Source organism: Stenotrophomonas sp. STEN046 (assembly GCF_056759755.1).
Genome location: NZ_JBRRDR010000002.1, coordinates 167,499 through 213,260 on the forward strand (window position 1 = coordinate 167,499; position 45,762 = coordinate 213,260).

At 66.1% G+C, this 45,762-nt stretch carries 46 protein-coding genes (1 of these 46 cut by a window edge); 24 read left to right on the top strand and 22 right to left on the bottom strand.

The annotated features are described in order from the left end of the window. The 6 genes from ACVOLJ_RS02080 to ACVOLJ_RS02105 all read right to left on the bottom strand — a co-directional run. On the bottom strand, window positions 1-1,125 hold the 5' portion of the coding sequence (locus tag ACVOLJ_RS02080; protein WP_481563330.1) for an acyltransferase family protein. It extends 933 nt beyond the left edge of the window; the window shows 1,125 of its 2,058 coding nt (coding positions 1-1,125); its start codon is at window positions 1,123-1,125; its stop codon lies beyond the left edge, outside the window. Window positions 1,126-1,192: 67 nt separating this feature from the next. Next, a complete protein-coding gene (locus tag ACVOLJ_RS02085; protein ID WP_475280623.1) occupies window positions 1,193-1,876 on the bottom strand; it encodes a DUF2058 domain-containing protein in 684 nt (227 codons plus the stop codon). Window positions 1,877-1,886: 10 nt separating this feature from the next. After that, on the bottom strand, window positions 1,887-2,126 hold the full coding sequence (locus tag ACVOLJ_RS02090; protein WP_025876828.1) for a SlyX family protein: 240 nt from the start codon (window positions 2,124-2,126) through the stop codon (window positions 1,887-1,889). Beyond that, window positions 2,119-3,468: a UDP-glucose dehydrogenase family protein gene (locus ACVOLJ_RS02095; RefSeq protein WP_475280624.1), complete on the bottom strand. Its 1,350-nt coding sequence runs from the start codon at window positions 3,466-3,468 to the stop codon at window positions 2,119-2,121. Before ACVOLJ_RS02095 ends, ACVOLJ_RS02090 begins: the two co-directional genes overlap by 8 nt. 23 nt (window positions 3,469-3,491) lie before the next feature. Continuing rightward, window positions 3,492-4,469, bottom strand: a complete 978-nt coding sequence (locus tag ACVOLJ_RS02100) for an FKBP-type peptidyl-prolyl cis-trans isomerase N-terminal domain-containing protein (RefSeq protein WP_475280625.1) — start codon at window positions 4,467-4,469, stop codon at window positions 3,492-3,494. Window positions 4,470-4,565: 96 nt separating this feature from the next. Continuing rightward, window positions 4,566-5,153 carry a glutathione peroxidase gene (locus tag ACVOLJ_RS02105; protein ID WP_481563331.1) on the bottom strand — a complete coding sequence of 196 codons (588 nt, stop codon included), beginning with the start codon at window positions 5,151-5,153 and terminating at the stop codon, window positions 4,566-4,568. Window positions 5,154-5,765: 612 nt separating this feature from the next. Here ACVOLJ_RS02105 and ACVOLJ_RS02110 point away from each other — a divergent pair. From ACVOLJ_RS02110 to ACVOLJ_RS02135, 6 genes are all read left to right on the top strand, one after another. After that, the gene (locus ACVOLJ_RS02110) at window positions 5,766-6,125 is read left to right on the top strand and encodes a GntR family transcriptional regulator (RefSeq protein WP_012511573.1); all 360 of its coding nucleotides are present in this window, start codon (window positions 5,766-5,768) and stop codon (window positions 6,123-6,125) included. Beyond that, a complete protein-coding gene (locus ACVOLJ_RS02115; RefSeq protein ID WP_475280627.1) occupies window positions 6,125-7,015 on the top strand; it encodes an ABC transporter ATP-binding protein in 891 nt (296 codons plus the stop codon). The genes ACVOLJ_RS02110 and ACVOLJ_RS02115 overlap by 1 nt, the downstream gene beginning before the upstream one ends. After that, a complete protein-coding gene (locus ACVOLJ_RS02120) occupies window positions 7,012-8,040 on the top strand; it encodes a hypothetical protein (RefSeq protein WP_481563332.1) in 1,029 nt (342 codons plus the stop codon). The genes ACVOLJ_RS02115 and ACVOLJ_RS02120 overlap by 4 nt, the downstream gene beginning before the upstream one ends. Before the next feature lie 23 nt (window positions 8,041-8,063). Next, window positions 8,064-8,948 carry a GIN domain-containing protein gene (locus ACVOLJ_RS02125; RefSeq protein ID WP_481563333.1) on the top strand — a complete coding sequence of 295 codons (885 nt, stop codon included), beginning with the start codon at window positions 8,064-8,066 and terminating at the stop codon, window positions 8,946-8,948. A 32-nt stretch (window positions 8,949-8,980) separates the two neighbouring features. Further along, window positions 8,981-9,586 carry a YggN family protein gene (locus tag ACVOLJ_RS02130; protein WP_481563334.1) on the top strand — a complete coding sequence of 202 codons (606 nt, stop codon included), beginning with the start codon at window positions 8,981-8,983 and terminating at the stop codon, window positions 9,584-9,586. 107 nt (window positions 9,587-9,693) lie between these two features. Then, window positions 9,694-10,119, top strand: coding sequence for a hypothetical protein (locus ACVOLJ_RS02135; RefSeq protein ID WP_475280631.1), 426 nt, complete (start codon window positions 9,694-9,696; stop codon window positions 10,117-10,119). Between the two features lie 57 nt (window positions 10,120-10,176). On the opposite strand, the gene ACVOLJ_RS02140 is transcribed toward ACVOLJ_RS02135, so the two are convergent. Then, window positions 10,177-11,604: a class II fumarate hydratase gene (locus ACVOLJ_RS02140; RefSeq protein ID WP_481563335.1), complete on the bottom strand. Its 1,428-nt coding sequence runs from the start codon at window positions 11,602-11,604 to the stop codon at window positions 10,177-10,179. Between the two features lie 289 nt (window positions 11,605-11,893). On the opposite strand from ACVOLJ_RS02140, the gene purB reads away from it, so the two are divergent. The 7 genes from purB (at window position 11,894) to ACVOLJ_RS02175 (ending at window position 22,603) form a co-directional block, all read left to right on the top strand. After that, the gene (purB, locus tag ACVOLJ_RS02145; RefSeq protein ID WP_481563336.1) at window positions 11,894-13,261 is read left to right on the top strand and encodes an adenylosuccinate lyase; all 1,368 of its coding nucleotides are present in this window, start codon (window positions 11,894-11,896) and stop codon (window positions 13,259-13,261) included. A gap of 697 nt (window positions 13,262-13,958) precedes the next feature. Further along, on the top strand, window positions 13,959-15,356 hold the full coding sequence (locus ACVOLJ_RS02150; protein WP_481563337.1) for a ribosomal protein uL16 3-hydroxylase: 1,398 nt from the start codon (window positions 13,959-13,961) through the stop codon (window positions 15,354-15,356). Between the two features lie 3 nt (window positions 15,357-15,359). Next, complete coding sequence (locus tag ACVOLJ_RS02155) at window positions 15,360-16,262, top strand: GNAT family N-acetyltransferase (RefSeq protein ID WP_475280635.1); 903 nt, start codon at window positions 15,360-15,362, stop codon at window positions 16,260-16,262. A 186-nt stretch (window positions 16,263-16,448) separates the two neighbouring features. Next, a complete protein-coding gene (locus ACVOLJ_RS02160; protein ID WP_475280636.1) occupies window positions 16,449-19,280 on the top strand; it encodes a 2-oxoglutarate dehydrogenase E1 component in 2,832 nt (943 codons plus the stop codon). 39 nt (window positions 19,281-19,319) lie between these two features. Beyond that, the gene (sucB, locus tag ACVOLJ_RS02165) at window positions 19,320-20,522 is read left to right on the top strand and encodes a dihydrolipoyllysine-residue succinyltransferase (RefSeq protein ID WP_481563338.1); all 1,203 of its coding nucleotides are present in this window, start codon (window positions 19,320-19,322) and stop codon (window positions 20,520-20,522) included. 63 nt (window positions 20,523-20,585) lie between these two features. After that, window positions 20,586-22,022: a dihydrolipoyl dehydrogenase gene (gene lpdA, locus ACVOLJ_RS02170; RefSeq protein ID WP_475280638.1), complete on the top strand. Its 1,437-nt coding sequence runs from the start codon at window positions 20,586-20,588 to the stop codon at window positions 22,020-22,022. Window positions 22,023-22,192: 170 nt separating this feature from the next. After that, window positions 22,193-22,603 carry a hypothetical protein gene (locus ACVOLJ_RS02175; RefSeq protein ID WP_475280639.1) on the top strand — a complete coding sequence of 137 codons (411 nt, stop codon included), beginning with the start codon at window positions 22,193-22,195 and terminating at the stop codon, window positions 22,601-22,603. Window positions 22,604-22,631: 28 nt separating this feature from the next. Here ACVOLJ_RS02175 and ACVOLJ_RS02180 read toward each other — a convergent pair whose 3' ends face one another. The 9 genes from ACVOLJ_RS02180 to ACVOLJ_RS02220 form a co-directional block, all read right to left on the bottom strand. Continuing rightward, window positions 22,632-22,910, bottom strand: coding sequence for a hypothetical protein (locus ACVOLJ_RS02180; RefSeq protein WP_481563339.1), 279 nt, complete (start codon window positions 22,908-22,910; stop codon window positions 22,632-22,634). Continuing rightward, the gene (locus ACVOLJ_RS02185; protein WP_481563340.1) at window positions 22,907-23,119 is read right to left on the bottom strand and encodes a hypothetical protein; all 213 of its coding nucleotides are present in this window, start codon (window positions 23,117-23,119) and stop codon (window positions 22,907-22,909) included. The genes ACVOLJ_RS02180 and ACVOLJ_RS02185 overlap by 4 nt, the downstream gene beginning before the upstream one ends. A 151-nt stretch (window positions 23,120-23,270) precedes the next feature. Continuing rightward, on the bottom strand, window positions 23,271-24,707 hold the full coding sequence (locus tag ACVOLJ_RS02190; RefSeq protein ID WP_475280642.1) for a replicative DNA helicase: 1,437 nt from the start codon (window positions 24,705-24,707) through the stop codon (window positions 23,271-23,273). A 213-nt stretch (window positions 24,708-24,920) separates the two neighbouring features. Then, window positions 24,921-25,481 (bottom strand): NADPH-dependent FMN reductase, encoded by a 561-nt coding sequence (locus tag ACVOLJ_RS02195; RefSeq protein WP_475280643.1) that lies wholly within the window; start codon window positions 25,479-25,481, stop codon window positions 24,921-24,923. A 65-nt stretch (window positions 25,482-25,546) separates the two neighbouring features. Further along, window positions 25,547-27,490, bottom strand: coding sequence for an asparagine synthase (glutamine-hydrolyzing) (gene asnB, locus ACVOLJ_RS02200; RefSeq protein WP_481563341.1), 1,944 nt, complete (start codon window positions 27,488-27,490; stop codon window positions 25,547-25,549). Between the two features lie 3 nt (window positions 27,491-27,493). Beyond that, a complete protein-coding gene (locus ACVOLJ_RS02205; protein WP_481563342.1) occupies window positions 27,494-29,773 on the bottom strand; it encodes a thiamine pyrophosphate-dependent enzyme in 2,280 nt (759 codons plus the stop codon). Between the two features lie 62 nt (window positions 29,774-29,835). Further along, complete coding sequence (locus ACVOLJ_RS02210; RefSeq protein WP_481563343.1) at window positions 29,836-30,492, bottom strand: glutathione S-transferase family protein; 657 nt, start codon at window positions 30,490-30,492, stop codon at window positions 29,836-29,838. A 115-nt stretch (window positions 30,493-30,607) separates the two neighbouring features. Then, complete coding sequence (locus tag ACVOLJ_RS02215) at window positions 30,608-31,150, bottom strand: GNAT family N-acetyltransferase (RefSeq protein WP_475280647.1); 543 nt, start codon at window positions 31,148-31,150, stop codon at window positions 30,608-30,610. 129 nt (window positions 31,151-31,279) lie between these two features. Beyond that, window positions 31,280-32,122: a glycine zipper 2TM domain-containing protein gene (locus ACVOLJ_RS02220; protein ID WP_481563344.1), complete on the bottom strand. Its 843-nt coding sequence runs from the start codon at window positions 32,120-32,122 to the stop codon at window positions 31,280-31,282. A gap of 176 nt (window positions 32,123-32,298) precedes the next feature. On the opposite strand from ACVOLJ_RS02220, the gene ACVOLJ_RS02225 reads away from it, so the two are divergent. Continuing rightward, window positions 32,299-32,514 (top strand): DUF6116 family protein, encoded by a 216-nt coding sequence (locus tag ACVOLJ_RS02225; protein ID WP_481563345.1) that lies wholly within the window; start codon window positions 32,299-32,301, stop codon window positions 32,512-32,514. Further along, window positions 32,511-33,281, top strand: a complete 771-nt coding sequence (locus tag ACVOLJ_RS02230; RefSeq protein ID WP_481563346.1) for a TatD family hydrolase — start codon at window positions 32,511-32,513, stop codon at window positions 33,279-33,281. The genes ACVOLJ_RS02225 and ACVOLJ_RS02230 overlap by 4 nt, the downstream gene beginning before the upstream one ends. 77 nt (window positions 33,282-33,358) lie before the next feature. Here ACVOLJ_RS02230 and ACVOLJ_RS02235 read toward each other — a convergent pair whose 3' ends face one another. Next, window positions 33,359-34,186, bottom strand: coding sequence for a tRNA threonylcarbamoyladenosine dehydratase (locus ACVOLJ_RS02235; RefSeq protein ID WP_475280651.1), 828 nt, complete (start codon window positions 34,184-34,186; stop codon window positions 33,359-33,361). Window positions 34,187-34,264: 78 nt separating this feature from the next. On the opposite strand from ACVOLJ_RS02235, the gene ACVOLJ_RS02240 reads away from it, so the two are divergent. Both ACVOLJ_RS02240 and ACVOLJ_RS02245 read left to right on the top strand, forming a co-directional pair. After that, window positions 34,265-34,699, top strand: coding sequence for a hypothetical protein (locus ACVOLJ_RS02240; protein WP_481563347.1), 435 nt, complete (start codon window positions 34,265-34,267; stop codon window positions 34,697-34,699). 130 nt (window positions 34,700-34,829) lie between these two features. After that, entirely contained in the window at window positions 34,830-35,327 is a 498-nt protein-coding gene (locus ACVOLJ_RS02245; RefSeq protein WP_475280653.1) for a glycine zipper 2TM domain-containing protein, read from the top strand. Window positions 35,328-35,400: 73 nt separating this feature from the next. Here ACVOLJ_RS02245 and ACVOLJ_RS02250 read toward each other — a convergent pair whose 3' ends face one another. Beyond that, window positions 35,401-35,610 (bottom strand): cold-shock protein, encoded by a 210-nt coding sequence (locus ACVOLJ_RS02250; RefSeq protein WP_475280654.1) that lies wholly within the window; start codon window positions 35,608-35,610, stop codon window positions 35,401-35,403. A gap of 235 nt (window positions 35,611-35,845) precedes the next feature. Here ACVOLJ_RS02250 and ACVOLJ_RS02255 point away from each other — a divergent pair, with 235 nt between their 5' ends. The 3 genes from ACVOLJ_RS02255 to arsC all read left to right on the top strand — a co-directional run bounded on the left by ACVOLJ_RS02255 (window position 35,846) and on the right by arsC (window position 37,943). Beyond that, a complete protein-coding gene (locus ACVOLJ_RS02255) occupies window positions 35,846-36,331 on the top strand; it encodes a DUF456 domain-containing protein (protein ID WP_481563348.1) in 486 nt (161 codons plus the stop codon). A gap of 116 nt (window positions 36,332-36,447) precedes the next feature. Further along, entirely contained in the window at window positions 36,448-37,602 is a 1,155-nt protein-coding gene (locus tag ACVOLJ_RS02260; protein ID WP_475280656.1) for a phospholipase A, read from the top strand. Further along, complete coding sequence (gene arsC, locus ACVOLJ_RS02265; protein ID WP_481563349.1) at window positions 37,602-37,943, top strand: arsenate reductase (glutaredoxin); 342 nt, start codon at window positions 37,602-37,604, stop codon at window positions 37,941-37,943. Before ACVOLJ_RS02260 ends, arsC begins: the two co-directional genes overlap by 1 nt. A 93-nt stretch (window positions 37,944-38,036) precedes the next feature. Here the strand turns inward: arsC and ACVOLJ_RS02270 are convergent, their stop codons facing one another. The 4 genes from ACVOLJ_RS02270 to ACVOLJ_RS02285 all read right to left on the bottom strand — a co-directional run bounded on the left by ACVOLJ_RS02270 (window position 38,037) and on the right by ACVOLJ_RS02285 (window position 41,175). Next, complete coding sequence (locus ACVOLJ_RS02270) at window positions 38,037-38,672, bottom strand: glutathione S-transferase family protein (RefSeq protein WP_481563350.1); 636 nt, start codon at window positions 38,670-38,672, stop codon at window positions 38,037-38,039. A gap of 57 nt (window positions 38,673-38,729) precedes the next feature. Continuing rightward, window positions 38,730-39,065 (bottom strand): hypothetical protein, encoded by a 336-nt coding sequence (locus ACVOLJ_RS02275; protein ID WP_481563351.1) that lies wholly within the window; start codon window positions 39,063-39,065, stop codon window positions 38,730-38,732. Window positions 39,066-39,142: 77 nt separating this feature from the next. Further along, window positions 39,143-39,538, bottom strand: coding sequence for a hypothetical protein (locus ACVOLJ_RS02280; protein WP_475281204.1), 396 nt, complete (start codon window positions 39,536-39,538; stop codon window positions 39,143-39,145). A gap of 119 nt (window positions 39,539-39,657) precedes the next feature. Beyond that, complete coding sequence (locus tag ACVOLJ_RS02285) at window positions 39,658-41,175, bottom strand: fumarate hydratase (protein WP_481563352.1); 1,518 nt, start codon at window positions 41,173-41,175, stop codon at window positions 39,658-39,660. A 118-nt stretch (window positions 41,176-41,293) separates the two neighbouring features. On the opposite strand from ACVOLJ_RS02285, the gene ACVOLJ_RS02290 reads away from it, so the two are divergent. The 4 genes from ACVOLJ_RS02290 to ACVOLJ_RS02305 all read left to right on the top strand — a co-directional run bounded on the left by ACVOLJ_RS02290 (window position 41,294) and on the right by ACVOLJ_RS02305 (window position 45,641). Further along, window positions 41,294-42,190 carry an RNA polymerase sigma-70 factor gene (locus tag ACVOLJ_RS02290; protein ID WP_475281205.1) on the top strand — a complete coding sequence of 299 codons (897 nt, stop codon included), beginning with the start codon at window positions 41,294-41,296 and terminating at the stop codon, window positions 42,188-42,190. A gap of 36 nt (window positions 42,191-42,226) precedes the next feature. Next, entirely contained in the window at window positions 42,227-42,676 is a 450-nt protein-coding gene (locus ACVOLJ_RS02295; protein WP_475281206.1) for a carboxymuconolactone decarboxylase family protein, read from the top strand. Window positions 42,677-42,910: 234 nt separating this feature from the next. Continuing rightward, window positions 42,911-44,782 carry an ABC transporter ATP-binding protein gene (locus ACVOLJ_RS02300; RefSeq protein ID WP_481563353.1) on the top strand — a complete coding sequence of 624 codons (1,872 nt, stop codon included), beginning with the start codon at window positions 42,911-42,913 and terminating at the stop codon, window positions 44,780-44,782. Window positions 44,783-44,861: 79 nt separating this feature from the next. Continuing rightward, window positions 44,862-45,641, top strand: a complete 780-nt coding sequence (locus ACVOLJ_RS02305) for a ferredoxin--NADP reductase (protein ID WP_475281208.1) — start codon at window positions 44,862-44,864, stop codon at window positions 45,639-45,641. Window positions 45,642-45,762 lie beyond the last annotated feature (121 nt).

Here is a 45,762-nt window from a genome sequence, read left to right on the forward strand (position 1 = left end):
CAGCACACCCAGCCCCGCTGCAACCCAGCGTGCGTTGCCCATGCGCCAGCGCGCGCCGTGCCGGAGCGGTTGCTCCACCCAGCGCCACGACAACCACGACAGCAGCACCACACACAACAGCGCGGCGACGCCGGTGCCCACGGTTTCCAGGCCCACCGTCCAGCGGAACAGCACGAACACTGGCCAGTGCCAGAGGTACAGCGAATAGGACAGGCGCCCGACGGTCACCATCGGCTTGCTCGCCAACGCGCGCCCTACCCAGCCCCCCGGCGAACGCTGCAGCAGACCGAGCAGGCCCAGCGTGCCCAGCACCGGCCACAAGCCGTCGACCCAGGGTGAATGCCCCGGTCGCGCGGACCACAGCCCATGGCCCAGCACCACCACGCTCAGCAGCAGCAACGGCGAGCGCCAGCTGAAGCCGCGCGGCGCAAGGGGTGCCGGCGCGAACCTGCCGCTCAGCGACAGCACCTGGAACAGCAGCACGCCGGCGCCAAGCTGCCAGAAGCGCGTGGTGGTCAGGTAGAAGGCATCGATTTCATGACCGCCCTGGCGTGCGCGGAACACCGCATACAGCAGCGATGCCACGGTCGCTGCAGCAAACAGCCCCAGCGACAGCCAGCGTCCGCGCGGACCCTTGGCCCAGGCCAGGAACAGCAGCGGGAACAGCAGGTAGAACTGCTCTTCGACACCGAGCGACCAGGTGTGCGTGTATGGATTGAACTCGGTGCGCGGCGAGAAGTAATCGTTGCCGGTGCTGGCCAGCACCCAGTTGCTCAACCCGACGAAGGCCATGCGACCGGTCTTGTCGCTGGTCTCGCTGAGCCAGGATTCGGGAATCAGCAGCGCGCTGAGCATCGCCGTCACCAGCAGGCAGACCACCAGTGCCGGGGCGATGCGGCGCATGCGCCGTGCATAGAAGCGCGCCAGCCCGGCCCAGCCGCCAACCGCCGGCAGGCGATCCACCGAGGCACTGACCACGAAGCCGGAAATGACGAAGAACACGTCCACGCCGGTGAAGCCACCCGGCAGCCAGCTGGCCTTGAGGTGGTAGAGGATGACGGCCAGTACCGCGATCGCGCGCAGGCCGTCGATATGCGGGAAGTACCCGGAACTGCGTTCCTGCATGACCCTGCTCCTGACATGCAACGGGCGCCTGACGGCGCCCTTTGCGTTCAACATGAAAGGCGTTTGCTTACCAGACCAGGTCGTCGGGCACCTGGTACTGCGGATCGGCGTACGGATCTTCCTCGGCCGGTGCGTTGGGGTCGACCTTCAGCGCCACCGAAGCGGCAAACACCGCTTCGGACTGCGCCAGCACGTCGGCGGTCACCAGCAGGTAACGGCCATTGAGCTGGACCACGCCCAGTTCGCCGGCATTGAGCGCCTTGAGCTGCTCTGCGGTGACATAGATGCGCTTGATCTTGCCGCCATAGGGGAAGTGGCGCGCGATATCGGCCGCCTCGGCATTCAGGCTCTTGTCCTTCAGCAGTTCTTCCAGCTTCACCTTGGCCTCGCGGCGCTGGCGTGCTTCTTCCTGCTTCAGGCGCTCGGTCTCGATGCGCTCTTCCTTCTCCCGCTGCGCACGGATCGCGTAGGCCTTGGCCAGATCCATTTCCTCGGCGGTACGCGGCTTGCGCGGACCCTGCCCGTGGCCCTGGCCACGCGCCTGCCCGGGCTTGCCCGGGCCACCATGGCCATGCGAACGGCGCTCGCCGGGCTTGTGTTCGCCCTTGCCGGCCTGCTGCGGCTTTCCATTGCCAGCACCACCCTTGCCCTGCGGGCGGCCATCACGGCGGGGGGCATCGTTCTTGCGCTCGGGCTTGGGCGCAGGCTTGAAGCCCAGGCCCATCAGCTGGTCGCGGAGGGTATCGCTCATAGGATATGGATCAGTAGTGCGGCGGCGGCGGTTCGCTCGCCGGGTCAGAAGAATTCAATGCATTGCGGACCTTGCCCAGGTCCTCCAGCAGCACACGCAGGATGCCGGCATTGCGGCTGCCTTCCATGCGTGCGTCTGCCAGTGCATCGCTCAGTTCGGCCAGTGCGTGTTCCTGGAAGGACACCCGCATCTCCAGCTCGACCAGGCGCGCTTCCAGCGCCTGTTCGCGTTCGGTTGGTACCTCAGACATGCAGCGAACGCCCCCGGCCAATGCCGTAATACGCAAGGCCAGCGGCCTCGACCTCGGCCGGCTCATACAGATTGCGGCCATCAAACACCACAGCGTCCTTCAGCCGCTCGCGCAGCATCTGGAAATCGGGGCTGCGGAACTGTTTCCACTCGGTCACCACCACCAGCGCATCGGCACCCTGCAGGGCATCGTCGGCGCTGTCACAGAACACCAGGTCATCGCGCTCGCCAAAAATGCGCTGCGATTCATGCATCGCTTCCGGATCATAGGCACGCACCGTCGCCCCACCCTCCCACAACTGGGCCAGCAGGCGGCGGCTGGAGGCTTCGCGCATGTCGTCGGTATTGGGCTTGAAGGCCAGTCCCCACACGGCAAACGTCCTGCCGCGCACGCCTTCGTCCTCGCCCTTGTCATAGTGGCGCTGGATCAGCGCGAACAGATGGCCCTTCTGCGATTCATTGACCGCCTCCACCGCGTTCAGCAGCTTCGGCTCCAGGCCGGCCTGCTGCGCGGTACGGGCCAGCGCCTGCACGTCCTTGGGGAAGCACGAACCGCCATAGCCGGCACCGGGGTAGATGAAGTGCCAGCCGATGCGCGGGTCCGAACCGATGCCCTGGCGGACCTGCTCGACGTCGGCACCCACGCGCTCGGCGATGTTGGCGATCTCGTTCATGAACGAAATCTTGGTTGCCAGCATCGCATTGGCGGCGTACTTGGTCAGCTCAGCCGAACGCACATCCATCTCGACCACGCGATCGTGGTTGCGATTGAACGGCGCGTACAGCCGGCGCATGACCGCAACAGACTCGGCACTGGTCGCGCCGATGATGATGCGGTCAGGCCGCATGCAATCGGCAACCGCGTCGCCTTCCTTCAGGAATTCGGGATTGGACACGACGTCGAACGTGATGTCCGCACCGCGCGCTGCCAGCTCTTCGGCAATGGCCGCACGCACCTTGTCGGCGGTACCGACCGGCACCGTCGACTTGTTGACCACCACGGTCGGCACTGAAATATGCCGACCGATGGTGCGGGCCACGGCCAGCACGTACTGCAGATCGGCGCTGCCATCTTCGTCCGGCGGCGTACCCACGGCGATGAACACCACCTGGCCGTGGCCGATGGCGGTTGCCGCGTCGGTGGTGAACGCCAGCCGCGACGCAGCATGGTTGGCCTTCACCATCGGCTCCAGGCCGGGCTCGTAGATCGGAATGATGCCCCGGTTGAGCCCATCCACCTTGGCCTGGTCGATATCGACGCAGACCACCTGGTGGCCGACATCCGCCAGGCAGGTGCCGGTCACCAGTCCTACATAGCCGGTACCAAAAATCGCAACGCGCATATCCGTGCTGACTCCGTGGTGGCTTACGGCAGGACGCCCAGCAACTCGACGTCGAAGGTCAGTGCTGCGTTCGGGCCGATCGGACCACCCGGGGTACCGTTCTCGCCGTAGGCCAGCTCGCCCGGAATCCAGAAGCGGTACTTGGAACCGACCGGCATCAGGGCCACGCCCTCGGTCCAGCCCTTGATGACCTGGTCCAGGCCGAATTCGGCCGGGCCACGACCCGCGGAGCTGTCGAACACAGTGCCGTTGAGCAGCTTGCCTTCGTAGTTCACGCGCACCTTGCTGGACGGCAGCGGACGCTCGCCGCTACCCGGGCGGATCACCTGGTACTGCAGGCCCGACGGGGTGGTCACCACGCCCGGCTGGGTCTTGTTCTTGGCCAGGAACGCATTGCCTTCCTGACGGTTGGTCTGCGCGGCCTGGGCGGCCTTGGCCTGCATCTCGGCCTGCTTGGTGCCCATGAAGGCCTGGATGGTGGCGGTCGCGTCAGCTTCGGTCATCTTCGGCTGACCCTTGGCCAGCGCGGTGCCGATCGCGTCAAACAGCGCGGCGGTGTCGATATCGTCCTTCAGCTGCGCCAGCGACGGGCCTACCGAGTAGGAACCGATCATCTGCGCGACCTTGACGCGGTCGACCTTGGCCGGCTGCGAACCCGGCGCAACGCCCGGCACCTGCTGGCCACTGCGGGCCATCACGACCTGGCGCAGGGCGGCATCGGTAGCCTTGGCCTGTTCCTGGGTGATCTGCGGCTGCAGGCCTTCAAACGAGCGCTCCACGGCGGTGCGCAGGGCGGCCACATCGATTTCATCAGCGATCGGTGCGAACGACTTGGCAACATCCAGACCGATGGCGTAGCCGAGCTTCTGCTTGGGAGAATTCAAGGTTGCGGTTTCCTTGGCCGCCGAAGGTGCGGCCGGTTGTTGCGACAGTGCGACACCCGAGGTGCCCATCGCCAGAATCAGAACCGACGCCGCGGCGCCGCGCATTCCCATCTTCATTCGCTGCATTCCTGGAAGTGACTGGGCGCCGACGTCGGCGCGAAAAGAAGCATTGTCGCACGCATGCCGTCGATGTCGAGGCATCCGTGCCGGTGTTTACCGCGCAGCCGGCGCCGCGAGTGCCTTGTCGATGGCCGCCTTCAACTGCGGATCATCGGGCGTGACCTTGCTGGCGAACTCGGCAATGACCGTGCCATCGCGGCCAACCAGATACTTGTGGAAATTCCACGCCGGCGCCACGCCGGTCGCGGCGGTCAAGCGCTGGTACAGCGGCGTGGCCTGGGCACCGGTGACATGCACCTTTTCAAACATCGGGAACTTCACGCCGTAGGTCAGCGTGCAGAAATCCTGGATCTGCTTCTCATCACCCGGTTCCTGGCCCTTGAAATCATTGGACGGGAAGCCGAGCACCGCAAATCCCTTGCCGGCGTACTGCTTCTGCAATGCCTCCAGCCCTTCGTACTGCGGGGTATAGCCGCACTTGCTGGCGGTATTGACCACCAGCAGCACCTGCCCGTGATAGCGCTGCTGCAGGTTGACCTGCTGCTTGCCCGCCAACGGCCGATAGGACAGATCCAGCAGATCGGCCGCCAGCGCACCGGCCGAGCAGGCCAGTCCGGCAGCCAGCACGGTCAACAGGGACAGGCCGCGAAGGCGGCGCGAGGGGGCAGTCGACAAGGGCATGGGAGACGTTCCGCGGTAACCGGTTCAGGGGTCCGGCCGTGACCGGCCGGGAATCGGCCGAACTATAGCACCGGGGTCGGCCGGCCCCTGGCACCGCAGGCACTTGCCGGCTTTGCGGGCCTTGGCGGGAGACGACACGGGCACCTTTCTGCCCGCGCCTGATGACATAGCATGGACATTACTGAATGGAAGACGGCCTGCGGCACACCGCCACGCCTTGCACATTTCAATAAATATCAATGACTTGAACCGATATTTCCGGCAGATGACCACCCCTGCCATCAGTTGGGTGGTGCCAGGACTTGCACGTAGGCGTGCCGGTGTTATAGTTGCATACAACACCAGTCACCTGAGACAGGGGGAAACCATGAACACCCGGATGCGTCGCAGCCATACCGCTCCCGCGGTCACCGCCGTATCAACCCTGTTTGTCCTGGTCTGGCTGGCGATGCCGGCACCCCCGGCCGCTTCCTCCCCCTCGCAAGACCGCCTGCAGGACGCAGCAGTACCCTCGGCAGGAACCGCCGAACCCTCCCCCCCGCGTCGGCTGCACAGCTCATTGTCCATGCCGTATTTCTCGTTCGCACAGCCGCTGACCCCACGGAGCTGAACATGAGCGACATCCAGTGGAGCGACGGCGCTCCCATCTACCGCCAGCTGAAGGAACGCGTGATCGCCATGATGCTTGACGGAATCCTCAAGCCGGGCGATGCCCTGCCTTCGGTGCGCCAGGTGGCCGCCGATTACCAGCTCAACCCCATCACCGTTTCGCGCGCCTATCAGGAGCTGGCCGATGAAGGCCTGGTCGAGAAGCGCCGCGGGCTGGGTATGTTCATGACCGAGCAGGCGGCCACGCAGCTGCGCAGCAGCGAGCGTGAGCGCTTTCTCAATGAAGAATGGCCGGCCGTCCTGGAGCGCATCCAGCGACTGGGCCTGAGTCTCGACGAATTGCTGCCCCAGGGGAAATTCTGATGAACGCCAGTCCCACTACCGCTGTTCCCAGCGACGCTGTCATTACCGCCCGTAGCCTTCGCAAGGCCTACAAGAACACCGTCGCGCTCGACAACGCCAGTTTCTCCATCCCCGCTGGCCGCATCATCGGCCTGATCGGCCCCAACGGTGCCGGCAAGACCACTGCACTGAAGGCCGTGCTGGGCCTGACCTCGGTAGAGGGCGAGTTGAACGTGCTGGGCCGTGATCCGCGTGCACACCGCGACGACCTGATGAACGACATCTGTTTCATCGCCGATGTCGCCGTGCTGCCGCGCTGGCTGAAGGTCCGCGAGGCGATCGACTTCGTGGCCGGCGTGCATCCGCGCTTCGACCGCGCCCGCTGCGAGCGTTTCCTGGCCAACACCAAGCTGCAGCCCAGGCAGCGCGTGCGTGAAATGTCCAAGGGCATGATCGTGCAGTTGCACCTGGCACTGGTGATGGCCATCGACGCCCGCGTGCTGGTGCTGGACGAACCCACGCTCGGCCTGGACATCCTGTACCGCAAGGAGTTCTACCAGCGCCTGCTGGAAGACTACTTCGACGAACAGAAGACGATCATCGTCACCACCCACCAGGTCGAGGAGATCGAGCACATCCTCACCGACGTGATGTTCATCCGCGATGGTCGCATCGTGCTCAACGCAGAGATGGACGAGGTGGGCGAACGCTACACCGAACTGCTGGTAGGCACCGACCAGCTTGAAACCGCCCGCGCACTGAAGCCCATCGACGAGCGCAGCCAGGCCTTCGGCAAGACCGTCCTGCTGTTCGACGGCGTACCCCGCAGCCAGCTGGCCAGCCTGGGTGAAACCCGCAACGCCGGCCTTGCCGATCTGTTCGTCGCTGTCATGAAGGGGACCTACGCATGAATGCCGTCAACCATCCCGTCAGCCCGGCAGGCACCCTGCGCTGGCTGCTCAAGCGCGAGTACTGGGAAAACCGTGGTGGCTTCCTGTATGCCCCGTTGATTGCCGGCCTTGTATCGCTCGTGATGAGCGGCATCGGCATCGGCCTGGGCCTGTTCGCACTGCACCGCGCCGCCCGCGATGGCGGCCTGCATGTCGATGGCGAAGACATCAACATCAATGGCCTGGACCTGGCAGTGCTGACCCGCGACATCAGCGCCAAGGATATTGCCGACCTGGGCAACGGCCTGGACCTGGCACTGGTGCTGACCTCGTCCTGGCCGCTGATCGTGCTGGCCTTCGTGGTGTTCTTCTACTGCCTGGGCGCCCTGTACGACGACCGCCGCGACCGCAGCATCCTGTTCTGGAAATCGCTGCCGCTGTCGGACACCCAGACCGTGCTGTCCAAGGTGATCAGCGCGCTGATCATCGCACCGTTCATCGCCATCATCGCCTCCAGCCTGACCCTGGTCGCCTTCCTGCTGGTGCTCTGCCTGGTGGTGGTATCCCACGGTGGCGACGCGATGCAGCTGGTCGTTGGCCCGGCCAATCCGGGCAGCCTGATCCTGGGCATGCTGGTGTCCATCCCGGTGTACGCGCTGTGGGCGCTGCCGACCGCCGGCTGGCTGCTGCTGTGCTCGGCCTGGGCCCGCAGCAAGCCGTTCCTGTGGGCGGTGATGCTGCCGCTGTTTGCCGGCATCATCGTCAGCACCACCAAGCTGATGCACCTGTTCGACCTCACCACCGGCTGGTTCTGGCAACACATCGTCGGCCGCCTGCTGCTGGGCGCGATGCCCGGCATGGACCTGCTGTACCGCGTCGGCGGCAGTACCGAATCGCGACAGGATCTGGATTCGATCGTCGCCCTGATGGCACCCAGCGCGCAGCTGAAGTCGCTGGCGATGCCGGGACTGTGGATCGGTGCGGCCGTCGGCGTGATCTTCATCTTCCTCGCCATCCGCCTGCGCAGGCGCGCTGGCGAAATCTGATCTTCAACCTGGAGGCACCACCCATGCGTTCCCTGATTGCCTGTAGTGCGTTGTTGCTGCTGCCACTGTCGGCGCTGGCCGCCGATGCCCCGAACTGCAAGTTCTCTGCGCCGCGTACGCTGAAGATCGACACCGCCGGCGCCAGGGCGGTGGTGTTCGAGATCAACCAGCACGATCTGAAGGTGGTTGCCGGCGCGGGCGGCGGCCAGCTCGAAGGGCGGGCCTGCGCCTCCAACAAGGAGTGGCTGGAACAGCTGGTGCTGGACCAGCGCCGTGTTGGCGACAAGCAGGTGGTGAGCCTGCGCCGCGACAGCCGCGAGGCGTTGTCACTGGGTAGCAGCTATGCCTGGCTGGACATCCGCGGCAGCGTGCCGGACAACCTGCCGCTGCAGTTCAAGATCGGCTCCGGCGACGGCAGCGTGGAAAACGCGCAGTCGCTGAGCATGGACGTGGGTTCCGGCGACGGTATTGCCCGCGGCACCCGGGGCAGCGTGCATGCCGCCGTCGGCTCGGGCGACCTCGAGGTTGATGGCGCCGCATCGTTGAACCTGCTCTCGCTCGGCTCGGGCGACGTCGAGGCCCGCAACATCGCCGGCGATGCCAGCGTCGGCACCGTCGGCTCCGGTGACCTGAAGGTGACCGACGTGCGTGGCAACGCACGCCTGGATACCGTCGGCTCCGGTGACATCGGCTTCCGCAAGGTGCAGGGCAACGTCGAGATCGGCGTGGTCGGCTCCGGCGATGTCGATCTCGACGAGGTCGGCGGCAATGTCCGCGTGCGCAGCCATGGCTCGGGTGACATCAGGGTCGACGGTGTGCGCGGCAACCTGACCGTTGAGCACAGCGGCAGTGGCGAGGTCCAGCATCGCAACGTCGGCGGCACCACCACGCTGCCGCGCGGCAAGTAACTCCACCATCCAACCCGTCCGAGGGAACTGCCATGAACCTGCTGCGCCTGCTGCCTGCCGCCCTGCTGTGCCTGCCGTTGATTGCCTGTGGCGACCCCTCCTCCAGCCCGGACAACACGCCGGGCAAGGCGGCGGCGGAAACCTCCAGCGCCGTCGGCCGGACCGTCAAGGACGCCACCGACAAGGCACGCCGCGAAATCGCCGAAGGCAATATCAAGGTGTCCGCCGACGGCCAGCCCCGCGCCGAGATCAGCCCGGAGGGTCACCTGCTGATCGGGGGCAAGGCGGTGGCGATCGATGAGGCGCAGCGCCGGCAATTGCTGGACTACCGCGGCCATGTCGTCGGTATCGCCATGGACGGCATGGACATCGGCGTGGCCGGTGCCAGGCTTGGCGCCAGCGCCGCCGGCGAAGCACTGAAGGGCATTTTCAATGGTGACAGCGAGGGCATCGAGAAGCGCGTCAATGCCGAAGCGGCGAAGATCGAGGCGCAGGCCAAGCGCCTGTGCGAGCGCATGCCCGCAATGCTGGCCAGCCAGCAGGCGCTGGCCGCCTCGCTGCCGGCGTTCAAGCCCTACGCCACGATGGACCAGAGTGATGTCGACGACTGCGGCAAGGACACCGTCGTCAACCGCTGACCCTGTGACACATCAGCGCACCCGGCCGGCCGCGCAGCCGCGTTGCCGGCCGGTGCACTCCAGCGGGCTTACAATGGCAGCCCCCGGATGCACTTCGTTGAACTGCCATGAAAAAGCTGTTTCTGCTGCTGGCCGCCCTGCTCTGCCTGGGCCTGGTTGGCTGTGACCAGGACTACCGCAACCATCGCGCAGAGCGCGGCAAACCCAAGATCTCGGTCAGCGAAAGCATCGTGACCGTGCGCCGCCAGCCGGCGCCGAACATCATCATCCTGCCCGACGGGCAGATGAAGATCGACGAGATCCTGATCCCGCTCAACCCCGAGCAGAAGCAGATGCTGCAGACGATGTTCGGCAAGCTGCAGGTGCTGCGCCAGAACACGCTGGTGGCCGCTCCCGCCGACCCCAACATGCAGCCGGTGAAGATCGTCCCGCCGGAGGGCATGCAGGTGATTCCGCCGGATCTGGTGCAGACCATTCCCGAGTTCAAGGATTACACCGAGACCTTCGGCAACATCGTCGCCGACCGTCGCTGAAAGAAAACGCCGCCCACCCGGGCGGCGTTTTTCATTGACCCGGTAGCGCCGGGCCGGTCAACCGCCGGCGCCACCACCGCCAGCCTGGATGCCACCGGCGGTCAGCGCGGTCGGATCCAGCAGGCGGCGCAGTTCGGCTTCGGCCAGGCCGCTGTCTTCCAGCGCCACGTCCAGCACCGGGCGCTGTTCCTTGTAGGCGCGCTTGGCGATGGCCGCTGCCTTCTCGTAGCCGATGATCGGATTCAACGCCGTCACCAGGATCGGATTGCGCGCCAGCGCCTCGGCCACGCGGTCCTCGCGCACCTTCAGCCCGGCGATCGCACTGTCGGCCAGCAGGGTCGAGACATTGGCCAGCAGGCCGATGCCATCCAGCAGGTTCACCGCGATCAGCGGCAGCGTGACATTGAGCTGGAAGTTGCCGGTCTGGCCGGCCACGGTAATGGCGGTGTGGTGGCCGATCACCTGCGCGCAGGCCATCACGGTCGCTTCGGGGATGACCGGATTGACTTTGCCCGGCATGATCGAACTGCCCGGCTGCAGCGCCGGCAGCTCGATCTCGCCCAGGCCTGCCAGCGGACCGGCATTCATCCAGCGCAGATCGTTGGCGATCTTGATCAATGCCACCGCCAGCGCATTGAGCTGGCCCGACAGTTCCACCGCGTCGTCCTGTGCGGCCAGCCCCTCGAACTTGTTCTCGGCGCTGTCGAACTTGTACCCGGTCTGCTGCTTCAGTGCCTTGGCGACCTGCGCGCCGAAGCGCGGATCGGCATTGATGCCGGTGCCGATGGCCGTACCGCCCAGCGGCAGGCGACGCACCCGCTTCAGGCTGTCCTCAATGCGCTCCTGCGCCGAAGCCAGCTGTGCCGACCACGCACCGAACTCCTGTTCGAAGGTCAGCGGCATTGCATCCATCAGGTGGGTGCGTCCGGTCTTGACCACCTTGCGCAGGCTGCGCCCCTTCTTGTCCAGGGTCTTGCGCAGGTGCACCAGCGCCGGCAACAGCTGCTCATGGGTGGCCAGCACTGCCGACACGCGCAGTGCGGTCGGGATCACGTCATTGGAGCTCTGCCCCTGGTTGACGTGGTCATTGGGGTGCACGCTGGTCTTGCCCGCCTTGCCGGCACGGTTGGCCAGGGTGGCGATGACCTCATTGGCATTCATGTTCGACGACGTGCCCGAACCGGTCTGGTAAACGTCGATCGGGAACTGCGCATCCCAGCTGCCTTCGGCCACTTCAGCGGCGGCGGACTGGATGGCCTTGGCCACGGTCTTGGGCAGATGGCCCTGCTCGGCGTTGACGCCGGCGGCGGCACCCTTGACCAGCCCCAGTGCACGGATGAAACCGCGTGGCATGCGCTGGCCCGAGACCGGGAAATTCTGCACCGCGCGCTGGGTCTGCGCGCCCCACAGGGCATCTGCAGGCACCTGCAGCTCGCCCATGCTGTCGTGTTCGATTCTGAAACCCTTGCTTGCAGCTTTGCTCATTGCATCAACTCCGCACTACTTCAGTTGGGGAAAGGGAAGCGGCGGCTGGCAGGGTGTCGCTTCCCGGGCTGGCGGCTGCGCCAACGATACTCCCTTGCCGGCGGCGCGGGATGACGGGGACGGGCCAGATCGTTTCATCCGCACGGCCGTTTGCACGGGTAGCGCCGGGCCATGCCCGGTGAGCGCGCAGCGCGGCCAGCATCCGCCGGGCATGCCCCGGCACTGCCGAGCATGCGAAGGCCACGCGTCGTAGAATATCGGCCCCGCCGCTCGTCCCAGCCCTGCCGACATGTCCGATTCCGCCCTGCTCGCCCTGTCCCCGCTCGATGGCCGTTATGCCGGCAAGGTCGACGCCCTGCGCCCGATCTTCTCCGAATTTGGCCTGATCAAGGCGCGCATCACCGTCGAAGTCGAGTGGCTGCTGGCCCTGGCCAACGAGCCGGGCATCGTCGAGCTGGCCGCATTCTCCGAAGCCGCTGCCGGTCGCCTGCGCGCACTGGCCAGCAGCTTCAGCCCGGCCCAGGCCGCGCGCGTGAAGGAAATCGAGCGCACCACCAACCATGACGTCAAGGCGGTGGAGTACTTCATCAAGGAGCAGCTGAAGGACGACGCCGAGCTGGCCCCGGCCCTCGAATTCGTGCATTTCGCCTGCACCAGCGAGGACATCAACAACCTCAGCTACGGCCTGATGCTGGAACAGGCCCGCCGCGAGGTACTGCTGCCGACTCTGGACGGCATCGCCCATGCGCTGCGGACCCTGGCGCACGCCCAGGCCGGCCAGCCGATGCTGTCGCGCACCCACGGCCAGACCGCCTCGCCCACCACCCTGGGCAAGGAACTGGCCAACGTGGTCGCCCGCCTGGAACGCCAGCGCAAGCAGATTGCCGCGGTCGAGCTGACTGGCAAGATCAACGGCGCGGTCGGCAACTACAACGCCCACATCGCCAGCTACCCCGACGTGGACTGGCCGGCCTTTGCCGAGCGTTTCGTGACCAGCCTGGGCCTGGTGTTCAACCCGTACACCACGCAGATCGAGCCGCACGACAACATTGCCGAGATCGGCGATGCCGCGCGCCGCGCCAACATCATCCTGATCGACCTGGCCCGCGACATCTGGGGCTACGTTTCGCTGGGCTACTTCAAGCAGCGCCTGAAGGAAGGCGAAGTCGGTTCGTCGACGATGCCGCACAAGGTCAATCCGATCGATTTCGAGAATGCCGAAGGCAACTTCGGCATCGCCAATGCGCTTTTCGAGCATTTCAGCGCCAAGCTTCCGATCAGCCGCTGGCAGCGTGACCTGACCGACTCCACCGTGCTGCGCGCGCTGGGCACCGCGTTCGGCCACAGCCAGGTGGCGCTGGATTCGCTGGCCAAGGGCCTGGGCAAGCTGGAAGTGAACCCGCAGCGCCTGGATGCCGATCTGGATGCGGCCTGGGAAGTGCTGGCCGAAGCCGTGCAGACGGTGATGCGCCGCCATGGCCTGCCCAACCCGTACGAGCAGCTGAAGGCGCTGACCCGCGGCCAGGGCATCACGGCCGAGTCGATGCGCACCTTCGTGCAGGGGCTGGAGCTGCCGGCCGATGCCAAGCAGCGCCTGCTGGAGATGACCCCGGGCAGCTACACCGGCCTGGCCGAGGCGCTGGCGAAGAAGATCTAAGGGGTTTCCTTTGCGGCGGCGGCCGCGGGCGCTGCCTGCGGCAGGCTTGTACTGCAACGGCAACGGCAACAGCAACAGCAACAGCAACGTCAAGAGCGGCTCTGGATTGCTGCCAGCTGGGCGGGTCGGGATAGGCCAGCGGGACACGCCGTGAACCCATCCCTGGGGGCTCGATGGCGCCATCCATGGCGCCAACGGTCCCGCTGACCCATCCCGCCCCACCTCTGACAGTTTTCCGGTGACGGATCGAAGAGCGTTGGGTTGTCGGGACGGAATTTGAAAGAGGGACGCGGCTTCGCCGCGTCCCTCTTTTGTTTTTGGCTGTTTGTAGAGCAAGCGCAGCGCGCGACCCGCTGTTGCCTTTGATTTTCTTCTTCCATTCCGTGGCGGACCCCGCAGGAAACTGTCAGGGGCCGGGGGGGGGGGGGGGGGCCGGGGGGGGGGGGGGCGCGGAGGTGGGGGCCCGCGGAGAGGGCGGGCGGGTGGGCGGCGCCCCCCGTTGCGGCCCCCCCCCCCCCGGCCAAACCCGGCTTTTGCTTTCCGCGACCAACCCAGACCCCGCCACGAGGGGCTCCGCCGTTGGCCGGACCCCGCGACAAACCCGCGCACGTGCGCAATCCACACGAACGTCGGACAATGGAGGCCTTGGCGGCCCGCCACGCCGCCCCTCCCGCTTTCCGCTGCAAGGATCTCCCCCATGGCCGCCCGCAAATCCACCGCTCCCCTGATCGAAGTCCACGCCCGCCCCGGCAAGCCGCTGGGCATGGCCCCGGCCACCTTCCTGCGCGACTTCTGGCAGAAACGCCCGCTGCTGATCCGTAATGCTTTCCCGGATTTCCAGACCCCGGTGCAGCCGGAAGACCTGGCCGGCCTGGCCTGCGAAGAAGGCGTGCTGGCCCGCCTGATCGAGCACGACAAGACGCAGGACAGCTGGCGCGTCCGCAGCGGTCCGTTCCAGGAAGCGGTCTTCCCCGCCCTGCCCGACCACGACTGGACCCTGCTGGTGCAGGACGTGGACAAGTGGGACAAGGACGTGCGTGCGCTGATCGAGCACTTCAGCTTCCTGCCGCGCTGGCGCATGGACGATGTGATGATCAGCTTCGCCGCCACCGGTGGCTCGGTCGGCGCCCACGTGGACCAGTACGACGTGTTCCTGCTGCAGGCCCACGGCCATCGCCGCTGGCAGATCGATGCCAGTGAGTCGATCAAGGGCAAGCAGCCGCCGCTGGGCTTCCGCCCCGATGTGGAACTGAAGCTGCTGCAGGTGTTCAAGCCGACCCACGACTGGGTGCTGGCGCCGGGCGACATGCTGTACCTGCCGCCGAACGTGCCGCACCACGGTGTCGCCGAAGATCCGTGCCTGACCTTCTCCTTCGGCATGCGCGCGCCGTCCTCGGCCGAGTTGATCAGCGACTACCTGGATACCCTGATCGCCGACGCCGACGAGAACATCCGTTACCAGGATGCCGACCTGAAGGCACCGGCCGACCCGAACGAAATCGATACGGTGGCGATGGCGCGGGTGATCACCGCCCTCAACGCCATCCGCATGAACGATCCGGACAAGCTGGGTGACTGGTTCGGCCGCTTCATCACCACCTACCGCGCTGCAGGCGAAGTGATGGCCCACCAGGCCGCACCGCCGCAGGAGGAAGTGATCGAGGCCCTGCAGTCGGGCCTGCTGCTGCAACGCCATCCGTGGGCGCGGCTGGCCTGGCGCCGGGCCAAGCGCGGCGCCAGCCTGTATGTCAGCGGCCAGGATTTCGCCCTGCCGATCAAGGACGCACAGCGCCTGGCCGGTGCCGAGCAGCTGGATGCTGCCGCCTACCGTGGCCTGTCCGACAAGGGCCGCGCCGTGCTCCAGCAGCTGCTGGTCGGCGGCGTCTTCCAGTTGATCGACCCGAACGAGGCCTACGCCGACGAGGACGAGGACGCGCTGGGCGAGGTGATCGAGGGCCGGGACCAGGTCGAAACCCTCGACGAAGACGCGATGTTCGATAACGTGCACCTGGTGACGGTGCACGAGGATGGCATCGAGGTCATCGTCAACTTCGACGATGACGAAGAAGACGACAGCGACGTCCCCCGCACCTGAGCCATGAGCGCCTTCCGGGTCCAGCAGGTCGGCCACGCCGAGGCCCATGTCGCCATCCACGGGGTGCGGCAGCAGGTTTTCGTGCAGGAACAGCGCATCGCCGCCGAACTGGAACGCGATGCGCTGGACCCGGTATGCGCCCACGTGCTCGCTGTGGATGCCGACGGCCAGGCGCTCGGCACCGGACGCCTGGCCCCGGATGGCCGCATCGGCCGCATGGCGGTACTGGCCGGCCATCGCGGCCAGGGCATTGGCGAAGCCATGCTGGAGGCGCTGGTCGCGGCCGGCCGCCAGCTGCGCCTGGCCGAACTGCACCTGCACGCGCAGCTGCCGGCATGCGATTTCTACGCCCGCCAGGGCTTCCTGCCCGAAGGCGAGGTGTTCGAGGAGGCCGGCATCGGCCACCTGCAGATGCGGCGTCGCCTCGGCACCGCATCGGCCATCGACAACCGCGCCGAAGCGGTGGCCATCACCACGGCCATCTTCCATCGGGCACGCCGCCATGTGTGGTTGCACAGCCGCCAGCTGGACCCCGGCCTGCTCGATGCCCCCCCGGTACAGGCCGCCCTGCGCCGCTTCGTCACCGCCCGTCACGACAAGCAGCTGCGGGTGATCGTGCACGATGCTGCCGCCATTGCCAGCGCCGGTGCGCCCCTGCTGGCCCTGCTGCAGCGCCTGCCCAGCGTGGTCCAGTTCCGCGAAGTGGCCGATCCGGTTGATCGCGCCCTCGCCTCGGCCTGCGTGCTCAACGATGTCGGAGACTTCTACTTTCGTCTCATCGGCCATCGCCTTGATGGCGAAGCGGCCATCGCGCTGCCGGCACGTTCGCAACCGTTCGCGCAGCAATTGCAGCGTGTCTGGGACCGTTCGCGCGATTGCAGCGAACTGCGCGCGCTCGGCATCTGACCGCCAGCGGTCCGCTCAACCTGTCTGGGACCGACACCGCAGGACGCGGGATGCCCTTCCTGCTGCCCCTTCGTGTCCGGATGGGGGTACAATTTGGCCGTTTGAACGCGCCCGTGCATGGCTATTCATCTTCGTGCCGGGTCCTTCTGAAGCCATACCCCACAAAGCGAATCAGCACCCTCCATCGTGGACAATCAACTGAAGCAGTTTGCGCAATCTTCGCAACTCGCCGGCGGCAACGCCTCCTATGTCGAGGACCTGTACGAGCAGTACCTGGTCTCCCCGGATAGTGTCGATCCCAAATGGAAAACCTACTTCGACGGCTTCAAGGGCCGCGAAGCAGGCGACATTCCGCACTCGGCCGTCATTTCCCACATCGCGGACGCGGCCAAGGATGCGCTGAAAGCAGGCACCGGCACCGGTGCAGGCGACGAGCGTGAGCGCAATGTTGGGCGCCTGATCACCGCCTATCGTTCGCGTGGTCACCTGGACGCCCGCCTGGATCCGCTGGGCCTGGCCGCTCCGGTCAATACCCCCGACCTCGGCCTGCCCTTCCACAGCCTGTCCGACGGCGATCTCAACAGCGAGTTCAGCACCGGCGGCGTCGGCGGCCAGCCGCGCATGAAGCTGCGTGACCTGCTGGCGCGCCTGAAGGCGACCTACACCGGTTCGATCGGTGCAGAGTTCATGCACATCGCCGAAGTCGAGCAGCGCCAGTGGATCTACAAGAAGCTGGAACTGGCCGGTGGCAACTACCAGCTGGACGCTGACACCCAGCGCCGCACGCTGGAGCGCCTGACCGCCGCCGAAGGCCTCGAGCGTTACCTGCACACCAAGTACGTCGGCCAGAAGCGCTTCTCGCTGGAAGGCGGCGACTCGCTGATCCCGATGATGGATACCATCATCCGCAGCGCCGGCAAGGATGGCGTCAAGGACGTGGTCGTCGGCATGGCCCACCGTGGCCGCCTGAACGTGCTGGTCAACACCCTCGGCAAGAACCCGCGCAAGCTGTTCGACGAATTCGAAGGCAAGTTCGAGCACGACGAGCACGCTTCGGCCGGCGACGTGAAGTACCACATGGGCTTCTCGGCCGACGTGGCCACTGAAGGTGGCCCGGTGCACCTGGCGCTGGCGTTCAACCCGTCGCACCTGGAAATCGCCGACCCGGTGGTCGCCGGTTCCGTGCGCTCGCGCCAGGAACGCCGCAAGGACACCGCGCGCAAGCAGGTGATGCCGATCCTGATCCACGGCGACGCGGCCTTCTCCGGCCAGGGCGTGGTCATGGAACTGTTCCAGATGTCGCAGGCCCGCGGCTTCGCCGTTGGCGGCACCGTGCACATCGTGGTCAACAACCAGGTTGGCTTCACCACCTCCAACCCGCTGGATACGCGTTCCACGCGCTATGCCACCGACGTGGCGAAGATGATCGCCGCCCCGGTGCTGCACGTGAACGGCGATGATCCCGAAGCGGTCGTGTTCGCCGCGCAGCTGGCCTTCGAGTTCCGCCAGAAGTTCGCCAAGGACGTGGTCATCGACCTGATGTGCTATCGCCGTTGGGGCCACAACGAGGCCGACGAGCCGGCAATCACCCAGCCGCTGATGTACCAGGTGATCCGCAAGCACGCCACCACCCGCGAGATGTACGCCGAACAGCTGGAAAAGGCAGGCGTGATCGCCGCCGGCGCCGGCAGGGCGATGGTCGATGCGTACCGCGAGAAGCTGGACGCCGGTGAAGTGACCACCGAACTGGCCAAGGTCGAGAAGACCCCGCCGACCAGCCCGCTGTTCGTCGATTGGCCCAAGCTGCTGGAAGGCAAGCTGTCCGACGAGATCTCCACCAAGGTCGACAAGGACAAGCTGCTGGCCCTGGCCAAGCTGATCAACACCGTGCCCGAAGAAGTGCAGCTGCACTCGCGCGTGTCCAAGGTGTACGACGACCGTCGCAAGATGGCGGCCGGCGAGATCCCGGGTGACTGGGGCTTTGCCGAAAACCTGGCCTACGCCACCCTGCTGGACGAAGGCAGTGCACTGCGCCTGGTCGGCCAGGACGTCGGCCGCGGCACGTTCACCCATCGCCACGCGATCCTGCACGACCAGAAGACCGACAACTACTACCTGCCGCTGCGGCAGCTGGTGGATTCGCCGGAGAAGGCCACCATCATCGATTCGCTGCTCAGCGAGGAAGCGGTGATGGCCTACGAGTACGGTTTCTCGACCACCGATCCGAACACCCTGTGCATCTGGGAAGGCCAGTTCGGCGATTTCGCCAACGGCGCCCAGGTGGTGATCGACCAGTTCATCGCTGCCGGCGAAGCAAAGTGGGGCCGCATTTCCGGCCTGACCCTGCTGCTGCCGCATGGCTATGAAGGTCAGGGCCCGGAACACAGCTCGGCGCGCCTGGAGCGCTTCCTGCAGCTGTGCGCACTGGAGAACATGCTGGTGGTGGTGCCGTCGACCCCGGCGCAGGCCTTCCACATGCTGCGTCGCCAGCAGCACCTGACCACCCGCAAGCCGCTGGTGGTGATGTCGCCCAAGTCGCTGCTGCGCCACAAGCTGGCCGTGTCGACCCTGGACGAGCTGGCCAATGGCGAGTTCCAGCACCTGATCGGCGATGCCAATGCAGATGCCAAGAAGGTCAAGCGCGTGGTGCTGTGCTCGGGCAAGGTCTACTACGACCTGCTGGAAGACCAGACCAAGCGTGGCCAGGACGACGTGGCGATCATCCGCGTGGAGCAGCTGTACCCGTTCCCGCGTGCGCTGCTGGCTGCCGAACTGAAGAAGTACGGCAAGGCCACCGACGTGGTGTGGACGCAGGAAGAACCGCAGAACCAGGGTGCGTGGTACCAGATCCGCCATCACCTGCAGTTCTGCCTGGCCGATGGCCAGAACCTGCACTACGCCGGTCGCGCACGCTCGGCTTCGCCGGCTGCCGGTCACATGGCTGACCACGTCCGCGAACAGCAGCAGCTGGTCGCCGATGCACTGGTCAACCCGTTCAACGACTCGTTCGCTGAATAACTCTCCCCCTATTTAGAAGACAAACCAGGAAGCTCCCGCATGGCCACCGAAGTCAAAGCCCCGGTACTGCCCGAATCCGTCGCCGACGGCACCATCGCCACCTGGCACAAGAAGGTGGGCGACGCCGTCAAGCGCGACGAAAACCTGCTTGACCTGGAAACCGACAAGGTCGTTCTGGAAGTGCCGTCGCCGGTTGATGGCGTGATCAAGGAAATCAAGTTCGCCGAAGGCGCGACCGTGACGTCCAGCCAGGTCGTGGCGATCATCGAAGAAGGCGCCGTGGCTGCTGCCCCGGCTCCGGCCGCTGAAGCAGCTCCGGCTGCCGCCGCCGCTCCGGCCGCTGCTGCGCCGGCTGCCGCCGCTGCTCCGGCTCCGGCTGCCAAGTCGTCGGCCGATGCACTGCCGCCGGGCGCCCGCTTCACCGCCATCACCGAAGGCGTGAACCCGTCCGACGTTGACGGCACCGGCCGTCGCGGCGCGGTCACCAAGGAAGACATCGTCAACTTCGCCCGCAACGGCGGTGCCGGCAAGGCCGGCGGCGCACGTCCGGAAGAACGCGTGCCGATGACCCGCATCCGCAAGCGCATCGCCGAGCGCCTGATGGAGTCGAAGAACTCCACCGCCATGCTGACCACCTTCAACGAAGTCGACCTGTCCAAGGTGTCGGCCGCGCGCAAGGACCTGCAGGACGAGTTCGTCAAGGCGCACGGCATCAAGCTGGGCTTCATGAGCTTCTTCGTGAAGGCCGCTGCCAACGCGCTGCAGCGCTTCCCGCTGGTCAACGCCTCGATCGACGGCGATGACATCATCTACCACGGCTACTCGGACATCTCGATCGCCGTGTCGACCGAGAAGGGCCTGGTCACGCCGGTGCTGCGCAACGTCGAGCGCATGTCGTTCGCCGACATCGAGCGCACCATCGCCGACTACGCCAAGAAGGCCCGTGACGGCAAGCTGAGCCTGGAAGAACTGCAGGGCGGCACCTTCACCGTGACCAACGGCGGCACCTTCGGCTCGCTGCTGTCGACCCCGATCATCAATCCGCCGCAGAGCGCCATCCTGGGCATGCACGCCATCAAGGAGCGTCCGATCGCCCAGAACGGCCAGGTCGTGATCGCGCCGATGATGTACCTGGCGATGTCCTACGATCACCGCATCATCGACGGCAAGGACTCGGTGCAGTTCCTGGTGGACATCAAGAACCAGCTGGAAAACCCGGGCCGCATGCTGTTCGGCCTGTAAGTGACCTCCCGCCCCTCCGCGCCTGCGCGGAGGGGTTCTGGTAATGCAACAAGGAATAATTCAATGGCTGAACAATTCGACGTCGTCGTCATCGGTGCCGGCCCGGCCGGTTACCACGCGGCCATCCGCGCCGCACAGCTGGGCCTGAAGACCGCCTGCATCGACGCAGCGCTGGGCAAGGACGGCAAGCCGGCCCTGGGTGGCACCTGCCTGCGCGTGGGCTGCATCCCGTCCAAGGCGCTGCTCGATTCCTCGCGCCAGTTCTGGAACATGGGCCACATCTTTGGCGACCACGGCATCAGCTTCAAGGACGCCAAGATGGACGTCGAGGCGATGGTTGGCCGCAAGGACAAGATCGTCAAGCAGTTCACCGGCGGCATCGCCATGCTGTTCAAGGCCAACAAGGTCGCCACCTACTACGGCTTCGGTGAACTGCAGCCGGGCAACGTGGTCAAGGTGAAGCAGCACGACGGTTCGGAAGTCGAGCTGAAGGGCACCAACGTCATCATCGCCGCCGGTTCGGATTCGATCGAACTGCCGTTCGCCAAGTTCGACGGCGACACCATCGTCGACAACGTCGGTGGCCTGGACTTCACCGAAGTGCCGAACCGCCTGGCAGTCATCGGCGCCGGCGTGATCGGCCTGGAACTGGGCAGCGTGTGGAAGCGCCTGGGTTCGGACGTGACCATCCTCGAAGCCATGCCGGACTTCCTGGCCGCTGCCGACGCCGAAGTGGCCAAGACCGCCGCCAAGGAATTCAAGAAGCAGGGCCTGGACATCAAGCTCAATGCCAAGGTCTCCAAGACCGAGATCACCGGCAAGGGCAAGAAGAAGGAAGTCGTCGTCAGCTACACCGACGCCGAAGGCGAGAAGAGCCTGACCGTGGACAAGCTGCTGGTGGCCGTCGGCCGTCGCGCCGCCACCAAGGGCCTGCTGGCCGAAGGCACCGGCGTCAAGATCAACGACCGCGGCCAGATCGAAGTCGATGCGCACTGCCACACCGGCGTCAATGGTGTGTGGGCGGTGGGTGACTGCGTGCGCGGCCCGATGCTGGCGCACAAGGGCTTCGAGGAAGGCATCGCTGTTGCCGAGCTCATCGCCGGCCTGCCGGGCCACGTCAACTTCGACACCATCCCGTGGGTCATCTACACCGAGCCGGAGCTGGCCTGGGTCGGCAAGACCGAAGCACAGCTGAAGGCCGAAGGCGTTCCGTACAAGGCTGGCAGCTTCCCGTTCGCCGCCAACGGCCGTGCCGTGGCGATGATGGAGCCGGCAGGTTTCGTCAAGATCCTGGCCCACGCCGAAACCGATCGCATCCTCGGCATGCACCTGGTCGGTGCCAACGTGTCCGAACTGGTGCACGAAGGCGTGCTGACCATGGAGTTCAGCGGCTCGGCCGATGACCTGGCCCGCATCTGCCACGCCCACCCGTCGCTGTCGGAAGTGATCCACGACGCGGCGATGGCAGTCAGCAAGCGCGCCATCCACAAGGCGAACTGATCTGCATCCGGCTGGGTGCCGACCGTTGGTCGGCACACTCCAGAAAACCGGAAAACCCCGCTTCGGCGGGGTTTTTTGTTGGCCGCTTGACCGGCTGCCGGCAACCCGGCTCAATGGGACCCGGCCCAGGAATGCAAAGGCCGTCCCGATCCGCATGGAGCTGCACGATCATGTCCCTGCCCCGCCGTTGTTGCCTGCCGCTGTTGATCGCCTCTGCCGTAGCCGCATGCAACACCGCCGCGCCGGCCACCGACTACCGGGCTGCCGACGTGCAGCCGGTGGAAGTGATGCCCCAGCCCGACGGCGATGTGCTCATCCGTTATCGCGTCCCGGCCGAATCCGTCTTTCACTCGCCCGGCGCCAACGTGCGCACCGCCAGCGACGGCAGCCTGGAAGTGTCCCTGCAGCGCTGCGGCATCCAGCAGCAGTGCCCAGTGACCCACCCGGCAACAGCGACCACAGGCGAGCCGCTGCAGGTTGAATTCCTGCTGCACCCGCGTGGCCGCATCTTCATGGTCTACCGCGACCTGCGCGAGCAGGTGTTCCCGGCACCGCCGGCAGCGGCGCCGCCCCCACCCTGAAGCGATCGCTGTTCCGGCAGTTGGCCGATCAACGCTGCACCGGCTGCGCCACCGGTTCGGTGACAGCCGTCCTGGGCGGATCGTCACAGATGCGGTGCTGGACGACCGTGTCGCCCACCTTCCATTCCTTCTCCACCCGGCAGGACTCCGCGGGCGCGTCCTTGACGGTCGCGGTGGTCGCGGTGGTCGCAGTGGTGGGGGCGGATGCAGGATCATGCCCCCGCTCAAGGTAGGCCGATGGCGGCTCCTTGCCGAACGCAGGGCCCACCATCAGCAGCGCCAGCGCCACTACCGCCTGCGCCCTCATGCGGCCACCGGTCCGCCACCCAGCAGGCGCGCCGGCAGCATGAACAGCGCGCGCAGGAACGCGAACAACGCCGAGAAGGTGATGCCGACCAGACGGAACGGCAGGCTCAGCAGCCACACGAACGGCCATGCCAGCAGCGCGAGGATCGCCAGCGGCCAGCACAATACGAACAGCAGGCACCACACACCGAGTGCGAACAGCGTCTTCATCACGGTCTCCATCGGCGGCACCCCGCCGCCTGCATCCACCGTGCCGGCCCACTCGCGCGGGCGCAAACGGTTTGCGACGAAACCGGGCTGAGGGCGATGAAACCGGGGAAATCCGCCGGGCGGGCCCGGCGCTACCGTAACGCCTTCGGCGTTACTCGAACGAACCGACCGAGTCGTGGGACAGATTGTCGAAGCGGGTGTACTCGCCGAAGAACTTCAGCTTGCACGAGCCGGTGGGGCCACCACGGTGCTTGCCGATGATGATCTCGGCCAGGCCCTTGTCCGGCGAATTTTCCTTGTTGTAGTAATCGTCGCGGTAGATGAAGACGATCATGTCCGCATCCTGCTCGATTGCGCCGGATTCGCGAAGGTCGGCCATCACCGGGCGCTTGTCGGTTCGTGTTTCCAGCGAGCGGTTGAGCTGCGACAGCGCGATGACCGGTACATGCAGTTCCTTGGCCAGACCCTTCAACGAACGCGAGATCTCGGAAATTTCGGTCGCGCGGTTTTCGCTGTTGCCCGGCACGCTCATCAGCTGCAGGTAGTCGATCACGATCAGGCCCAGGTCGTGCTCGCGCTTGAGACGGCGGCACTTGGAACGCAGGATCTCCGGCGACACGCCCGGCGTATCGTCGATGAAGATCTTGGTTTCCTTCAGCATCTTGATCGCGCCGGTCACCCGGCTCCAGTCCTCGTCCTCCAGCTGGCCGGTACGCAGGCGCTGCGCGTTGATCCGGCCATTGGAAGAGATCAGGCGCATTGCCAGCTGCGACGCCGACATTTCCATCGAGAACACCGCTACGCCCTTCTTCGATTTGATCGCTGCGTATTCGGCGATATTCAGCGCGAAGGTGGTCTTGCCCATTGCCGGACGCGCGGCAAGGATGATCAGATCGGTCGGCTGCAGGCCGGCGGTCATCGCATCGAAATCGGTATAGCCGGTCGGCAGGCCGGTGATGTTGCCGCCATTCTCGAAACGATTGCGCAGCTCCTCGAACGCGTCCTTCAACGCGCCGGGCATGGCCACGAAATCGGTACGGCCGCGCGCGCCCTGCTCGGCGATCGCGAACACACTCTTTTCCGCCGCCGACAACAGCTCGCTGCTGTCGCGCCCCTCGGGCTGGAAACCATCGTTGACGATGTCGGTGCCGACCTGGATCAGCTGCCGCAGCACCGCCTTGTCACGCACGATCTCGGCATAGGCCACGATGTTGGCGGCCGACGGCGTGGTGCTGGCCAGCTCGATCAGATAGGCGCCATCGCCCACCAGCTCCATCTTGCCCTGCGATTCGAACCACTCGCCCAGGGTCACCGCATCGAACGGGCGCTCGCGCTCGGACAGCTCGCGGATGGCCCGGTAGATCATCTGATGGTCGCGACGGTAGAAATCGCCTTCGGTCAGCTGGTCGTTGACCCGATCGTAGGCGTCCGGTGCCAGCATCAGGCCGCCCAGCACCGCCTGTTCGGCTTCAACCGAATGCGGTGGCACGCGCAGCTGGTCGATACGCGATTCATCGCGGTCACGATCACGATCGAAGCCATCGCCGCGCTCTCTGCGGTTGGAACGGAAGCCGGAACGGGCGGACATGCTTCGGTGTTTCCTGCAATTGGGGCCAGACGAGTGTAGGCATGCGCCGACCCCGGCGGCCATGGACAACTCTGTGGATAAGCCGTGAGTGACCGGGGGATATCCGCCAGGGTATGGCCAGACTGGCGCTGGAGTACCGCAATGCATGCCACAGACGTCGTTGCGACGCCCGTAGCCGATCATTATCGCAGATGGGGACCGCCGCCGCTGGCGTCAATCGCCCTTGACGTGCACCGCGATCAGGGCCAGGAACCGGTCCACATAGCCCTGCAGGAACTTCTGCGTGCCTTCATTGTGCAGGGTGCCGTCGGCATCGATCAGCCCCTCCTTGAAATGAACGAACGCTTCGGGCTGGCCAAGCACGTGCATGTCCAGGAAGGCCAGGCTGTTGCGCAGGTGCTGCTGGGCCACGGCCGTGCCGATCTGGCCGATGGAGGCGCCGATCACCGCCGCCGGCTTGCCTGCAAAGGCGCTGTCGCCATAGGGCCGTGAACCGATGTCGATGGCATTCTTCAGCACCCCGGGCACCGACCGGTTGTACTCGGGAGTAACGAACAGCACCGCATCGGCAGCGCGGACCTGGTCCTTCAGGCGGGTGCCCTGGGCCGGGTAGCTGCCATCGAAATCCTGGTCATACAGCGGCAGGTCACCGATCTGCACATACTGGAAGCGCGCCTTGTCGCCGGCCAGCTTTTCCAGCGCATGCGCCAGCTTGCGGTTGCACGAGTCCTTGCGCAGGCTGCCGACGAACACGGCAATGGTGGGGACGGACATCGGACAGGCTCCTCACAATGCGGGACGCCCAGCCTAGCGACACGGCCCTTGCGCGGCAGTGAAGATCAGCCGCGCTGCACGCCCGCACGCACCTGCCGCCAATGATCCTGCCAGGCCTGGAACATCAGCACGTTCCACAGGTGGGTGTGCCACTTGCGCTGGCCACCGAGAAACTGCTGCCACAACGGCTGCACCGCCGCGGCCGACAGCACGCCCTCGCGCTCCAGCCGCGCCGGCTGCAGCAGTTCATCGGCCCAGGGCCGCAGATCGCCCTTCAGCCAATCGCTCACCGGTGCGCCGAAGCCGCGCTTGGGCCGGTGCACCATCGACTGCGGCACATACCGCCCCAGCACGCGCTTGAGCAGGACCTTGCTGGTTGATTCGCTGCGCTTGAAGCCCAGCGGCAGCGACCAGGCAAACTCGGCCACGCGCCAGTCGAGCAGCGGTGCGCGTGCCTCCAGGCTGACTGCCATCGACGTGCGGTCGACCTTGCACAGCAGATCGTCCGGCAGGTAGCTCACAAAATCGGCCAGCATCATTGCGTCGGCCGCCGTACCGGCGCCGTGCAGGGGATCGGCCAGGTCATAGAAACTGCCGGCCTCGCGTGCGCCGATCACCGCCGCGGCCGGATCACGCCAGCGCGAAATGCGGTTGCGATACACGTCGCCGATGCCACGCGCACCGGTTTCGGCCAGCAACGCGGCCAGCCCGCCGGTCCGCGAGGCTTCACCCTGCTGGTGGGCCCGCGCGCCCATCCAGCGCCGCAGCGGCGCCGGCACCCTGCCCAGCATCTGCCAGTTGCGCAGCGCACGTACGTAGCGGGTGTAGCCGAAGAACAGTTCATCGCCACCATCGCCGGACAACGCCACGGTCACGCCCTGGCGGGCCAGGCGGGCAACCAGCGCGGTCGGCACCTGCGAGGCATCGGCGAAGGGTTCATCGAACATCGCCGGCAGCTGCGGCACCACCGCCAGCGCATCGGCGCCACTGACATACAGTTCGGTGTGATCGCAGCCCAGGTGCGTGGCCAGCTCCCTGGCCAGCGGAGCTTCGTCGTGATGGGAGCCACTGAAGCCGATACTGAAGCTGTGCACCGGCTGCGCGCTCTGCGCCTGCATCAGCGCCGCGACCAGCGATGAATCAGTGCCGCCGGACAGGAACACACCCACCGGCACGTCGGCCACCATGCGCAATGCCACGGCATCGCGCAGCAGGCCATCCAACTGTTCTTCGGCCTCTTCGATGCGGCCCTGGAACGGTGCGGCCAGCGCCGCCTGCATGCGCGCCCGTGCATCCCAGTAGGGCCGCTGGGCCTGTTCCGGGCGATGCGCGCCGGCACCGGCGGCCACCGTAGCGGCATCCAGCCGCAGCACGCGCCCGGGCATCAGCTTGTAGCAGTGCTGGTGGATGCTGTGCGGCGCGGGGATGTAGTCCAGCCGCAACAGCAGGGTCAGCGCATCGCGGTCGATGTCGTTGTCGAAATCCGGGTGCTGCCACAGCGCCTTCAGCTCCGAACCGAAGACCAGGGCCTCGCCCGCCCACCCGTAGTACAGCGGCTTCTTGCCGACCCGGTCGCGGGCCAGCCACAGGCACTGCTCCTGACGGTCCCACAGGGCGATGGCGAACATGCCGTTGGCGCGCTGCAGGGTGTCCTCGACACCCCACTGCAGGAATGCGGCCAGCAGCACCTCCGTATCGGAATGGCCCCGGAACGCGTGGCCCAGCGGCTTCAGTTCGGCACGCAGGGCGGCAAAGTTGTAGACCTCGCCGTTGTAGGCCATCACGTAACGACCGTCGGCCGAGGCCATCGGCTGGTGGCCCAGCGGTGAAAGATCGAGGATGCTCAGGCGCCGGTGGGCCAGGGCGACGCCAGTGGCGGCGTCGACCCAGGTACCGCCGTCATCCGGCCCACGGTGATGCAGCGCCTGGCCCATGGCCAGTGCCTGCGCCTGCAGGACCTCGGCCGGGGCCTGTGCCGCCGGCAACAACATTCCCGCCAATCCACACATGCATCAGGCTTCCTGCGCCAGGTCGAGGGCGGCGCCAATCACCGCATTGTCGCTTGGAAGCCCGAACATTGCTGCCCCCGCCAGCGGCGTATAGGTATCGGCGCCGCAGACCCGGCGCATCGGCAGGTGGCCGTGGCCGGCCTCGACCAGCGCGGTGACCACGCCTTCGCCCACGCCGCCACTCTGCCGCCCCTCGTCCAGCACCAGCACCCGCCTGGCGGTGGCGGCCTGGGCTGCGATGAAGCCTGCATCCAACGGCACCAGCCAGCGCAGGTCCACCACCCGTACCTGCCAGCCCAGCCGCTGCTGGATGCCTGCCGCGGCACGAAGGGCCATCGGCACGCCGTTGCCATAGGTGAAGATCACCAGGTCATCGGCGTCGGGCGAGTACACCCTGCCCTCGCCCAGCACCAGCGCCTGCCCCGGCGCGGGGTAGTCGAACAACCACTGGCCATCGCCGGCAGCGTGCAGATCCTTGGTCATGTACAGGGCGATGGGCTCCAGGAACACCGCCACCCGGCCATCTACCCGGGCCAATGCCGACAGCGTGCGCAGCATCATCACCGCATCATCGCCACGCGACGGGCAGCCCACCACCAGCCCCGGAATGTCGCGCAGCGCAGTGATCGAATTGTCGTTGTGGAAATGGCCGCCGAAGCCCTTCTGATAGCCCAGGCCGGCCACCCGCACCAGCATCGGGTTGCGGAACTGGTCATTGGAGAAGAACTGCAGCGAGCAGGCTTCACCACGCACCTGGTCGATGGCGTTGTGCAGATAGGCCAGGTACTGGATTTCCGGGATCGGCAACAGGCCCACGTTGGCCAGGCCCTGGGCCATGCCCAGGATCATGGTTTCGTCCAGCAGCGTATTGAACACCCGGCGCGGCCCGAACCGGCGCAGCAGATCCCGGGTGACCGTATACACGCCGCCCTTCTGCGCCACGTCCTCGCCGAACAGCAGCGCCTGCGGATATTTGCACAACAGCTCCTGCAGGCCGTGGTTGATCTGTATCGCCAGGTGCCGCGGCGGTTGCCGCTCCGGCAGCGCATCGGCACCGCCGTACAACGCCTGGCGTGCCTCCTCCGGCGCACCACGCTCGGCTTCGGCCTGCACCGCGGCAGGACTGTAAGGCGCCAACGGTGCCGTCACCTCCTGCAGCGTCTGCAGTTTCGGACGCGTATCGGCATCGGCGGCGGCGGCCATGCAGCGCGCGCGCAGATTTTCGTAGGCCATTTCGATGGCTGCCGCATCCATCCAGCCCGATTCCAGCGCGATCTGCGCCGAGCGCAGCAGCGGGTCGTGTGCTTCGGCCGCACACAGCTCGGCCAGCGCGCGCCACTCCACTTCAAAGTCGGTGCCGGCATGACCCATCAACCGCGTGGTACGCAGGTGCAGGAAGGTCGGCCGGCGCAGGCGCCGGCAATGCTCCACCGCCGCCTGCACCTGTGCATGGCCCGCCGCCAGGTCCAGTCCATCGGCAAGGAAATAGTCCAGGCCCGGCTGCCGGCTGAAGCGCTCGGCAATCCATCCTTCAGGCGTCTTCACCGAAATGCCGAGACCGTTGTCTTCGCAGACGAACAGGATCGGCACCGGCAGCTTCTGGTAAGCCGACCACATCGCAGTGTTGAATGCGGTCTGCGCGGTGGCGTGGTTGGCCGAGGCATCACCGAAGGAACACATCACGATGCTGTCGGCTGGAATGGGCAACGGATGGGCCAGGCGCCTGCCGCTTTCGATGGCCAGCGCGGTGCCCACCGCCTTGGGCAGGTGCGAGGCGATGGTCGAGGTCTGCGGCAACACCCACAACGGCTTGCTGCCCCAGACCTTGTGGCGGCCACCGCTGGCCGGATCGTCGGCGCTGGCGGCGAAAGACAGCGCCGCGTCGCGCAGCGGGTCCATGCCTGGCACCTGCCGTGCACGTTCGGCCATGAAGGCACCGGAACGATAGTGCAGGAACGCCGGGTCGGTATGCCGGCATGCACGCGCCAGCAGCGCATTGCCTTCATGCCCGGACGATCCGATGGTGTAGAAAACCTTGTTCTGCACGCGCAGCACGCGCGCCATCAGATCCAGCTGGCGGCTGGCCAGTTGCGATTCGAACAGTTCGGCAAACGCGGCAGCGGTCAGCGTACTGCCCGGCAGAATCGGTGCATCCGGCGCCGGCCGCGGTCGCGGCATGCCGCGCCAGCCGCGCACGGCCTCAAGGAAATTGACATCGCACACTTCGGCGCGGTTGAGCCCGCGCATGCGTGCCGGGATTGGATCGGGAACCACAGCGAACATCGAACAGCCTCCGTGTCGTTGTTGCGTTCCGCCGGGCATTGCCCGGCGCTGGCCTGCCCGGTTCACATCGTCTCGAACCGTGCCCGCACTTCGGCCGTAACCGCTGGCATCGCAGTGAACCGTGGTTGCGCACGCACACGCTGCAGCCAGGCCTGCACCTGCGGGTACGGCTGCAGCGCGATGCCGCCTTCGCTTGCCACATCGGTGTAGGCAAACAGCGCGATGTCGGCGACGCCGTAGTCGCTGCCGGTGAACCAGTGCGCCTGCTGCAGGTGCTGTTCCATCACCGCCAGCGCGCTGGCCGCACGCTCGTGCAGCCGCGGCAACTCGGCGCGCCGGGGGGAATCAGCTGCTGTCCAGCCGCGGATGAAGCGCGCCACCGCCACGCAGGGCTCATGCGTGTACTGCTCGAAGAACATCCAGCTCAACGCCTGCGCACGCTGCCAGCCATCGGCGGGCAGATACGGGGTGCCCTCGGCCAACCAGAACAGGATCGCGTTGGATTCGGTCAGCACGCGGCCGTCGTCGCGCACGATCAACGGCACCTTGGCATTGGGATTGAGGGCCAGGAATTCCGGCGAGTGGGTCTGGCCGTGGGCACTGTCCACTTCCACCCAGCGGTAGCGGCTGCCGAGCTGCTCCAGCAGCATGCGGACCTTGTGGCAGTTGCCGGAAACCGACATGCCGTACACCGTCAACGCACTGCGCTCTTCCACCATTGCCTGCTCCAGGGCGATCCCGGCCCGTGGCCGGCTGCCCGCAGTCTGGCAAGCGTACCGGCGATTGCCAAGCGCGGGTGCAGCATGCACCCGCCGGGCACGGCCCGGCGGTGTCTCAGCGCGTGCGCTGCTGCCACTGCGCGCGCGACTGTCCCCATATCTCCAGCGGCTTGCCGTCATAGGGCGCTGGCAACTGGCCCATGCGCAACAGCGTGCTGCCCAGCTTGCGAGCAACGGCCTTCGAATTGACGTTGTCTTCGGCAATGGTGTGGATCACCTCATCCCAGCCCAGCGTATCGAATGCCCAATCGATTGCCGCCGTTGCCGCTTCCGGTGCGTAGCCCCTGCCCCAGCTTGCACGGCGGATGCTCCAGCCGACTTCCGTACCGGGCCAGTCCTGCGGCTGCCACGGCCCCATGCGACCGACCCATTGGCCGCTGCATTTTTCGATCACGCTGAACATCGAAAAACCAAACAACTGCCATGCGCCTGCCAGGCTGCAGAAAGCACGCCACGCCACCGAGGGCGCCTGCACCCCGCCCAGCGTGCGCATCACCTCTTCGTCGGCGCAGAACGCCAGATACGGTTCGTAATCCTGCCGTTGCGGCGGGCGCAGGATCAGGCGATCGGTTTCGATGCGCAGGTCGAAGATGCTCATGCCGGGTCGGTATCACCAGGGGGTTGGCCATGATGGTAGATCGAGGCCGCGTCGGGATGAACACCACCGCAGCAAAAAAAACAGGCCGGCAAAGGCCGGCCTGTTCGATATCGGTGTACTGCCTGGGATTTACTGACGGTTCGCGCCGGTATCTCCCGCTGCTGCCGTCTGCGTGACCAGCTGGCCATCCACCACCGGCAGGCGGTCGCTGGCCGGCTTGTTGTCCAGGCGCACGGTCTTCTCTGCGCCGTCATAGCGGTAGGTCACGTTGTAGCCCTTGACCACGTCGCTGGTGCCCATGGCGATGCGGTTGCCCGGCTTGCTGCCCATGCGCATCGTGCCGGTGGTGCCGTCCTCGTTGCGGTAGGTCACGTTGTAACCGGTGACGCGGCTCGATTCGGAGGTCGCCGTTTCGGTATGGCACTGGCGCTCGGTGCGGTTGACCACGCGGCCACCCACGTGGCGCTTGTCCACCTGGTTGCCGATGAAGCCACCGGCCACGGCGCCCGCGGCAGTCGCCGCCTTCTTGCCGTTGCCACCGCCGACCTGGTTGCCCAGCAGGCCACCGACCACGGCGCCCACCACGGTGCCGCCGACATTGCCATCGCGCTCGGGCAGGCGTTCCTGCACCACCACGTCCTGGCAGACCTCATGCGGGGTCTGGGTGGTGGAAGTCTCACGCACCGGATCGGTACCGATCACGGTGGCGTAGGCCTTCTGCTTCTCGGTGATCGGGTCGACCTTCAGCACATCGGCATATTCCAGGCCGCGCGGCGCGCTGGCGTCGACCTCGTCGCCGCGTGCGCCATCGTCGGTGGCATTGCCATCGGCCAGGCGCGATTCACTCGTAGGATTTCCGGCGCTGAGCTGCTCGGGCGATTTGTCGCCACTCTTCATGAAGGCGGCGGTGGCGATGCCACCGACCAGCAGCGCGCCCGCTGCGACCAGGACAGTTGTTGTTGTGCTTTTCATGACCTGCTCCTTGCGGACCGTCCGCAACGTTCTCAGGCCAGATTGCAGCATGGCGTGCCTGAACGGAATCTCCACATTTCCTGCTCGCTGCCGTAACCCATTCAGCAAAGGGAAACACTCGGACCGTGGTAGCGTTTGCAGGTTCCCCAAACGCATGTCCCCAGGAGAATCCCGCCATGGCCAACCCGATGCTGCTGCCGGTACTGCAATGGGCGCGCCGGCTGCGCTACCCCACCCTGTTCAAGCTGACCGCCGGGCTGTTCGCGCTGACTCTGCTGACTCCCGACCCCATTCCGTTCGTCGATGAGCTGATGCTCGGTCTCGGCACCCTGCTGCTGGCCAACTGGAAGAGCCGCAACGCAGCGAGTCCGCCGCCGCTGGAACAGCGTTGAACCTGCTGGTCGACAGCCACTGCCATCTGGATGCCAGTGCGTTCGACCGCGACCGCGATGCGGTGATTGCGCGCGCGCGCGCCGCCGGCATCCGGATGCAGGTGGTTCCGGCGATCACCGCAGCAAGCTGGCCCAAGCTGCGCGAGGTCTGCCAGGGGGCAGCCGGGTTGTACCCGGCCTACGGGCTGCACCCGATGTTCCTGGACCAGCACCGCCCGGCACACCTGCCACAACTGCGCGAGTGGATCGAGCGTGAGCGGCCGTGCGCGATAGGCGAATGCGGGCTCGATTTCTTTGCCGAGGGCCTGGATGCGGCAGCCCAGCAGGACTACTTCGCGGGGCAGTTGAAGCTGGCCCGCGAATTCGACCTGCCGGTGATCGTGCACGCGCGGCGGGCGGTCGATGCGGTGATTGCTGCGATCCGTCGCATCGGTGGCCTGCGCGGGGTGGTGCACAGCTTCTCCGGCAGCCCCGAGCAGGCCGCACAGCTGCATACGCAGGGGTTCCTGCTGGGCCTCGGTGGGCCGTTGACCTACGATCGGGCGCAGCGCCTGCACCGGCTGGTCCGCGGGATGCCGCTTGAACAGCTTCTGTTGGAAACCGACGCGCCGGACCAGCCCGACGCTGGCATCCGCGGCCAGCGCAACGAACCGGCGCGGCTGGCCGTCATCGCCGACCATGTCGCCGCACTGCGGGGCATCGAGGTCGATGCGGTGGCGCTGGCGACCACGGAGAATGCGCGGCGGTTGTTCAACCTGCCCGCCTGACGGTAGCGCCGGGCCATGCCCGGCGAGCGCACAGCGCGGCCAGCACAATGCCGCCGGGCATGGCCCGGCGCCCCCGATCACGCGTCGGCGTGATCCTCGGCCACTTCAGCCTTGACCTTCTTGGGCTCCAGCAGCATTTCCAGCGCCTTGCCAACGGCGGCGAAGGCGAACGCACCGGTAATGTGCGTGGCCGCGCCCAGCCCCGCCCCACAGTCCAGCTTCAGCGCGGCATCGGCGCCCAGGTTGGGCCGCAGGCCACAGACGCTGCCATCCGCCTGCGGGTACTTCACGTTCTCCAGCGAATACACCGCCGGCACGCCGAAGTAGCGCTTTGCGTTCTTGGGGAAGTTGAATTCGCTGCGCAGCTTCTTGCGGATCAGCGCCAGCATCGCGTCGTGCTCGGTGCGCGACACATCGCGGATCCGCACCAGGGTCGGATCGGTGCGGCCGCCGGCTGCGCCCACGGTCAGCAGCGGCAGCTTGCGGCGTCGGCACCAGGCAATGGTTTCGACCTTGACCCGGAAGCTGTCACAGGCATCGATCACCAGATCGAAGCGGCGGTCAAGCAGTTCGGCCATGTTGGCCGGGGTCAGGAACGCCTGCACGGCGTCGACCTCGATCTGCGGGTTGATCGCACGACAGCGCTCGGCCATCGCCTCGGCCTTGTTGCGCCCGTAGTTGCCTTCCATGGCCGGCAACTGGCGGTTGGTGTTGGACACGCAGATGTCGTCGGCATCGATCAGGGTCATATGGCCGACCGCCGAGCGCGCCAGCGCCTCCACCACCCACGAGCCGACGCCGCCCATGCCGACCACGGCGACACGGCTGCCCTGCAGGCGCTCGAGTGCGCCGACGCCATACAGCCGTTCGATGCCGGCGAAGCGTTGTTTGACCTGTTCGTTCATCCCGCTATTTTAGCGTGCAGGAAAGGCGACCCACAGCCTGACGCTGCCGAACCCACCGTTGCACGCCTGGAGCCCGCCGTGAATGCCAGCCCGCCCCGCCGTCCCTCTGCAACCCACCGCTACCTGTTCGTGCTCTGCCTCGGGCTGCTGATCGGCATGGTTGCCACGGTAATGGTGGGCCGCGCCCTGCAGGCGCGACGCGATCCGTTCCCGGACAGCCTGATGCAGGTGATGCAGCGGCAGGTGGATCTGCTGGCGCAGGCCCAGCAGCAGAACCGCTGCAGCCTGGTGGACAGCGTGCCGCGCCTGCAGGCCCTGCGCCTGCTCTCCAACGACCTGGACCAGGCACTGCCCGGATTGAAGGACAACACCCGTTTCCAGCAGCATGCCAGCCGCTACCGCGCCGATCTCAACGCAGCGCTGGCGACGCCGCCCGTCGATTGCGCGGCCCTTGCCCAGCGCGTGCAGGCGCTGCAGGACGATTGCCGGGCCTGCCACCAGGATTTCCGCTGATTCATCTTCGAGCAGGCATCGGCCGCCGCGATTGGCGCCTTGTTCACGTTGGAAAGAGGACGATTCGTCCACCCTGCTGCATGACGCAGTACCACCCAACGCACCCGCCTTCACGGCCAGGAGACGCCCCATGAAGATCCAGCTCATCGCCGCCAGTGTCATCGCAACTGTCGCCCTGGCCGGCTGTGCCACCTCGCCGGGTTATGGCGGTGGTGGTTACAACAACAACGGCTACAACAACGGCGGCTACGGCAACAATTCGGGCTACAACCAGGGCCGCTGCGCCGACTGCGGCATCGTCACCCGCATCAATACCGTGCAGTCCGGCCGCACCGCCCCCAGCGCCACCGGCGCGATCCTGGGCGGTATCGTCGGCGCCGTGGCTGGCCATGAGATCTCCGACCACACCGGCGGCAGCCGTGGCAACAAGAACATCGCGGCCGCTGCAGGCGCGGTGGGTGGCGCGCTGGCCGGCAACCAGATCCAGAAGAACGTGACCAGCGATACGTTCGACATCAGCGTGCGCATGGATGATGGCCGCACCATCGTGGTCAACCAGCGCGACCTCGGTGGCATCCGTGAGAACACCTACGTGCGCGTGGTCAACGGCAAGGTCATCCTGCGCTGATCCGCACCGGGCCACTGCGCAAAGAAAAAGGCCCGCTTTCGCGGGCCTTTTTCATGCCGGCAGGCGGCAGGTATTACGCCGGCTGGACCTTGTCAGCCTGCAGGCCCTTCTGGCCCTGCACGACTTCAAAGCTCACAGCCTGGCCTTCCTTGAGGCTCTTGAAGCCCTGGGTCTCAATGGCGCGGAAGTGCACGAACACATCCTCGCCATTGGCGCGGCTGATGAAGCCGAAGCCCTTGGCATCATTGAACCACTTCACGGTACCGTTTTCGCGATCAGCCATCTCACTAACTCCCTGGGTAACTCTCTTGTAGTTGGGTACGCCTGTTGGGCGGCTGACAAGCAAGGGGGAAGCGAGGTGCATCGATGCAGCGGATCGGAACGATCTTGCTTCATCAGGCCACGATCCACGGTGACCTTGCCAAGCTCAGCGTCTGCAACTTAACCCGACCAAAACGAAAAATCAACTGGCAAAATCTTTCACTGTCAACCCCAAAAAGACAACCATACTGGACAGCATGGACCTCTCATTCATCTTGTATCTGCTAGCGGTCATTTTTGTCCTGATCGGCATCGCAGGCATCATCCTGCCGGCCCTGCCAGGCATCCCGCTGGTATTCGTTGGCCTGCTGCTGGCAGCCTGGGCCGACGGCTTCGCCCATGTAGGGTGGCCGACCCTGGTGGTTCTCGGCCTGTTGACAGCGTTGTCGCTGCTGGTCGACGTGCTGGCCACGGTGGTCGGTGCCAAACGCGTCGGCGCCAGCCGCAAGGCGCTGTGGGGCACGTTCATCGGCAGTATCGTGGGCCTGTTCTTCATGCCGATCGGCCTGTTCGCCGGCCCCCTGCTCGGCGCGCTGCTGGGTGAGTACTGGCATACCCGCGAGCTGGGGCGTTCGACCAAGGTGGGATTGGCCACCTGGCTGGGCATCCTGCTTGGCCTTGCGCTGAAGCTGGCCTTGGTGATCGCCATGCTTGGCCTGTTCGCCTTCGCCTGGTTCCTGTGAGTGCCTTCACACGACACGCACGCATGTGCCGGGCATAAACCCGTGGGGCTGGCCGTCATTGGATGCAGCCGCCACACTGTGCCTCTTCCCGAATTCACCTCCAAGGGCCTGCTGCAATGACCCTGTCTCCGCTGCTCCCCCGCCTCGCCCCGCTCGCCCTGGCCCTGGCCAGCGCCCCGCTGGCCGCGCAGGAATTCGCGCCCAGCGCGGACGCTTCGCCGGCCGCCTGTGCGGCCATCAACACCGATGCCGCTCGCCTGGCCTGCTATGACCGCCAGTTCGGGCGCACCCCGCAGGCAACGGCCGAGGCTGATGCTGCCGCCGAAGCTGCGGCCCAGGCGCGCCGCGAGCAACGCCAGTCCACCCGCCTGAGCCAAGGCGAAGAGAAACTGCGCGAACGCGTCGGCGATCTGTTCCGCACCCAACCGGCCGACAGCGCACTGGCCAATGCCGGCCGTGGTTCGCTGCTCGACAGCCGCTGGGAGCTGGCCGAAGACTCCAAACTCGGCCCGTTCCAGCTGCGTGCGTACAAGCCGGTGTACCTGCTGCCGGCGTTCTGGACCAGCGACCGCAACACCATGCCGCATTCGCCGAACCCGGCCAACAGCGTGACCACGCCGCAGGTGCTGGACAGTGCCGAGTTGAAGTTCCAGATCAGCTTCAAGACCAAGATCGCCGAGAACCTGTTCGGCGACAACGGTGATATCTGGGCCGGCTACACCCAGAGCTCGCGCTGGCAGGCCTACAACGGCGAGGACTCGCGTCCGTTCCGCGAGACCAACTACGAGCCGGAAGTGATGATGGTGTTCCGCAACGGCTACTCGATCGGTGGCTGGCGCGGGCGCATGACCGGCATCAGCCTCAACCACCAGTCCAATGGCCGTGCCGATCCGTTGTCGCGCAGCTGGAACCGGGTGATGCTCAACGTTGGCCTCGACCGTGAGAACTGGGCGCTGGTGCTGCGACCGTGGTATCGCATCCCCGAGACGCGCAGCGATGACAACAACCCTGACATCGAAGATTACATGGGCCGTGGCGACGCGACCTTGGTCTGGAACCACAAGGGCCACGAAGTCTCGCTGATGGCACGCCATTCGCTGCGCACCGGCGACCGCTCGCATGGCGCGCTGCAGCTCGACTACGGCTTCCCGATCAGCAACCTGCTGCGCGGCCACGTGCAGATCTTCGACGGCTACGGCGAAAGCCTGATCGACTACAACCACAAGGCCACCTACGTAGGCGTGGGTGTGTCACTGCTGGAGTGGTTCTGATGGGCGTGACGATCTGGCACAACCCGGCCTGCAGCAACTCGCGCGGTGCGCTCAAGCTGATCCGCGATGCCGGCATCGAACCGGTTGTCATCGAGTACCTGGGCAACCCGCCTGACGTGGCCACGCTGCGCCAGGTGCTGGCCGAATCACGCCTCAGCGCGCGGGAGCTGGTGCGCAGCAAGGAGCCGCAGTTCATCGAACTGGGCCTGGACAGCGCCGACGAAGCGGCGCTGCTGGCGGCAATGGCCGAGCATCCGCGGCTGATCAACCGCCCGGTGGTGCGTACGGCCAAGGGCACCCGTCTGTGCCGGCCACCGGAAACGGTGCTGGAGATCCTGTAACCCACCCGCTTTGGTAGAGCCGAGCCATGCTCGGCTGCGGTTCGCGTGCCACCCATGGATGCAGCCGAGCATGGCTCGGCTCTACAGAACGGACTACCGCCAGTCGGTGATGCCTTCGCGGCGGTACACCTCGGCGAACGCCGGGCGCGCCTTCATCGACGTGGCATGCGCCTTCAGCACAGGCCAGGTGTCGCTGGGCTTCGGCATGTTGCGCGACCAGCGCATCAGCATCACCAGCATGTAGTCGACCACGCAGGGCGTGGTACCCAGCAGGTAGGGGCCATGCGCCTGCAGGTGCGTGGCGACATGCTGCCAGGCCGCCTCAAGGCGCTGACGGGCCATCTCGCGGCTCGCTTCGATATTTGCCTCGCCCGCCATTTCATGCGGATAGAACCAGGCACGATAGGCCGGCTGCAGCGTATTGGCACACCAGAACATCCAGCGGTAGGCATCGGCGCGCTGCGGCGTGCCCAGTGCGGGCAGCAGGTTGGCCTCCGGATGGCGGTCAGCCAGATACAGTGCGATCGCCGCCGCTTCGGTCAGTACCAAGCCATCGATCAGCAGCGTCGGCACCACACCGGCCGCATTCAGCGCCAGGTACTCCGCCGACTTGTGCTCGCGCGCGTCGAAATCCAGCAGCACCAGTTCGTGCTCGATGCCCAGCTCGATCAGCAGCCAGTGCACCACCAGCGAGGCGGTGCTGGTGGAACCATACAGCGTGGTGCTCATGCGCGGCTCCTATGTGAATGGATCCGCTGATTATGCGCCCGCACGGGCGGTCGTTGCTCAGCCGCAAAGGCTCATGCAGGTATCGCGGCTTTCGCCGCAGGACATGATCGGCGTGCGTATCGTGCAGTCGTGCGTCTTCAGTTCACAGGAACGGCGCAGTTCGGGGTTGGCAACGTCCTTGCAGCGCTTGTCCGGCGCCGGCACCATCTGTTGTTCGCAGCTGAAATCGTTGCTGCCGATACTGCCCCGCGCCATGCAGCTGCGATAGTCGGCCTGGCACTGCATGCGGCACTGCGAGGAGGCGGAGAAATCCGCACCTTCATAGGATGACGTTGTGCTGCAGCCGGCCAGGACCACCAGGAACACAGCCGCGACGGATCGATGCAGGCGCATGGGCACATCCAGTGCAGGGGTGTGCCGACCGTAGCAGACTACGGTTGCTCGTGCAGGCAGCGACGCGCGCCCCCCGATCAGTACACGGGAATACCGGTGTCGGTGCGGACTTCATTCACGGTGCCGCCGCAGGAGAGCAGGCACTGGATGTACGGAGCGCTGCATGAAGGAAGCACCGGGGAACCGCAATAGGTGCCGGCACCGTTGCCCCCTTCGCAATTGTGCCGCTGCTTGTCGTCGGCGATACCACTGCAACGGCTGATGACCCGGCTTTTCTCGCTTTCGCAGCTGCGCTGATCCGACTCCGCGCGGGCGCGGTTGTGAAAGTCGCACATCGCCTTCTGGCTCTCGCAGACCGACGCGCAGATCCTCCCCGCTTCGTGGGTTGGCGGCTCGACGAAGTAACGCGGGCCACAGGCACTGCACGCCAGCGCAGCGACCAGCAACACGAAAACACGCGACCACTGCAGCACGATGGACTCCCTTCCAATACGTCAGACAGCGCACGTTAGCAGAGCACATCATGCACGGGCAGGCTGCATACAACAACGGCGCCACAAGGGCGCCGTTGTCTCGACCGGAACGGGAGGGATTACTCCACCACCACCGGAATCTTGCCGATGCGGGCCTGCCATTCGCGCGGGCCAGTCTTGTGCACCGATTCGCCGGTGGAATCGACCGCCACGGTCACCGGCATGTCCTGCACGGTGAACTCGTAGATGGCTTCCATGCCCAGGTCAGCGAAACCAACGACCTTGGCTGCCTTGATCGCCTTGGACACCAGGTACGCCGAACCACCGACGGCCATCAGGTAGGCCGACTTGTGCTTCTTGATCGCCTCGATCGCCGCCGGGCCGCGCTCGGCCTTGCCGACCATGCCCAGCAGGCCGGTTTCGCTCAGCACCTGCTCGGTGAACTTGTCCATGCGGGTGGCGGTGGTCGGGCCGGCCGGCCCCACCACTTCGTCGCGCACCGGATCGACCGGACCCACGTAGTAGATGAAACGGCCCTTCAGATCGACCGGCAATTCCTCGCCCTTGTTGAGCATGTCGACCATGCGCTTGTGCGCGGCATCGCGGCCGGTCAGCAGCTTGCCGTTGAGCAGCAGGGTCTGGCCCGGCTTCCAGTTGGCCACGTCTTCGGGGGTGATCGTGTCCAGGTCCACGCGGGTGCCCTTGGAGGCGTCGTAGGTCAGCTTCGGCCAATCTTCCAACGACGGCGGATCGAGCATCACCGGGCCGCTGCCATCCAGCGTGAAGTGCGCATGGCGGGTGGCGGCGCAGTTGGGGATCATCGCCACCGGCAGGTTGGCCGCGTGCGTGGGGTAATCGTTGATCTTGATGTCGAGCACGGTGGTCAGGCCACCCAGGCCCTGTGCACCGATGCCCAGCGCATTGACCTTCTCGTACAGCTCCAGGCGCAGCTCTTCGATGCGGTTGGACGCACCACGGGCCTGCAGCTCGGTGATGTCGATCGGCTCCATCAGCGCTTCCTTGGCCAGCAGCATCGCCTTTTCGGCGGTGCCACCGATGCCGATGCCAAGCATGCCCGGCGGGCACCAGCCGGCGCCCATGGTCGGCACGGTCTTCAACACCCAGTCGACGATCGAATCGGAGGGATTGAGCATGGCGAACTTGGTCTTGGCTTCAGAGCCGCCGCCCTTGGCGGCGACGATCACCTCGACGGTGTTGCCCGGCACCACCTTGACGTTGACCACGCCCGGGGTGTTGTCCTTGGTATTGATGCGCTTGCCGGCCGGATCGGCCAGCACCGAGGCGCGCAGCTTGTTGTCCGGGTACAGGTAGGCGCGACGGATGCCTTCGTTGGCCATATCCTCAACGCCCATCGTGGCGTCGTCCCAACGCACGTCCATGCCGATTTCCAGGAACACGGTGACGATGCCGGTGTCCTGGCAGATCGGCCGGTGGCCTTCGGCGCACATCCGCGAATTGATCAGGATCTGGGCGATCGCCTCCTTGGCTGCCGGCGACTCCTCGCGCTCGTAGGCGGCAGCGAGGTTCTTGATGTAGTCGACCGGGTGATAGTACGAGATGTACTGCAGCGCGTCGGCGACAGACTGGATGAGGTCTTCCTGCTTGATCGATGTCACGGATTGCTCGCTTGCTGAAGGCTGGCGGGGGTAATCCGCCCATTTTACCCCCTCCGCCACCGGGGAGGCCGTTGTACATTCGTGTCACGTCCCTGCCCCCTGCGGCGTCCCTGCCAACATGAACGCCGAATCCGCCTTCCATACCCACCGCCCGCGCCTGATGGCCCTGGCCTACCGCCTGTTGGGCAGCCGCAGCGACGCTGAAGATGTGGTCCAGGACGCCTGGCTGCGCTGGTCGGGCGCCGATGCAGCCGCCATCGTCGACGCGGAGGCCTGGCTGGTCACCGCCACCACCCGGCTTGGCCTGGACCGGCTGCGCGCGGCCAAGCGCGAGCGCGCGCATTACGTCGGCCCCTGGCTGGCCGAACCGCTGGCGATCAGCCTGGAACCCGACCCGGCGCCCGGTCCGGCGCAGCTGCATGCGCTGGCCGACGATGTATCGGTCGCCTTCCTGACCCTGCTCGAGCAACTGGGCCCGGAGGAGCGCGCGGCCTTCCTGCTGAAGGAGGCGTTTGACCACGATTACCGCCAGATCGCCGCACTGATCGGCCACAGCGAGGCCAATTGCCGGCAGCTGGTGCACCGGGCCAGGCAGCGCCTGCAGGCTGGGCGGCCCCGTTTCAACGCCGATGCCGACCAGCATCGGCAGCTGCTGGCGCGCTTCATGGATGCCACACAACAAGGTGACAGTGCAGCCATCCAGGCCCTGCTGCACGCCAATGCGCAGCTGGTTTCCGATGGCGGCGGCGTGGTCACCGCTGCGGTGCGGCCGCTGCTGGGCGCCGAGCGCATCGGCCGCCTGTTCTGGGCGATTGCCCGCCGTGGCGCGGCGCATCCGGCCCAGCTGGGCTACGTCAACGGCGAACCGGCGATCCTGCGCTTCCAAGGCGGCCAGCTGCATTCGGTCACCACCGTGGAAGTGGTCGATGGCCGCATCGCCAATGTCTACAGCGTGCTGAATCCACACAAGTTGCAGGCCGTTGTCACAGCCGCCGGCGCTGCGGCGTCCTTGTAAGCAAAGGCGGCCATCGTGGCCGCCGTGGAGCCGAACATGTCCGACCACGCCTCTCCCCGCGTTCCCTACACCCGCCTGGCCGCCGAGGCCTTCAAGGGCCTGCTGGCCACCAGCAAGGCGGTGCATGACAGCTCGATCGACCCGACGTTGATGGAACTGCTGTTCCTGCGCGTTTCGCAGCTCAATGGCTGCGGCTATTGCATGGACATGCATGGCACGGCGCTGCGCAACGGCGGCATCGAGCCGCGCAAGCTCGATACCCTGCCCGCCTGGCACGAAAGCCGCTTCTTCGACGACCGCGAGCGCGCGGCGCTGGGCTGGGCCGAAGCATTGACCCGGCTGACCGACGGCGCACCGTCGCAGGCGGCGTTCGATGCACTGGCACCGCACTTTGATGAGAAAGGCATCAGCGACCTGAGCATGGGCATCGCCGTGATCAATGCCTGGAACCGGTTGGGGGCTGGGCTGCTGCCGCCGCTGCCGTAAAGGGGTTTCGTTGGCCGGGCTGCCGCCCGCCCCCCCCGCAGAGGCAACAGCCAGAGCAACATCCGACAGTTCCCTGCTGCTGTTGGCAGGTGTCGACCTTGGTCGACACGGTAGATCCACGCCATGCGTGGATGTGGTGAGTCGGAGCCCTTCGCATTGCGAAGGGCTCTGATCCCGGATGCCACACGGCTGCACTGACCCCATCTGCACGCATCAGGCGCGCACAATAGCGGCATGCCCGCTACCCCCAACGCCGGCGCCGCCGCCGCCAAGAAACCCAGCCTGCGCCAACGCTTCAAGGCGATGCGCAACCTGCCGCCGTTCCTGCGCCAGGTCTGGCAGACCAGCCCTTCGCTGACCCTGGCCAGCCTCGGCCTGCGCGTGATCCGTGCGTTGCTGCCGGTGGCGATGCTGTACGTGGGCAAGCTGATCATCGATACCGCGCTGCAGCTGAGCCAGCACGATGCCGGCTTCCCGCCGCTGGGTGAGGCACTGTCCAGCGGCCTGCTCACGCCATTGCTCGGCCTGCTGGCGCTGGAGCTTGGCCTTGCCATCGCGTCGGATCTGCTGGGACGGCTGGTGAGCTATGCCGATGCACTGCTCTCGGAGTTGTTTGCCAACGTCACCAGCATCCGGCTGATGGAGCACGCCGCGACCCTGGACCTGGAGGACTTCGAAGACCCCGACCTGCAGGACAAGCTGGACCGCGCACGGCGCCAGACCATGGGCCGGATGAACCTGATGAGCCAGCTGTTCGGCCAGGTGCAGGATGCCATCACCGTAGCCAGCCTTGCCGTTGGCCTGCTGGTCTATGCGCCGTGGCTGATCCTGCTGCTGGCCGTGGCACTGGTGCCTGCCTTCATCGGCGAATCGCACTTCAACGCGGCCGGCTACAGCCTCAACTTCCAGTGGACGCCCGAGCGCCGCCAGCTCGACTACCTGCGCCAGCTTGGCGCCAGCGTGGAGACCGCCAAGGAAGTAAAGATCTTCAACCTGCACCGTTTCCTGGTCGATCGTTACCGGCAGTTGTCGGCGGCATTGTTCCTTGCCAACCGCGCGCTGGCGCGGCGGCGTGCGTTCTGGGGCACGCTGCTGGCGGCCCTGGGCACGCTGGGCTACTACACCGCCTACGCCTACATCGCCTGGCGCACGGTGCGCGGTGATTTCTCGATCGGCGACCTGACCTTCCTCGCCGGCAGCTTCCTGCGCCTGCGGCAACTGCTGGAGGGGCTGTTGATCGGCTTCTCGCAGGTGGCCAGCCAGGCGCTGTACCTGGATGACCTGTATTCGTTCTTCCAGATCGAACCGGAAATCCACTCGCGCGAAGGGGCGGCCAGCGTGCCGCGCCCGATCCGCCAGGGCTTCGTGTTCGAGGATGTCGGTTTCCGTTATCCCGATGCCGAGCAGTGGGCGGTGCGCCATCTCGATTTCCAGCTGCACGCCGGTGAGGTGCTGGCCCTGGTGGGTGAGAACGGCGCGGGCAAGACTACCCTGGTCAAGCTGCTGGCGCGCCTGTACGAGCCCGACGAGGGCCGTATCCTGCTCGATGGACGCGACCTGCGCGACTACGACCTGGACGACCTGCGCGCCAATCTGGGGGTGATCTTCCAGGACTTCGTGCGCTACAACCTCAGCGCGGGCGAGAACATCGGCGTCGGCCAGGTCGAGGCGATGAACGATGCGGCGCGCATTGCCGATGCTGCACGCCGTGGCATGGCCGAGGAAGTGATCGATGCCCTGCCCGGCCGCTACGACCAGTTGATCGGCCGCCGCTTCAAGCAGGGCGTGGATCTGTCCGGTGGCCAGTGGCAGAAGATCGCCATCGCCCGCGCATGGATGCGCGATGCACAGGTGATGATCCTCGACGAGCCCACCGCCGCGCTGGACGCACGCAGCGAATTTGAAGTGTTCCAGCGGTTCAGGGAACTGGCGGACAAGCGTACGGCGATCCTGATTTCCCACCGGTTCTCCTCGGTGCGCATGGCCGACCGCATCCTGGTGCTGGCCGATGGCCGCATCGAGGCCAGCGGTACCCACCAGCAACTGATGGCCGAAGGAGGACGCTACGCCGAGCTGTTCGAGCTGCAGGCGGCCGGCTACCGCTGAGAACGCCTCTCGTTTCGCCTAATGAGAACCTGTCTCATTTGAGATAGAATGACCCTGACGACTTCCGATAGATACGCCCATGTCCTCCGCTTTCGGCGCCGAAACGGTGCTTGAGGTCCGCCACTGGACCGATGCCTACTTCAGTTTCACCCTCACCCGTGACAGCGGCTTCCGCTTCGAGAACGGCCAGTTCGTGATGATCGGCCTGGAGACCGAAGCGCGGCCGCTGCTGCGCGCGTATTCCATCGCCAGCGCGAACTGGGAAGAACACCTGGAATTTTTCAGCATCAAGGTGCAGGACGGCCCGCTGACCTCGCGCCTGCAGCACATCAAGCCGGGCGACAAGGTGCTGGTCGGCAAGAAGCCCACCGGCACCCTGCTGATCAGCGACCTGCACCCGGGCAAGAACCTGTACCTGCTGGGCACCGGCACCGGCATGGCGCCGTGGCTGTCGGTGATCAAGGACCCGGAAACCTACGAGCGCTTCGAGAAGGTGATCCTGTGCCACGGCGTGCGTTACGAAAAGGATCTGGCCTACCGCGATTACTTCGAAAAGGAACTGCGTGAGCACGAGTTCCTGGGCGAGATGATCGGCGACAAGCTGCTGTACTACCCGGCCGTCACCCGCGAGCCCTTCGCCAACCAGGGCCGCCTGACCCAGCTGATGGAAAGCGGCGAAATGCAGCGCACCCTCGGCCTGCCGGATCTGAGCCCGGAAAACGACCGCGCGATGATCTGCGGCAGCCCGCAGATGCTGGCCGACCTGCGCAGCGTGCTGGACAGCCGTGGCTTCCAGACCTCGCCGCGCATCGGTACGCCCGGTCACTACGTGTTCGAACGCGCGTTCGTCGAAAAATAAGCTGCCTCGGCAGCGCCCGGGGCCGGGGCGGGGCCCCCCCAAAAACCGGCGTGGCGCGCCCCGGGCCCGCCCGCACACGCGGATACACCCCCAGCGCGGGCGGGCGGGGGGGGGGGGGGGC

What these genes read in the sequence shown, in the direction of transcription:
- ACVOLJ_RS02085 (WP_475280623.1), bottom strand. Translation starts at nt 1,876, where the DNA reads ATGAGCGATACCCTCCGCGACCAGCTGATGGGCCTGGGCTTCAAGCCT.
- ACVOLJ_RS02090 (WP_025876828.1), bottom strand. Translation starts at nt 2,126, where the DNA reads ATGTCTGAGGTACCAACCGAACGCGAACAGGCGCTGGAAGCGCGCCTG.
- ACVOLJ_RS02095 (WP_475280624.1), bottom strand. Translation starts at nt 3,468, where the DNA reads ATGCGCGTTGCGATTTTTGGTACCGGCTATGTAGGACTGGTGACCGGC.
- ACVOLJ_RS02100 (WP_475280625.1), bottom strand. Translation starts at nt 4,469, where the DNA reads ATGAAGATGGGAATGCGCGGCGCCGCGGCGTCGGTTCTGATTCTGGCG.
- ACVOLJ_RS02105 (WP_481563331.1), bottom strand. Translation starts at nt 5,153, where the DNA reads ATGCCCTTGTCGACTGCCCCCTCGCGCCGCCTTCGCGGCCTGTCCCTG.
- ACVOLJ_RS02110 (WP_012511573.1), top strand. Translation starts at nt 5,766, where the DNA reads ATGAGCGACATCCAGTGGAGCGACGGCGCTCCCATCTACCGCCAGCTG.
- ACVOLJ_RS02115 (WP_475280627.1), top strand. Translation starts at nt 6,125, where the DNA reads ATGAACGCCAGTCCCACTACCGCTGTTCCCAGCGACGCTGTCATTACC.
- ACVOLJ_RS02120 (WP_481563332.1), top strand. Translation starts at nt 7,012, where the DNA reads ATGAATGCCGTCAACCATCCCGTCAGCCCGGCAGGCACCCTGCGCTGG.
- ACVOLJ_RS02125 (WP_481563333.1), top strand. Translation starts at nt 8,064, where the DNA reads ATGCGTTCCCTGATTGCCTGTAGTGCGTTGTTGCTGCTGCCACTGTCG.
- ACVOLJ_RS02130 (WP_481563334.1), top strand. Translation starts at nt 8,981, where the DNA reads ATGAACCTGCTGCGCCTGCTGCCTGCCGCCCTGCTGTGCCTGCCGTTG.
- ACVOLJ_RS02135 (WP_475280631.1), top strand. Translation starts at nt 9,694, where the DNA reads ATGAAAAAGCTGTTTCTGCTGCTGGCCGCCCTGCTCTGCCTGGGCCTG.
- ACVOLJ_RS02140 (WP_481563335.1), bottom strand. Translation starts at nt 11,604, where the DNA reads ATGAGCAAAGCTGCAAGCAAGGGTTTCAGAATCGAACACGACAGCATG.
- purB (WP_481563336.1), top strand. Translation starts at nt 11,894, where the DNA reads ATGTCCGATTCCGCCCTGCTCGCCCTGTCCCCGCTCGATGGCCGTTAT.
- ACVOLJ_RS02150 (WP_481563337.1), top strand. Translation starts at nt 13,959, where the DNA reads ATGGCCGCCCGCAAATCCACCGCTCCCCTGATCGAAGTCCACGCCCGC.
- ACVOLJ_RS02155 (WP_475280635.1), top strand. Translation starts at nt 15,360, where the DNA reads ATGAGCGCCTTCCGGGTCCAGCAGGTCGGCCACGCCGAGGCCCATGTC.
- sucB (WP_481563338.1), top strand. Translation starts at nt 19,320, where the DNA reads ATGGCCACCGAAGTCAAAGCCCCGGTACTGCCCGAATCCGTCGCCGAC.
- lpdA (WP_475280638.1), top strand. Translation starts at nt 20,586, where the DNA reads ATGGCTGAACAATTCGACGTCGTCGTCATCGGTGCCGGCCCGGCCGGT.
- ACVOLJ_RS02175 (WP_475280639.1), top strand. Translation starts at nt 22,193, where the DNA reads ATGTCCCTGCCCCGCCGTTGTTGCCTGCCGCTGTTGATCGCCTCTGCC.
- ACVOLJ_RS02180 (WP_481563339.1), bottom strand. Translation starts at nt 22,910, where the DNA reads ATGAGGGCGCAGGCGGTAGTGGCGCTGGCGCTGCTGATGGTGGGCCCT.
- ACVOLJ_RS02185 (WP_481563340.1), bottom strand. Translation starts at nt 23,119, where the DNA reads ATGAAGACGCTGTTCGCACTCGGTGTGTGGTGCCTGCTGTTCGTATTG.
- ACVOLJ_RS02190 (WP_475280642.1), bottom strand. Translation starts at nt 24,707, where the DNA reads ATGTCCGCCCGTTCCGGCTTCCGTTCCAACCGCAGAGAGCGCGGCGAT.
- ACVOLJ_RS02195 (WP_475280643.1), bottom strand. Translation starts at nt 25,481, where the DNA reads ATGTCCGTCCCCACCATTGCCGTGTTCGTCGGCAGCCTGCGCAAGGAC.
- asnB (WP_481563341.1), bottom strand. Translation starts at nt 27,490, where the DNA reads ATGTGTGGATTGGCGGGAATGTTGTTGCCGGCGGCACAGGCCCCGGCC.
- ACVOLJ_RS02205 (WP_481563342.1), bottom strand. Translation starts at nt 29,773, where the DNA reads ATGTTCGCTGTGGTTCCCGATCCAATCCCGGCACGCATGCGCGGGCTC.
- ACVOLJ_RS02210 (WP_481563343.1), bottom strand. Translation starts at nt 30,492, where the DNA reads ATGGTGGAAGAGCGCAGTGCGTTGACGGTGTACGGCATGTCGGTTTCC.
- ACVOLJ_RS02215 (WP_475280647.1), bottom strand. Translation starts at nt 31,150, where the DNA reads ATGAGCATCTTCGACCTGCGCATCGAAACCGATCGCCTGATCCTGCGC.
- ACVOLJ_RS02220 (WP_481563344.1), bottom strand. Translation starts at nt 32,122, where the DNA reads ATGAAAAGCACAACAACAACTGTCCTGGTCGCAGCGGGCGCGCTGCTG.
- ACVOLJ_RS02225 (WP_481563345.1), top strand. Translation starts at nt 32,299, where the DNA reads ATGGCCAACCCGATGCTGCTGCCGGTACTGCAATGGGCGCGCCGGCTG.
- ACVOLJ_RS02235 (WP_475280651.1), bottom strand. Translation starts at nt 34,186, where the DNA reads ATGAACGAACAGGTCAAACAACGCTTCGCCGGCATCGAACGGCTGTAT.
- ACVOLJ_RS02245 (WP_475280653.1), top strand. Translation starts at nt 34,830, where the DNA reads ATGAAGATCCAGCTCATCGCCGCCAGTGTCATCGCAACTGTCGCCCTG.
- ACVOLJ_RS02250 (WP_475280654.1), bottom strand. Translation starts at nt 35,610, where the DNA reads ATGGCTGATCGCGAAAACGGTACCGTGAAGTGGTTCAATGATGCCAAG.
- ACVOLJ_RS02255 (WP_481563348.1), top strand. Translation starts at nt 35,846, where the DNA reads ATGGACCTCTCATTCATCTTGTATCTGCTAGCGGTCATTTTTGTCCTG.
- ACVOLJ_RS02260 (WP_475280656.1), top strand. Translation starts at nt 36,448, where the DNA reads ATGACCCTGTCTCCGCTGCTCCCCCGCCTCGCCCCGCTCGCCCTGGCC.
- arsC (WP_481563349.1), top strand. Translation starts at nt 37,602, where the DNA reads ATGGGCGTGACGATCTGGCACAACCCGGCCTGCAGCAACTCGCGCGGT.
- ACVOLJ_RS02270 (WP_481563350.1), bottom strand. Translation starts at nt 38,672, where the DNA reads ATGAGCACCACGCTGTATGGTTCCACCAGCACCGCCTCGCTGGTGGTG.
- ACVOLJ_RS02275 (WP_481563351.1), bottom strand. Translation starts at nt 39,065, where the DNA reads ATGCGCCTGCATCGATCCGTCGCGGCTGTGTTCCTGGTGGTCCTGGCC.
- ACVOLJ_RS02290 (WP_475281205.1), top strand. Translation starts at nt 41,294, where the DNA reads ATGAACGCCGAATCCGCCTTCCATACCCACCGCCCGCGCCTGATGGCC.
- ACVOLJ_RS02295 (WP_475281206.1), top strand. Translation starts at nt 42,227, where the DNA reads ATGTCCGACCACGCCTCTCCCCGCGTTCCCTACACCCGCCTGGCCGCC.
- ACVOLJ_RS02300 (WP_481563353.1), top strand. Translation starts at nt 42,911, where the DNA reads ATGCCCGCTACCCCCAACGCCGGCGCCGCCGCCGCCAAGAAACCCAGC.
- ACVOLJ_RS02305 (WP_475281208.1), top strand. Translation starts at nt 44,862, where the DNA reads ATGTCCTCCGCTTTCGGCGCCGAAACGGTGCTTGAGGTCCGCCACTGG.